Source organism: Streptomyces sp. Da 82-17 (assembly GCF_046098215.1).
Taxonomy (GTDB): domain Bacteria; phylum Actinomycetota; class Actinomycetes; order Streptomycetales; family Streptomycetaceae; genus Streptomyces.
Genome location: NZ_JBJURH010000010.1, coordinates 171,678 through 227,794 on the forward strand (window position 1 = coordinate 171,678; position 56,117 = coordinate 227,794).

A 56,117-nucleotide genomic window follows, 5' to 3' on the forward strand; every position below is an offset into this window, starting at 1 on the left:
TCGCCTTCGTGGTCTTCGGCAAGCAGATCGTCGGGGGGATCATGCAGGGCGCGGTCAAGGGCTGAACCCGCCTTCCCTGTGCAGCACCTCCCCTGTGCAGCACCTCCGTATGCAGCAACTCCGTCTGTCCGTACGACACGTTGGGAGCGCTCCCGTGACCTCAGTAGCCTCAGCCTCAGCCTCTGCCGCCTCGCCCCTCCCCTCGCCCGCCGCCGACGGTGCGCGCCGGTTCCCGGCCGGGTTCCTGTGGGGCACCGCGACCGCCGCGTACCAGATCGAGGGGGCCGTGCGGGAGGACGGCCGGACGCCGTCGATCTGGGACACCTTCAGCCGTACGCCGGGCAAGGTGCTCGGCGGCGACACCGGGGACGTGGCCTGCGACCACTACCACCGCTGGCGCGAGGATGTCCGGCTCATGGCCGAACTCGGCCTGGGCGCCTACCGGTTCTCGGTGTCCTGGCCGCGCGTCCAGCCGACCGGACGCGGCCCCGCCGTGCAGCGCGGCCTCGACTTCTACCGGGCGCTCGTCGACGAGCTGCTCGCGTACGGCATCCAGCCGATGGTCACGCTCTACCACTGGGACCTGCCGCAGGAGCTGGAGACGTCCTTCCGCAGCGGCTCCGCGGCGGGCGGCGGCTGGCCCGAGCGGGACACGGCGTACCGCTTCGCCGAGTACGCGGGGATCGTGGCCGAGGCGCTCGGCGACCGGGTCGAGCGGTGGACGACGCTCAACGAGCCGTGGTGCAGCGCCTTCCTGGGGTACGGGTCCGGGGTGCACGCCCCGGGCCGCACCGACCCGGTCGCCGCGCTGCGCGCCGCACACCACCTGAACCTCGCGCACGGGCTCGGCGCGCAGGCGCTGCGGGCCGAGCTCCCCGGCCGGGCGCAGGTCGGGATCTGCCTCAACCCGAGCGCGGTACGGGCCCGCACGGACGCGCCGGAGGACCTGGAGGCGCGGCGGCGCATCGACGCCCTCGCGAACCGGGTGTTCACGGGCCCGCTCCTGAAGGGCGCCTACCCGGCCGACCTGCTCGCGGACACGGCGTCCCTCACGGACTGGTCGTTCGTACGGCCCGAGGACCCGGCGGCGATCCGGCAGCCGCTGGACTTCCTCGGCATCAACTACTACACGCCGGCCGTGGTGTCCGCCGCGGGCGATCCGTCGGCGCCGCGGCAGGACGGGCACAACGCGAGCGCGCACTCGCCCTGGCCGGGCGCGGACGACGTGGCGTTCCACCGGGCGCCGGGCGAACTCACCGCCATGGACTGGGCGGTGGACCCCTCGGGCCTGGTCGAGCTGCTCACCCGCTACACCGCCGAGGCGCCCGGCGTCCCGCTGTTCGTCACGGAGAACGGCGCGGCGTACGACGACGTCGTGGACGCCGACGGCCGCGTCCACGACCCGGACCGCATCCGCTACCTCCACGCCCACCTGGCGGCGGTGCACGAGGCGATGCGGGCGGGCGCGGACGTCCGCGGCTACTTCCTGTGGTCCCTCCTCGACAACTTCGAGTGGGCGTACGGGTACAGCAAGCGGTTCGGGGCGGTGCATGTGGATTACGGGACGCAGGTGCGGACGCCGAAGTCCAGTGCGCGGTGGTATGCGGGGGTTGCGTCCAACGGGGAGCTCCCCGTCGCCCCCGCTTGAGGGGTCCCCTTCGGGGGTGGGTGGGTCGTCGATCCGGTGCGGCGCCGTCGTGGCTGGTCGCGCAGTTCCCCCGCGCCCCTGAAAACCAGGCCGTCTCTCGGCTGTCCCGCCGTCGTGGTCGCTCGCGCAGTTCCCCGCGCCCCTATCGGGGCGCACCTGTTGTGCTCGCAGAGCGCCTGCGCCCTCGTACCCGGCCCCGGTGTCCGCGGCGGCCCGACGACGGGGCGTTGGGGGCGAGTTGGAGCCACAGGCGAACCTCCGTGCCGCCCAGGACGGAGCGGCCGATGCGGACGTCGCCGCCGGTCGACTCGGCGAGGCGGCGGACGATGTCGAGGCCGAGGCCGGTGGAGCCGGTGTCGCCCCTGCCGCTGCCCCGGGCGAGCGCGGCCTCCGGGTCGGGGATGCCGGGCCCGGCGTCGGAGACGAGGACGATCACCGCGTCCCCGGCGCTGTGCACGTCGACCGCGAACCCGGCGCCCTCCGGGGTGTGCCGGAAGACGTTGCCGAGCAGCGCGTCCAGGGCGGCGGTCAGGTCGCCCTTCGCGACCGGCACGCGTACGGGCCGCTCGACGCCCGCGACCCGCACCTCGCGCCCCTCGTCCTCGGCGAGCGCCGACCAGAACGCCATCCGCTCCCGGATCACCTCGGCCGCGTCGCACCCGGCGCCGGGCCCGGCGGTCACCGTGCTGGGCTTGGCCTCGCGGGCGGTGCGGATGATCGTGTCGACCTCGGACTCCAGCTGCTGGACCGCGGCCCGCGTCTGGTCGGCGGCGGGACCCTCGCCGAGCGAGGCCGCGTTGAGCCGCAGGACGGTCAGCGGGGTACGCAGCCGGTGCGACAGGTCGGCGGCCAACTCCCGCTCGTTGGCGAGGAGTCGGACCACCTGGTCGGCCATCGCGTTGAACGCGGCGGCGGCCTGCCTGAGCTCGGTCGGCCCGTCCTCGGGCACGCGTGCGGTGAGCTTGCCCTCGCCGAGGTCGTGCGCGGCGCCCGCGAGCCGCTCGGCGGGCTGGATGAGCCGTACGCCGAGCCGGTCCGCGACCGCCACCGAGCCGATGATCAGCGCGACGCCGACGCCCGCGAGGACGAGCCAGGCCGTCGTGACGCCGTTGCTCAACTCCCGCTCGGGCACGAAGACTTCGACGATCGCGATCTCGCCGGAGCCGAGCGCGGTGGGCTGCAGCAGCGCCTTGCCGTCGGGGGCGTCCGCGATCGAGGGGCTCGCGATCTGCCGGGTCCGGTCCAGGTCGGCCTGCGCGGCCCGGCGCCGGCCGACCTCCAGGGCCGGGTCCTGGCCGACGGCGGGGATGTGGACGGCCATCCGCCCGTCGGCGCCCGCCTGGGTGGAGGCGACGGCCCGGGTGAGCTGGTCCCGGTCGGTGGTGATGGAGAGGGTGGGCCCGATCGCGGCGGCCTGGCGCTCGGCGTTGGACCAGGCGCGGTCGGCGGCCATCTCGCGGATCACCAGGCCGAGCGGCACGGCGAAGGCGACGACGACCATCGTGGTGACGGCCAGGCACACCTTGACCAGGGCCCATCTCACTGCGGAGGCTCCACCCCGGCCTGCGGAGGCTCCGGGGGCTCCAGCTTGACGCCGACCCCGCGGAGCGTGTGCAGATAGCGCGGGCGCGCCGCCGTCTCCCCCAACTTCCGCCGCAGCCAGGAGAGATGGACGTCGATGGTCTGGTCGTCCCCGTACGACTGCTGCCAGACCTCGGCGAGGAGTTCCTTGCGGGGTACGACGACGCCGGGCCGGCCCGCGAGGAAGGCGAGCAGGTCGAACTCGCGCCGGGTGAGGTCGAGGGGCGTGCCGTCGAGCTCGGCCTGGCGGCGCAGCGGGTCGACGGCGAGCCCGCCGACCCGGATGACCCGCGACGACGGGGCCTCGGCGGCGCCCCCGGACCCGGCGCGGCGCAGCACGGCGGCCATGCGGGCGGAGAGGTGCTCGACGGAGAACGGCTTGGTGAGGTAGTCGTCGGCGCCGTCGTTGAGGAGCCGTACGATCTCGGCCTCGTCGTCGCGCGCGGTGGCGATGATCACGGGTACGTCGGTGATGCCGCGCAGCATCTTCAGCGCCTCGGACCCGTCCAGATCGGGCAGTCCGAGGTCGAGGATCACCACGTCAAAGCGGAAATGGGCGACCTCGCGCAGCGCCTCCAGGGCCGTGCCGACGCTCCGTACGGTGTGGGAGGCATCGGTCAGGTGCCGGATGAGGGCGGAGCGCACGAACTGGTCGTCCTCGACGACGAGCACACTTGCCATGGGCGGCACCGTACGCCATGCGGGGGACGGCGGTCACGGGCCGAAGGCCCCGGGACAGGGCCCCGGCGCATGGGGCAGTATGGCCCGCGATGCAGCGACGAGGACTCGTACACGGCCTGGCGTGGACGCTCGCCACAGGGGCGGCGGTCACGCTGTCCTGGTGGGGTGTGCACACGGTGATGTCGGGCACGGCGTACGACCGTCCCCGGGCCCTGCCGATCACGGCCGCGGAGCCGCAGGCGGCGTCCACACACCGCCCGCGCGAGACGCCGGAGCCGGGCGGTGGGGCGGGCAGCCCGTCGAAGCCGTCGAGTCCGTCGAACTCGTCCGCGCCGGACGAGGCCCCCTCGTCCGCGAAGCCGCAACCGAAGCCGAAGCCGAGCGGCGACCAGGGCGGGGGCGCGCCCGCGGGCGACGTGAAGAGCTACACCGTCGCGGGCGGCCGGGTCGCCTTCGAGATGGGCCCGTCCTCGGCGGAACTGGTCTCGGCGACGCCGGACGCGGGCTGGCAGATGCAGGTGTGGAAACAAGAGCAGTGGATCCGCGTCACCTTCACCCAGGGCGACCGCGAGATCTCGGTCTTCTGCACCTGGCACGACCACGCCCCCCGAGTGGAAACAGACGAACGCTGAACGAAGGCCCCTGTTGGCCCCTGAAAGGACGCGGGACTGCCCGCCCAGCGAAGCCCCTGAAAGGGGCGCGGGGAACTGCGCGACCAGCCACAACAGCGCGGCACCCGAAAAACAACCCCGGGGCGCAGCCCCTGAAAGGGGCGCGGGGAACTGCGCGACCAGCCACAACAGCGCGGCACCCGAAAAACAACCCGGGGGCGCAGCCCCGAAGAGGGGCGCGGGGGAACAACCCCCGCCCTACCGGAACACCCCCGGCGGCGGAGCCGGCGACGCGGACGCCGTGGCGTCAGTGACAGCCACCGCACCCCCGGCAAAAGCAACCACCGCACCCCCGTGCTCCACCCGCCCCGGATGCGGATCCCCCGCGATCCGCCGGGTCAGCTCGGCGACCGGCAGCGGCCGGTCGGACGCGAGCAGCACCGCGTTGCCGAACCGCTTCCCCCGCAGCACCGCGGGATCCGCCGCGAGCGCGAGCTCCGCGAAGAGCCCGGCGGCGGTGGCGATCTGCCGCCGCAGGTGGGCGAGCGGCGGCCCGTCCGCGAGGTTCGCGGCGTAGTGCCCGCCGGGCGCGAGGACCCGCCGTACGTCGGTGAGGAACTCGGCGCTCGTCAGGTGCGCGGGCGTGCGCGCGGCGCTGAACACGTCGGCGATCACGAGGTCGGCCCAGCCGTCCGGGATCCGGGCGAGGCCCTCGCGCGCGTCGACGGACCGCACCCGCACCCGCGCCTGCGGGTCCAACGGCAGTTCGCGGCGCACGAGTTGCACGAGGGCCGCGTCCCGCTCGACGACCTGCTGGGTGGAGCGTGGCCGGGTCGCCGCCACGTACCGGGCGAGGGTGAAGGCGCCGCCGCCGAGGTGCACGGCACGTACCGGCTTCCCGGCGGGTGCGATCAGGTCGACGACGTGGCCGAGGCGGCGCTGGTACGCGAAGTCGAGGTACGCGGGGTCGTCGAGGTCGACGTGGGACTGCGGGGCGCCGTCGACGAGCAGTGTCCACGCGCGCGGGCGGTCCGGGTCCGGGAGGAGTTCGGCCAGGCCGCCGTCCACCTCTTCGACGACGGCTTCCGCGTCGCGCTTCCTTCTGGCCATCCGCCCATTATCGACGCCCGCCGGGGTTCCGGCCCCTCGCGCCCCCGCGCCCGCCGGGGGCGGGGCCCGGCAGCGGTCAACGGCAGTTGTCGGCGGCCTCGATGAGCCGTGCGGCCTCGCCGAGCGCGGCGCGCAGCATCGTCGGGTCGGTGACGGGCCGGGTGTCGCCGGGCGGGAGCAGCCAGCCGGTGCCGGCGACCGGCGGCGCCGGGTCGGCCGGCAGGCCCCGCCCGGCCCCGGTCCGGCCCCGCCCGAAGGTCTGCGTGCAGGCGCTGCCCGGCAGGTCCCAGGCGGCGGCCGTGCCGGGCGGGACGAGGAAGCCGAGGGTGTCGCAGCGGTTGTCGTGCAGCACCGGGCCGACGGCGGGCGCGGCCCCGCGGCGCAGGATGTCGACGGCCTCCAGGCCCTGCCGCGCGGGCACGGCCACGAGGTCGCACTCCGAGCCGAGCGGCGGCCCGTACAGGGTGCCGCTCGCCATGCCGGTCTCCGTGCCTGCCTCCAACAAGGAAACCCCTCCTCGTACGGGAACGCGTCGAACTCGTCCTGGACCGTTCAACGCCGCCCGCTGTCAACGGCTACGGCACAACACCGCCTCATCGGATGGCAGTTCATGGCAGATCCGGCGTGAGATTTCCGGTTTGTAGCCAAACACTGCGTATCGGCCCCGTCACAGCCGGTACTTTCGTGCCCCGTCGGAGCCGGGCCGTGCCGCCAACCAGCGGCAGGGGCACGGGTTTTCCGGCATGAACCGCACGAGAGGTTTTGGCCAATGGCGTCGTCGTCGATGACACCGTCAGCGGGGCCGCCCCGGCCGAATCTCGCCTTCCGGCGGCTGCGCGGACAGCTGTCCCCGGGCGAGTTCGCGGCCGTGGTGCGCCGGGCCGGCCTGGAGATCGGTGAGCGGGTCGCGTGCGACGCGCGCTACATCGGCCGGGTCGAGTCGGGCGAGATCCGCTGCCCCAACTACGCGTACGAGCGGGTGTTCCTGCACCTGTTCCCGGGCCGCACCCTCGCCGACCTGGGCTTCGCCCCACGCGAGACGGTGCGGGGCGGCCGGGCGAGGCCACCCGTCGCGGACGGTGCGGGACCGTTTCCGCAGGAGCGCGGGGGAGGGTCCGCGCACGACCACGGGGGACGGTCCGGGCACGACCACGGGGGACGGTCCGGGCACGACCACGGGGGACGGTCCGGGCACGACTGCGAGGGTTCGCCTCCGTACGGCCCCCGGCACCACCCCGCGGGACCGTTTCCGCACGTCCCGCTGAACGCAGAGCATCCGAGCACCGAGGAGAGCGACGTGCTGCGTCGCGCATTCATGAGCGGGAGCACGGCCACGGTGGCCGCAGCGTCCCTGGGCCTCACCGGCCCCTTCAGCACCGAGGCCGACGCCGCGCCCCGCAGGGTCGGCGAGACCGAGGCCGACGCGGTCGAGGAGGCCGTACGCCGCATCCGGCTGCTCGACGACCGGCACGGCGCGGACGGCCTGTACCGCAGGGCCGCGGTGCCGCTGCGCAACGCGTTCGCCCTGCTCGACGCGGGCACGGCACGCCGCTCCACCTCCGACCGGCTGCACTCCGGCGCGGGTGAACTGGCCATCTCCGTCGGCTGGTTGGCGCACGACTCGGGCCGCTTCGACGACGCCCGCTCGCACTACGCGGAGGCGCTCGCCACGGCCCGGATGGCGGGCGACGCGTCCCTGGAGGCGCACGCCTTCTGCAACATGTCGTTCCTCGCCCGGGACGCGGGCAGACCCCGCGAGGCGGTACGGGCCGCGCAGGCGGCGCAGCGTTCGGCGCGCGAGCGGGGCTCGGCGCGGCTGCTCTCGCTGCTCGCGCTGCGCGAGGCGGGGGCGTACGCGCTGCTCGGCGACCGCTCCGCGTGCGAGCAGGCGCTGGCCCGCGCGCAGGCCCTGTTCGGGCGGGGCGGGACGGACGCGGACCCGGAGTGGATGAGCTTCTACAACGAGGCCGAGCTGGAGGGCCTGGAGGCGCAGTGCTGGTCGGCGCTCGGGCAGTGGGGGCGCGCGGCCCGGCACGCCCAGCGCGCGGCGCACGTCGCCCGCACCCGCACACCGCACTTCACCCGGAACATCGCGCTGTACACGGCGGAGGCGGCGGACGACCTGGCCCGCTCGGGCCGGCCGGAGGAGGCGGCCGACGCGGGCAGCCGCGTCCTGGACCTCCTGGACGAGGTCCAGTCCTCCCGCATCCAGTCGATACTGACGACGACGGCCCGAGTCCTGCTGCCGCACCGCCGCACCCCGGTGGTGGCGGAGTTCCTGGCGAGGAGGGCCCCGTAAGGGCGCGGGGAACTGCGCGACCAGCCACGACGGCGCCGCAGGCTTTCGGGAAGGGGTGGGGAGGGGCACATGATGAAGCCCGTCCGGCGCTTGAGGACGAGCGCGCCAGCGCGATGAAGGGCAACCGAGCCGACGGAACCCGCACGCCGACCTAAAAAAACCTCACCCCTCCAAGTGCCCCGTCTCGTTCCACGCCTCGATCGCCGGCTCCCCGTACGCCCAGCCGAGGACGGACAGGGACGTCGGGTTGAGGCGGATGCGGGCGGCGAAGTCGATGGGGAGGCCGAGCCAGCGCGCGCCGATCGTGCGCAGGATGTGCCCGTGCGCGAAGACCAGCACGTCACGGTCGGCGGACCGGGCCCAGGCCACCACCTCGTCGGCGCGCGCCGAGACCTCCGCGAGGGTCTCCCCCTCCGGCACCCCGTCGCGCCAGATCAGCCAGCCCGGCCGGTTCGCGTGGATCTCGGCGGGGGTGAGGCCCTCGTACGCCCCGTAGTCGTACTCCATGAGCGCGTCCCAGTTCTGCGCGCGGTCGCCGAAACCGGCGATGTCGCAGGTCTCGCGGGCGCGGACCAGCGGGCTTGTGCGCACCTCCACGTCCGGGAGGCCGTGCCACGGCGCGCGGCGCAGGCGCTCGCCGAGCAGCTTGGCGCCGCGCCTGCCCTCGTCGAGCAGCGGGATGTCCGTCCGGCCGGTGTGCTTCCCGGCCAGCGACCACTCGGTCTGTCCGTGGCGGGCCAGCAGGATGCGCGGGGCCATGAGGGGTTCTCCAAGGTTCGGCGTACGTGCACGGGCGCGGACTTTTCCTGACAGGTCGCCCGCCCCGACCATCATCGCGCACCTGCCCCGCCCGCCTCGAACGGGCCCGGCGCACCACCTTGTACGGGCCCGCGCACCGCCTCGTTCCGGATGCGCTCCCCGGATGTCAGTCCCGGGTGCGAGACTTCGGCAGGTGAGCGATTTCGACGACAGCGCGGTGCCGACGGCAGCGGTACCGCCGACGGACAAGGCCCCGCTGCGGCAGCGGCTCGCCGAGCTGCGCGGCCCGGCGGTCCCCGCCAAGGCGCTCGACGCGCGCGCTCTGGCCGCGCTCGCCGCCAACCCCGGCTGCCGCCGCCGCGCCCTGCTCGACGGCGCGGGCGTGGACAAGTCGGCGCTCGCGCAGGCGCTCGGCTCGCCCTCCGGTTTCGGCCAGTCCCAGTTCGCGTTCGTGCGGGGCAACGCCTTCGAGGCGAAGGTGAAGGCCGACGGCGGCGCGGAGCTGATCCGCCTGGTCCGGGCCCACCTCGGCGACCCGGCGGACGCGGAGGCTCCGGAGGCCGTCGAGTCGCACACCCCGGACCTCGCGGCGGCCGGGCCCGAGGGCCGCTCCGCGCGCACGGCCCTCGCCCTGCGGGAGGCGTCCGCCACGCGCGCGTGGACGCTGCTCGACCACCCGATGCTGGCGCTCGACGTGGCCGGCACGCCCGCGTTCCTGGAGCCGGACGCGGTGGTGGTGCACCCCGACGGCCGCTGGACGGTCGTGGAGATCAAGTCGTTCCCGATGATCGACGGCGCGGCGGACGCGGCGAAGGTCGGCGCCGCCGCCCGCCAGGCCGCGGTGTACGCGCTGGCGCTGGAGCAGATCGCCGCCCGCCTCGACCCCGCTCCCCCGGTCGGCCACCAGATCCTGCTGGTCTGCCCGAAGGACTTCTCCAACCAGCCGACGGCCGCCGCGGTGGACGTCCGCAAGCAACTCTCGGTCACCCGTCGCCAGTTGGGCCGTCTGACCCGGATCGAGGACATCGCGGCGGCCCTTCCGGAGGGCACCACGTTCGATGTCGAGCGCTCCCCGGACGAGCTGAGCCGAGCCGTCGAGTCGGTGCCCGCGGCGTACGCGCCGGAGTGCCTGTCCGCCTGCGAGCTGGCCTTCCACTGCCGGGACCGCTCGCGGGGCGCGGGCGAGGTGACCGTCCTCGGGCGGTCGCTGCGCGGCGAGCTGGGCGCGCTCAGCACCGTCCAGGACGTCCTCGCGGCGGCGCGCGGCGAGGCGGGCGACCCGGACGACCCGGCGGTGGCCGCCCTGCGCCGGGCGGCAGGCCTGCGCGCCCAGGCTCTCGCCACGGCGGGGGCCCACGTGACGGCGGGCGGTGAGCCCTCGTGCTGACGGCCCGTGCGGCGCGTACGACGCGTACGACGCGTACGGCGACCGTGTCGCGCCCGACCGCCGCGGAGTTCGGCGCCCGTACCGAAAGGCGTGCCCCATGTCGTTGATCCACACGCTGGCCCGGCTCGAGGCCGTGGAGTCGGGGCGGGCGCAGCCGCTCGCGACCGTGCGGCACCGTCATCTGGCCGCGCGCCCCCTGGTGTTCGTGCCGCTCACCACCGCGGGCGAGGCGGGCGCGCCCCTGGGCGCCCTGGTCGGCACGGACCGCGAGCGGCCCCGGCTGCTGTGCGTCCCGCAGCCCCGCGACCGCGACCTGCGCTTCGCGTTCCTGGCCGACCTGGCCGAGGAACTCCTGCCGTACGTGGACTCGTTCGCGGACGACACCGAGCCCGCTGAGCGCACGGAGACCGACCCGGAGACCGGCAAGCGCGTCAAGGTCGAGGTCGAACTGTGCGCGGACGCCCCGCAGTTGATCGTGCCGAGCCGCGCGGGCGTCGAGTTCGTGCGGCTGCTCGGGCGGTCGATGCGCTTCCGGCGCACGGCGGAGCAGGACCCGGACGCCCCGTATCCGGCGCCGCCGCGCGTGCCGCTGCTCGGCCGCTGGCTGACGCACTTCGCGGAGCGCGCCCGCGTGCCCGGCTCGGCCCTGATCGCCGCGATGACGGAACTCCTCTCCCGGCACTGGGCGACGGGCCAGTCGAGCCTGGAGGACCAGCACTTGGGCGCCCTGCTCGCCTGGATCGACCCGCCCGCCGAGCACCCGGGCGGCGCGCCCGGCCGGGGCTCCGGCGCCGCCGCCGCGCTGCGCGCCGAGACCGCGCGGGACGCCGCGGGCCAGCTGCTCTGCCCGCCCGCGGGCCCGGCCACGGACCCGGCGTTCGACAACAAGCTCCTCGCCCCGGCCATCGAGCGGTACGACCGGGCGCGTACCGCCGTCGCCGCCGCCGAGGACGGCCTCGCCGCCGACCGCCACCTGGCCGAACTGACCGCCGCGGAGCGGGAGATCGCCGCCCTGGTGGAGAGCCGTACGCGCCCCACCTGGGACGCCGTGTGGCGCGGCCTCGACCTGCTGGCCGCCCTGCCGGAGGGCGAGCGCGCCGCCGAGCGCTGGACCCGGGACCGCTGGTCGTACACCGGGCACCGGGACCGCGTCCTCGCCGGCGAGCCGCCGCAGCCCCGCCTGGACGACGCGGTCACGGCGGCCAACAAGCTGGCGACGCGCGAGACCGCCCAGGCCCGCCTCGAAGCCCAGGAAGCGTTGGACGACCCGCTGGTGATGGCCGGGCGAAGACTCGCCGGCGAGGCCTTCGGCTGCGAGGTCACCGAGGTCGTGATGGCGTACAGCGACGGCAAGCGGCCGAGCCCCCGCCCCCTGGTCACGGTGCGCACGGACGACGGCCCGCATCTCGCCGAGCGCGCGAAGGTCTACCGCTCGCTCGCCGGCAAGCCGCAGACCGCCCAGTTCGTCGGGTACGACGAGGACGGCGGCGTCGTCCTGCGCATCCTGGACAAGATGGGCCGCGGCAAGGAGCCGGAGGAGGGTTCCGTGCCGGTCAAGGGCGACCTGCTGACGTGGACGCTCTTCGAGCACACGCCGCGCGGCGGCCCGACGCTCCCCGAGCCCGAGGACACCCCCTGGACCCATGGCGGCCCGCCGGGCGAGGGCGCGGAAGCCCCCGATCCGGTGACCCCGGAGGATGTGCTGTGATCCCCGAACTCCCGCAGTCGCAGGCGGAATTCGACCCGTCGGCCGAAGCCGCCCGCGCCACCGCGGCGATCCTCCACGACACGCTGCACGGCGAGGCCCGCGGCGTCGTCGTGGACTCGCCCCCGGGCGCCGGGAAGTCGACGCTGGTGGTGAACGCCGCGCTCGAACTGGCCGCGGCGGGCCGCCCGTTGATGGTCGTCGCCCAGACCAACGCCCAGGTGGACGACCTGGTCCTGCGCCTCGCCGAGAAGCAGCCCGACCTCCCGGTGGGCCGCCTGCACAGCAGCGACGCGGACCCGTACGACAAGGCGCTCGACGAGCTGGAGCACGTCCGCAAGTCGACCAAGGCCGCCGACCTCGCGGGGCTCGACGTGGTGATCTCCACGGCCGCGAAGTGGGCACACGTCAAGAACGTCGAGCCGTGGCGGCACGCCATCGTCGACGAGGCGTACCAGATGCGCTCGGACGCCCTGCTCGCCGTGGCCGGTCTGTTCGAGCGGGCGCTGTTCGTGGGCGACCCGGGGCAGCTCGACCCGTTCGCGATCGTCGGCAGCGAGCAGTGGGCGGGGCTGTCGTACGACCCGTCGGCGAGCGCCGTGTCCACGCTGCTCGCGCACAACCCGGGCCTGCCGCAGCACCGCCTGCCGGTCTCCTGGCGGCTGCCCGCCTCGGCCGCGCCGCTGGTCAGCGACGCCTTCTATCCGTACACACGGTTCCGCTCCGGCACGGACCACGGGGACCGGAGCCTGTCGTTCGGGGTCCCGTCGAACGGCAGCGGGCCCGACCGGGTCCTGGACGAGGCGGCGGCCTCCGGCTGGGGCCTGCTCGAACTGCCCGCGCGGCACACTCCGCGCACGGACCCGGAGGCGGTGCGGGCGGTCGCCGAGGTCGTCCGCCGCCTCCTCGACCGGGGCGGCGTCACCGTCAGCGAGCGCTCGCCCGACCCGGCGCCGCTCACCGCGGACCGCGTCGCCGTCGGCACGGCCCACCGCGACCAGGCGGCGGCGGTGCGCGCGGCCCTGGCCGAACTGGGCGTCGCGGGCGTCACGGTGGACACCGCCAACCGCCTCCAGGGCCGGGAGTACGACGTGACGGTGGTGCTCCACCCGCTGTCCGGCCGCCCCGACGCCACGGCGTTCCACCTGGAAACGGGCCGCCTCTGCGTGCTCGCCTCCCGGCACCGGCACGCGTGCATCGTGGTGTGCCGGGCGGGCGTCGCCGAGCTCCTGGACGAGCACCCGTCCACCGAGCCGGTGCAGCTGGGCGTCACGGTGAAGTTCCCGGACGGCTGGGAGGCCAACCACGCGGTCCTCTCCCACCTCGCCGAGCACCGCGTGCCGTACGGCGGGGACCTCCCGGGCTGAACGCGTGCGCGGACCGCTCGAACGAGGCGGTCTTGCGTGCGGCTGGACAATGGAAGACGCCCCGGTGAAAGCACCGGGACCCGAGCACACGTACGTACGCACAGGAGGCAGGCATGGCGGAGCCCGAGCGGGCACAGCCGCGGCTGCGACCGGCACCGCTGCTGTTCGAGCCGACGGAGGCCACCGCCGACCCGGAGCACTTCTTCGACCTGGAGTCGATCGAGGACCCGCGCGAGCTGCTCGCGCGGGCGACGGAGCTGACGCTGGCGTTCCGCACCGCCACCGACCGCTCCGTGGAGTTCCAGGCGATCGCGGCGGCCCAGCTCGCCGACCCGGGCCGCTTCGACCGGCTGACGATGTCGGCGATCGCCGAACGCGCGGACTGGACCGAGGACTACGCGAAGAAGATGGTCGAGTTCGGCAGGGAGCTGCTGCGCTCGGAGAGCCGGCAGTGAGACGCGGGCGCTGACCGGCGGCGGCAGCCACGGCGGCCACGGCAGCGGGGGCGGAAGCGGGTCCGAGGGCGCCCGCCCATGCCGCATCACAAGATCGGCTGGCATATGCCGACGGGCAAGATACTCCACGACGCCCCGACCTGTCCCCGTTTCCGGCAACCCACCGAAACGGGACGGTCGCTCCCGGTAGATGTATCTCCATGAGCGCACGGCAGACCCACCTCAGCGAACCCGCCCCCGCACCCGCCGCCCACCCGGCCGCGACGGCCCGTACGCCGTTACTCGACCACGCGACCGTGGTCACCGCCGACGGCGCGAGCTGGCTCGCCTCCGCGTCCGCGTACCCCCGCAGCACCCTCGCGCTCTGGGAGTCCCGGCCGCACGCCCCGGTCGTCCTGCCCTGCGGCACCGCCTTCGACGTGGTGAGCGTGCCCGCGGTGTTCGGCCGGCGGATGCTCGACCGGCTGTGGGAGGAAGGCCCCGGCTCGGGCCCGGTCGCCGCGCACCGCGGCCGCATGCTGATCTTCGCCGCCCCGGGCACCGCGCAGCGCCTGCCGTCGCTGCTCGCCTGGGAGGAGTGGAGCCCCGCCGTGCCCGCCCCGCTCTGTCACGGCACCGGCGACGCCGTGACCGTCCCGCCGCTCGCCCCGGCCGACGAGAACACCCCCGCGGAACGGCTCGGCTCCCGCTGGCTGGTGGCCCCCGACACCCGCAACCCGTGGCTCCCTGGACCCGAGGCACTGCTCTGGGCGAGCGTCCGCGTGGCCCGCGCGATGGCCGGTGCGGCGGTCCGAGTATCGATTTTTCCTCCCGCCGACCAGGGTGCTAAGGTCTACGACGTCAGCAGGCGCCGCTAGCTCAGTTGGTTAGAGCAGCTGACTCTTAATCAGCGGGTCCGGGGTTCGAGTCCCTGGCGGCGCACGTTGTCGTTGGCGGGTCATCTTCGCAGAAAGCGCGAAGCTGGCCCGCCAACTTCGTTATTGCGCGGCTTCGCCGCGCGAGTGGGGGCTCCGCCACCCACACCCCCGGCCACGGCTGAACGTCGACGTGCAGGGCGAGCCCTAGGTCGTGATCTTCACCGTCCAAGCCCCCGACCGGGACCGGTCCAGGACCTCGATGCCGATGGACTCGTCCGGCACCGTGAAGCGCTCGCCCAGCTTCACCGGGGCGTCCGCGAGCGGCGGGTAGACCGACTCGTCCCAGCAGGCCTCCGACGCCGGGTGCGCGTCGATCACCTCGACCGGGCCCGCACCGGACGCCGGCTCGTTGCGGACCCGGTAGACGAGCACGCCCTCCGTGCACGTCGCCCGGTCGTTCCCGGTGGCGCCGCGGGCCTCGATCGCGATCGCCGAGTCATGGCCCGTACGCACGACCGCGAGGCGGGTGCCGCCCGTACGGCCGCGGGCGACGGGGGCCGCGAGGGGCTCCAGGGTGACCAGGCCGTCGTCGTCGCCCTGGACGCAGCGGACCTGCTTCGGGTCGAGCCAGCCCAGCTTCCACTTGTGCCATCCGAACAGATCAGGGGAAAGCCCGAACTGGCTGCCCATCACGTCCCAGTCGCCGACGTACGTGTCCCAGTCGCCCTTGCCGTCCGAGGGCCGGTGATAGAGATCCGGCAGGTCGAAGACGTGGCCGGTCTCGTGGGCGAGGACGTTGCGGTCCGGCGGGTGCCGCTCGAAGACCGTGACGACGCGGCGGATGTCGGTGCCGTCGGCGCGCAGCGGCTGGTCGAAGTTGACGACCTTCGTGGCGTCCGAGTCGACACCGGGCGCGTCCGGGTCGGCCACGAAGTAGACGACGTCGTACCGGCCGAAGTCCACCTTCGGGTCCGCCACGGCGAGGGCGTCGCGGAGGTAGGCGCTGCGGCTCGCCGGGTCCCAGTCACGCGCTATGGCGTACGCGTCGGAGCTGCGCGGCATCTCGGCCCACTCGCGCTGCGGATGGACGTCGAGGCGGAACCGGCCGTACGAGGCCCGCTCGAAGAAGCGGCTGGTCGCCGGGAAGTGATCGGCGGCCAGCACCTCCGGGTCGACCGCCGGGCGGGAGTCCGGGAAGGACAGGAAGACCATGACCGCGTCGAGCTTCCGCTCCGGCTTCGGGTAGGCGGAGTTCCAGGTGTCCAGGCCCTCCGAGTGGTGAGCCGGGGTGCGCTCCAGGGCGCACGGGTCCGCGAACGGCTCGGCGCTCGCGGGGCCCGCCACCAGGGACGTCGCGACCAGCGCGGCGAGCGAGGTGAGGACGGCCGCGACGCTGCGCGCGCGGGGTGAGGGCTCCCCTCGATGGGGGTGACCCCCGAGGTGGTGCTGACGCGGCACGTCGACCTCCGGGTGGGACTGCGGACACCTCCCCCAGCCTGTGGTGGTTTGTTGAACTTCGCCCTGTTTCGGTGCACCGGTCGGGTGAGCAAGGCCACGGGTGGGCGCTCACGTACCGTCACGTTCGGTGAGCGAGTGAGCCCGGAATCGATCACCCCGCGACAGCGGATGTCAGAGACGGAACCGGCCGGGCAGAAACGATCGGGCGTCAACGGGCCTACCCCGCAAGGGAGTCCGGAACATCCCCCCGCGGACGGCTCGGTACCGTGGCGGAGCTGGATCGGCGCTCCGACCAGCCTCTATGATCGGCACACTTTCCGGCCGACCAAGCCCGACCAGACCTGTACGAGCACCAACTGCCCTGCGGGAGCGAGCAGTGAGCGGAACGTCAGAAGGGCCGGCACCCACGGCAACGGCGGCCACCCGCGCCGAGCAGCCGACCGGCACAGGACCCCAGAACGTCACGGAGCGTCACACCCGTACGGCCGTCGACCGCCGCGGGGCGTCGGCCGCCGAGCTGCGCGACTACCGCGCCGCGTTCCACGCCGCCCACCTCGCCCTCGCCGTCGTCGACCGGGAGGGGCTGGTCAGCCGGGCCAACGGCGCGTTCGCCGAGCTGATCGGCGCCCCGGCCGCCGAGCTGGCCGGGCAGGTCGCCGCCGACCTGGTGGACCTCGCGTCGGACGCCCGCACCTGGCACACGTACCGGGAGGTGCTGCGCGGGCGGCAGGCCAGGCTGCAGTGCACGCGGCGGCTCAAGCATCCGGAGGGGCACTCGCTGTGGGCGCAGGTGACGGTGTCGCCGATGCCGGAGTGCGGCGGGGTGCTCCTCGCGGTCGCCGACGTCAGCGCGAGCCGCGAACTCCGGGCCCGGCTGCGGCACGTGACGATGCACGACCCGGTGACCCGGCTGCCCAACCGCACCCTGTTCTTCGAGCGGCTCGCGGCGGCCCTGGAGGCGGCCTCGTACGAGGAACTCGGGACCGGGCGGATCGGGCTCTGCTATCTGGACCTCGACGGGTTCAAGGCCGTCAACGACACCCTCGGGCACCGCACCGGCGACCGGCTGCTCGCGGCCGTGGCCGAGCGGCTCACGCGCTGCGCCGACCGGGCCGCGTCGGGCCGGGGCGGGGCGCCGCTGGTGGCCCGGCTCGGCGGGGACGAGTTCGCGCTGCTCGTGGAGGACTCGACGGGCACGGACCAGGTGGCGGAGCTGGCCGAGCAGGTTCTCGGCGCCCTGCAGGAGCCCTTCGACCTGGCCGGGCAGCGGCTCTCGGTGTCGGCGTCCATCGGGGTCGTGGAGCGGCGCGCGGCGGGCACGGGCGCGACGGCGCTGATGCAGGCCGCCGACACCACGCTGTACTGGGCGAAGGAGGACGGCAAGGCCCGCTGGACGCTCTTCGACCCGGAGCGGAACGCGCACCGGATGACCCGCCAGGCCCTGTCGTCGACGCTGCGCCCGGCCGTCGAGCGGGGCGAGTTCGCCCTGGAGTACCAGCCGCTGGTGGGGCTCGCGGACGGGGCGCTGCGCGGGGTGGAGGCGCTGGTGCGCTGGCATCACCCGCAGTTCGGCACGTTGCCGCCGAATCGGTTCATCACACTGGCCGAGGAGGACGGCTCGATCGTGCAGCTCGGGCGCTGGGTGCTGCGCACCGCCTGCCGGCAGGCCAGGCGCTGGCAGCTGGAGCGCCCGGACCTGCCGCCGGTCTTCGTCAGCGTGAACGTCGCGGTGCGCCAGGTCTGGGACTCCGACCTGGTCGCCGACGTGGCGGAGATCCTCGCCGAGACGCAACTCGCCCCGGAGCTCCTCCAGTTGGAGCTCACCGAGTCCGCCGTGATGGGCTCGACCGGGCGGCCGCTGCAGGCCCTGCAGGAGCTCAGCGAGATGGGCGTGCACATCGCCATCGACGACTTCGGCACCGGCTACTCCAACCTCGCCTATCTGAGCCGCCTCCCGGTCTCCGTACTGAAGCTGGACGGTTCGTTCGTACGCGGCTTCCAGTACGGGGCGGGCGAGGGGTGCGGGCACGCCAATCCGGCGGACGAGACGATCGTCGAGGCGCTCGTGCAGCTCGCGCACAAGCTGGGGCTCACGGTCACCGCGGAGTGCGTGGAGACCGCCGAGCAGGCGGAGCGGCTGCGGCGCATCGGCTGCGACACCGGGCAGGGGTGGCTGTACTCCCGCCCGGTGCCGCCGGAGCGGATCTCCGTACTCCGGACCTAGGCCTTCGGCAACCGGTAGGCGTCGGCGACGAGTTCGTACGAGCGGACCCGGGCCTCGCCGCCGTGGGCGTTGGCGGTGATCATCAACTCGTCGGCGCCGGTGCGCTTCTGCAGGTCGTCGAGGCCGGTGCGGACCTCGTCGGGGGTGCCGTGGACGACGTTCTTCAGCCAGCTGTCGACGAACTCCCGCTCCATCGGGCTGTAGTCGTACGCCTCCGCCTCCTCGGGCGTCGGGACGAGTCCGGGCCGGCCGGTGCGCAGCCGGACCATCGACAGGGCGCCGGTCAGCACCTGCCTGCGGGCCTCCCGCTCGTCGTCGGCGGCGAGCGCCGAGACGCCGATCAGGGCGTACGGGGCGGAGAGGACGGCGGAGGGCCGGAACGACTCGCGGTACAGGTCGAGCGCGGGAATCGTGTTCTGCGCGGAGAAGTGGTGCGCGAAGGCGAACGGCAGGCCGAGCACACCGGCGAGCCGGGCGCTGAAGCCGGACGAGCCGAGCAGCCAGATCGACGGCCGGTCCGCGGACTGCACCCCGCCGGGCGAGGTCGCCTGCACGGGCCCGGGCACCGCGTGGATCCGGGCGTACGGGTGCCCGTCGGGGAAGTCGTCGTCCAGGAACCGGGTCAACTCGGCGAGCTGCTCGGGGAAGTCGTCGGCCCCCTCGTTCAGCCGGTCGGTGCGGCGCAGGGCCGCGGCGGTGGCGCCGTCGGTGCCGGGGGCGCGGCCGAGGCCGAGGTCGACGCGGCCCGGGGCGAGCGCCTCCAGGGTGCCGAACTGCTCGGCGATCACCAGCGGGGCGTGGTTGGGCAGCATCACACCGCCGGAGCCGAGGCGGATGCGGGAGGTGTGGGCGGCGAGGTGGGCGAGGATCACGGCGGGGCTGCTGGAGGCGACGCCGGGCATGGAGTGGTGCTCGGCGACCCAGTAGCGGTGGAAGCCCCGGCTCTCGGCGAGCTGCGCGATGCGGACTCCGGTGCGGAGGGCGTCGGCGGCGGTGCTGCCTGCGCCTACGGTCGCGAGGTCCAGTACGGAGAGGGGTACGGGGGCCTCGCCCTGCGGGGTGCCGTGGATGCCCGTGGTCACCGGGGTGCCTCCTGCGGTGTCGTACGTACGTGGGTGTGCACCCGGGGCTAACAGGAGCTGGCCTCCGCTTTATTCCCCTCCCCGCCCCTTCCCGTAACTGGGGCTCCGCCCCAGACCCCGCTCCTCAAACGCCGGAGGGGCTGAATCGTGCGGTCGGGGCGGGGGTTTTCAGGGGCGCGGGGAACTGCGCGACCAGCCACGACGGCGGGGCAGCCGAACGGCAGCGCCGCAGGCTTTCGGGAAGGGGCGGGAGGGGAAGAGCAGGCCCCGCGGGGCTAGCTCGGCACCTGCACGATCGGTTCCCGGGTGAAGAGCGCGCCCAGCGCCGGCGCGTTCACCCGTCGTCCCGCCAGGCGGAGTGCCTCCCAGACCGTGACCTGGTTGGCCGTGAGGACCGGCTTGCCGAGCTCGCCCTCCAGGTCGCGGACGTACGCCGCCGTGTGCAGGGCCGTGTCCGGCAGGAGCACCGCGCTCGCGTCGGGGTGGTCGCCCGCGCGGGCCAGGGCGAGGACCTCCTCGTACCCCCAAGTGCCCACCTCCGCGGCCGTGATGATGCCGCTGCCGCGCATCGCGACGACCTCGATGCCCGCGGCGCGCAGGAACGCGACGAAGTGCTCGGCGACGTCCTCCGGGTAGGTGGCGGCGACCGCGACCCGGTCCGCGCCGACCTCCTGCGCGGCGTGCGCGAAGGCGAAGGACGTGCTGGACGCGGGCAGCCCGGCGGCCTTGGCGAGGCCCCTGACCTGGTCGTGCGCGCCGTCCCAGCCGAAGACGAAGCTGCCGGACGTGCACGCCCACACCACCGCCTCCGCGCCGGAGAGCCGCAGCTCCTCGACGCCCGCCGCGAGCCGCTCGGGCGCGCCCATGCGGAGCAGCGCGTCGACCCGGTGGGCGTCCTCGCCGATGTCGGTGTGGATCACGGCGAGGCGGATGTCGCTGCCGAGGAGCTGCTCCATGCGCGGGTAGTCGTCCTCGGCGGAGTGGCCCGGGTAGAGGAATCCGAGTGCGGTCATCGCTTGCGTCCTCCGTGCTGCTCGGTGCTGCGAGTGGTGCGGGCGGGCGCCGGTGCGGGATCCCGGCGCCCGCCGCGTCACTCGGCGCCCGGAAGGTCCGGGAACACCGGCGGCTCGGGGAACACCGGGGGCTCCGCGAAGCCCGGCGGTTCCTCGGGTGCCGCACCTGCGGGCGCCGGGGCGTCCGGCATCGGCGCGTCCGCGAGCGGCACGTCCGCCCGCAGCATGCGCCGCGCCGACTCGTCGAGCAGCGCCTGGTACGGCCCCACCGCACTGGTACCCAGTCGGCGCAGCGCGGCCCACATCGTGACCTGGTTGGCCGAGACGACCGGCATCCGCAGCTCGGCCTCCAACTGCGGGATCGCGTCGTACGTGGGCAGGTTGGTGCAGCTGATGAAGAGCGCGTCGACGTCGCGCGGGACGGTGTGCCGGGCCATCTCGACGACGTCCCGGTACGTCACCTTCCAGATGTGCCGGGTCAGGCCGAGCCCGGTCTGGCTGACGACGGTGATCCCGGCCTCGGCGAGGAAGTCCTCCAACGCCTGGGTCACGGAGGCCGTGTACGGGGTGACGAGCGCGATGCGTTCCGCGCCCAGCTCGGTGAGCGCTTCGAGCATCGCGCCCGACGTGGTGAGCGCCGGGACGGCGCCGGCCGCCTCCATCGCCGCGCTCATGGTCCGCTCGCCGGCCATGCCGTCGACGAAGCTGCCGGACGTGCAGGCGTACGCGATGACCTCGGGCTCGGCGGCGTGCAGCGCGTGCACCGCGGCGCTCAGCGTCTGATGCTCGCTCACCAGACGTGCCAGGTCGAGGCTCACCTCCACCGGGACGTACGGGGTCCGGGTCAGGTGCAGGGACACCTCGTCGGGAACCCAGCGCCAGAGCTCCCGGTCGAGGGCGAAGTCAAAAGGGGCGACGATGCCGATGCCACGTTGTGGGTGCGGACCACCCAGGAAGGAGACGTCCATGACAGGCCCTGTTCTGCGAAGGCGCCGAAGGCGGCAAGTGTGACGGAAGGGCCGGCCGGGGGCCGGAATGTGGAGCTGAGGAGAGCCGGCGCTCGCCGGGACGTCGGGACAAAGACGAGCAGACCCCGATGGGTCACCGTGGGCTTGAGAAATGCCCTTGTTGACGAAGGTAGGTTCCGGTGCCAGCGTGGTCAATCCGCGCATCTCCGACGCACCGGCCGCGTGTCGGCCGACCTCCTCAAGGGAAGCGGAAACGCATTGCCGAACGGTTTCGCCGCGATGTCCGAACCGACCGATTCCGAGCCGACTCTCCTCGTCCTGGACGCCGACCCGCCGCCGCGGCTCGGCGCGCTCACCGGCCGCGCCCGCATCCTGCACGCCGACGAGTCGACCCTCGCCGAGCAGCTCCCCCGCGCCGACGTCCTCCTCGTCTGGGACTTCACCTCGCACGCCGTACGCCGCGCCTGGCCCGGCGACGGACCGCGCCCGCGCTGGGTGCACACCGCGAGCGCCGGCGCCGACCATCTGCTCTGCCCGGAGCTGGTCGAGTCGGACACCGTCGTCACCAATGCGCGGGGCGTCTTCGACCAGCCGATCGCCGAGTACGTGGCGGGCCTCGTCCTCTCCTTCGCCAAACAGTTGCCGCGCACCTGGGAACTCCAGCGCGAGCGGGTCTGGCGGCACCGGGAGACGCAGCGGGTCGGCGGCACGCGCGCGTGCGTGGTCGGCTCGGGGCCGATCGGGCGGGCCGTCGCGAAGACGCTGCGGGCGCTCGGCGTGCGCGTCGCCCTGGTCGGCCGGACCGCGCGGGACGGGGTGCACGGCATCGACGAGCTGGACCGGCTGCTCACCCGCGCCGACTGGGTGGTCGCGGTGGCGCCGCTGACCGACGAGACCCGCGGCATGTTCGACGCCCGCCGCTTCGGCCTGATGCAGCCCTCGGCCCGCTTCGTCAACGTGGGCCGCGGCGAGCTCGTCGTGGAGGCGGACCTGGTGGACGCGGTCGGCAAGCGGTGGATCGCGGGGGCCGCGCTCGACGTGTTCGAGGAGGAGCCGCTACCCGCCGACAGCCCGCTGTGGGACCTGCCGGAGGTCGTCGTCTCGCCGCACATGAGCGGCGACGTGGTCGGCTGGCGGGACGAACTCGGCGCACAGTTCGTGGAGTTGTACGAGCGGTGGGCCGCCGGAGAGCCGCTCACGAACGTGATCGACAAGAAACGTGGGTACGTCCCCGGGCACTGACCCAGTGACCTGGGCCGGCCCCTCCAGGGGCGCGAGGCAATGGCGCGCGGCGCAGGCGCTGTGCATGTCCGGAGCGACGGACATTCCGTGCCCCGAACTGGCCTGAAATCGCCGGGAGTCGGGGCAACACGGACGGAGCAGCGGTGCTCGGCCGGGCGGCGCAACGGAAGCAGTCCGTCCGAGTCAAGGACTGAAAACGATCGGCATATCTTCCTGCCAGTCGGGTAGCCGCGCGCCCATGGCTCCACCACAGGGGAACAACTCAGGAAGCACAAGGAAAAGCGGGCTCCGCCGCCGCTCACTGCTCGCAGGGGCGGCGGCGCTGGGTGCGGCGGGCGCCGTCGGCGCGACCGCCGGTTGCAGCCGTGTGGCCACCGCAGACACCGGTGACGGAGGGCACCTACTGGAGCAGTTGCGAGCTAAGGGGACGGTGCGTCTCGGGCTCGCGGGCGAGCAGCCGTACAGCTACATCGGCAGCGACGGCAAGATGACCGGATCCTCACCCGCGATCGCGAAGCGCATCTTCAAGGAACTCGGGGTCGACAAAGTCGAGCCATTTCCCATCGAGTTCGGCTCGCTGATCACTGGCCTGAACTCGCTGCAGTTCGACGTGGTCGCGGCCGGGATGTACATCAACCCGGAGCGCTGCAAGCAGGTGATCTTCGCCGATCCCGAGTACCAGATGCTCGACGCGTTCATCGTGCGCAAGGGCAATCCGAAGAACCTGCACTCGTACAAGGACATCGCGAGGACGGGCGCCAAGATGGCGACCGGCGTCGGGTACGCGGAGATCGACTACGCGAAGGACGCAGGCGTCAAGGACGTCGGCACCCTGCCCGACCAGCTCGCCGGTCTGCTCGCCGTGAAGCAGGGCCGTATCGACGTGTTCGTCGGCACCGCCGTGACCGTGTTCAACGCGGTGGAACAGGCGGGGCCGGGCTCGGGCGTCGAGGCGACGAAGGAGGTGCAGCCGTACCTCGACGGGAAGCCCGTCATCGACGTGGGCGGCTTCGCCTTCCGCAGCCCGGAGACCACGCTGCGGGACGCGTTCAACCGGGAGCTGCACAAGCTGAAGCGCAGCGGTGAACTCCTGGAGATCATGCGGCCGTTCGGCTTCACCAAGGACCAGATGACCACCATCCGTGCCGAGGAGAAGTGCCAGCCATGAGCGAGATCACTCCTGGGCTCTGGGAGCTCCTCTTCAAGGGACTGTGGGTCACCGTCCAGCTGACGGTGTTCAGCGCGGCGCTCGGCGCCGTCGTGGCGCTCGTCATCGGCCTGGCCCGCACCCACCGACTGTGGATCGTGCGCTTCCTGTCCGGCGCCTACTTCGAGATCTTCCGCGGCACGTCCGCGCTGGTCTTCATGTTCCTGGTGTTCTTCGCGCTGCCGATGGGCTTCGGCTGGCAGCTCGTCCCCATGTGGGCCGCGGTGCTCGCGATGGGCCTCACCTACGGGGCGTACGGATCGGAGATCGTCCGCGGCGCCGTCGCCGCGGTGGCCCCGGCGCAGCGTGAGGCGGGCATCGCCCTGAGCTTCACGCCCGCGCAGTCCCTGCGGAAGATCATCCTGCCGCAGGCCTGGCCGGAGATGGTGCCGCCGCTGAACAATCTGCTGATCGAGCTGCTCAAGGGCACCGCCCTGGTGTCGATCCTGGGCGTCGGCGACATCAGCTTCGGCGCCCAGCTGGTGCGCAACGCGACCGGCGAGAGCGCGCCCGTCTACACGGTCATCCTGGTCATGTACTTCATCCTCGCCTTCGTCCTGACCCGCGGCATGCGGGCCGTGGAGCGCAAGGCGAAGGCGGGCATCGGGCAGGCGCCGGCGAAGCGCCGCAGGCTCTCCCTGCGACAGACGAACGACCTGGCCGCCAGTGGTGCCGGCGCCGGAACGGGTGGTGGTGCGTAATGAACTGGGACTGGTCCGCAGTGAGCGACTTCATGCCGATGTTCTGGGACGGCGTGCTCGTCACGCTCCAGGCGTTGGTGCTCAGCGTGATCGTCGCGTTCACCCTCGGGCTCGTCTGGGCGATGGCCCAGCGCTCGACGGTGAAGGCGATCAGCTGGCCGGTGACCGCGATCACCGAGTTCATCCGCAACACCCCGCTGCTCGTGCAGCTGTTCTTCCTGTACTACGTGCTGCCCGAGTGGGGCATCACCTTCTCGGCGCTCACGACCGGTGTGATCGGCCTCGGCCTGCACTACTCGACGTACACCGCCGAGGTGTACCGCGCCGGCATAGACGGTGTTCCGGTGGGCCAGTGGGAGGCCGCCACCGCGCTCAACCTGCCGCGTTCGCGCACCTGGTTCGCGGTGATCCTGCCGCAGGCGATCCGCCGCGTCGTCCCGGCGCTCGGCAACTACGTCGTCGCGATGCTCAAGGACTCGCCGCTGATCGCCACGATCGGCGTCCTCGAAATGCTCGGCGAGGCACGGCAGTTCGGCTCGATCACGTTCCAGATGGTCGAACCGCTCGTCGTCGTCGGCATCGCCTTCATCGTCATCGCCTACCCGGCCTCCCTTCTTCTCCGAGCCCTGGAGCGTCGCCTTGTCCGCTGACAGCACCCCCACCAACCCGACCGCGAGCACGAGCAAGGAGACCGCCAACCCGGCGGTCGACGGCAGCGAGCTGATCCGCTTCGACAAGGTCACCAAGCGGTTCGGCAGCAACACCGTGCTCGACGAGCTGGACTTCAAGGTCGACTCCGGCAAGCACGTCACGCTGATCGGTCCGTCCGGCTCCGGCAAGACCACGATCCTGCGGCTCCTGATGACCCTGATGAAGCCCGACGAGGGCACCATCAAGGTCGGCGGCGAGTACCTCACGCACGAGGAGCGCGGCGGCAAGCTGGTCCCGGCGAGCGAGAAGCACATCCGCGAGGTCCGCAAGAACATCGGCATGGTGTTCCAGCAGTTCAACCTGTTCCCGAACATGAAGGTGCTGCGGAACATCACCGAGGCCCCGGTGCACGTCCTCGGCCTGTCCAAGGACGAGGCGGAGGAGCGGGCCCGCGAACTGCTCGACCTGGTGGGCCTCGGCGACCGCGTCGACGCCTACCCGACGCAGCTGTCCGGCGGTCAGCAGCAGCGCGTCGCGATCGCCCGGGCGCTCGCGATGCGGCCGCAGGTGCTGCTCCTCGACGAGGTCACCTCGGCGCTCGACCCGGAGCTGGTGGCCGGCGTCCTGGACGTACTGCGGGACATCGCACACTCCACGGACATCACCATGCTCTGCGTCACGCACGAGATGAACTTCGCCCGGGACATCTCCGACCAGGTGCTCATGTTCGACAAGGGCCGCATCATCGAGTCCGGCAGCCCGGACAAGATCTTCGGCGATCCGGACCACGAACGCACCCGCGAATTCCTCAGCGCAGTGCTCTGATCAAGCCGCGTTCACAGCCCCTGACGAAGGGCCCCGCCGAACCTCGCGTACGGCCGGGGCCCTTCGTCGTGCACGGATCGAACGCACGGCCAGCACATGGGACTTGACCTTGGCATATGCCATTGTGGCGCGTTCCTGCTTGTGGGGCCGAGATGGCCGCGAAAGTTGTCAACAGCCCCTCCGCAGACGGCGCTTGGCGGCTATCGTGGTACCGAGCCCAGCTGTCCGGAACCGGTCCATGCAGGGGGATACCGTGGCGCTGAAGCCAGAGTCGACCGCGCCGTACCACTCGGTGCAACACGCCCTGCGTGTGCTCGAAACCGTGGCCCGGCACCCCGCCGGCGTCACCGACGTCGAGATCGCACGCCTCACGGGCCTGCCGCCCAAGGCGCTCTCGTCGCTGCTCCTGATGCTGCGCCGGGAGGGGTACGTCCGCCAGGTCAGCGACGGCGCGTACGCGACGGGCGACGCATTCGCAAAGCTGGGCTCCAGCGCGGCGCACGACGACGCGATCAAGAACCAGCTCCAGACCACCCTCGACCGCCTGCGCGACACGGTCGGCGCGGCGGTCTACATCAGCCGGTACATCGACGGCGAAGTGAAGATCACCCAGTACGCCGCGGGCCCCGACGCCCCCGCCGTCAACGAGTGGGTGGACTTCCGCTCCGCCGCGCACGCCAGCGCCGTCGGCAAGAGCCTGCTCACCCAGCTGGACATCAACGGCCGCAGGGACCACCTCTCCCGCCACAAACCGGCCCGGCTCACCTCGAAGACGATCACCAACGAGCGGCTGCTCTTCAGCAGACTCGACTCCCAGCCGCCCACGGTCCCGATCCTCGACCTGCAGGAGTACGCGGTGGGCACGGTCTGCGCGGCCGTCCCGATCACCGCGGGCTCCTCGGTCGGATGCCTGGCGGTCTCCATGCCGATCGAGAACGCCCACCGGCTGCGCGCAGCGGCCGACACCCTGAACCGCGGCGCGGCCCCGGTCCTGCTCTCGCTGGCGATCTGAGCCGTCCCGGGGGCCGAGCTCGGGGTGGTCAGAAGCACCCCTCGGGGTTGGGTATGATTTACGAGTCAGCAGGCGCCGCTAGCTCAGTTGGTTAGAGCAGCTGACTCTTAATCAGCGGGTCCGGGGTTCGAGTCCCTGGCGGCGCACCGACAGCAAGAGGCCTTCGCGCAAGCGAGGGCCTCTTCGCGTTGCGGCCGCACAGGCGCGCACTTCACAGCCGCCCCAGCAACCCCTCCCGCCCCTGCTCCCGGTACCGCTCCACGAGCGCCGTAACCGCCGCCGGGGTCAGCGGCTCGTACGACAGCTCCGCGTCCGGGCGCCACCACACCGGGTCCGGGCAGCGGAAACCCGCACGGCGCAGCGCGGCCCGGTGGACCTTGTTCGTCGCCGTGACCGGCATGCGGCGCACCGTACGGACAAAACGCGGCGGCATCTTCGGGCCCAGGTCGCCCTGGTCGGCGAGGAAGCGGGCGAAGCCGTCCGGGTCGAAGGGGGCGTCGCCGAGGGCGAGCGTCGCCATGACCTGGTCGCCGGCTACCGGGTCGGGCACCGCGTACACGGCGACCGCCGCGGCCGGCGCGTACCGGGCGAGGATGTTCTCGATCATGGCGGCGGCCAGGTTCTCGCTGTCGACGCGGAGCCGGTCGTCGCCGCGGCCCGCGAAGTAGAAGAACCCGTCGGCGTCCCGGAAGAACAGGTCCCCCGTCCAGTACCAGCCGCCGCGCAGCCGGGCCCGGTCGGCGTCCGGATTGCGCCAGTAGCCCTCGAACGGGCTGCGGCCCCGGTTGACCAACTCCCCTATCGCCGCAGCCCCGTTGACCAGCCGCCCGGCCGCGTCGAACCGCGCCGCCGGACACTCCGTACCGGACTCCGGGTCGACCACCGCCAGGTCGTCGCCCGGCGCGGCGCGGCCGATCGCGTCCGGCGGGGTGCCCGGGGTGCGCTGGATCGCGGCGCCGCCCTCGGACGAGCCGTACCCCTCCACCAGGCGCACCCCGAACCGCTCCGCGAACCGGGCCGCGTCGACCGCGCCCGCCTCCGTGCCGAAGCCCAGGCGCAGCGTATGGTCCCGGTCGTCCGGCCGCTCCGGCGTGGCCAGGATGTACTGCACGGCCCGGCCCACATACGTGAAGTACGTGGCGCCGTGGGCCCGTACGTCGTCCAGGAAACCGGAGGCCGAGAAGCGGCGGCGCAGGGCGACGGCCGCGCCCGCGGCGAGGGCCGGGGACCAGTCGGCGATCACCGCGTTGCCGTGGAACATCGGCATGCAGATGTAGTGCACGTCGTCCCGGCCCACCCCGAAGTGCCCGGCCAGCGACCGCCCGGCCGCCGCGAGCCGGCCCTGCGTGCAGATCGCCGCCTTGGGCGCGCCGGTCGAGCCGGACGTGAAGTAGAGCAGCATGCGGTGCGCCGGGCCGGGCGCGGTGAGCACGGCGTCGCCGGGGGCCGCGTCCGCGTACGGCGCGAGGAGCTGCTCGTACTCCTCGGTGTCGGTCACCAGGACGCGTACGCCGGGGAGTTCGAGGCCGTCGAGCAGCGGCAGGTGGGCCCGCTCGGTGAGCAGCAGGCGGCAGTCGGTGTGCAGGATGTCGCGGGCGAGTTCGGCGCCGCGGCGGGTCGGGTTGATACCGGCGAGGGCCGCGCCCGCGAGTGCCGCGGCACTCAACCACAGCGGATACTCCGGGGTGTTGTCGAGCAGCACTCCCACATGCGGCTCGGCGCCCGGCGGCAGCAGGTCCACGAGCAGCGCGGCCCGCGCGGCGGCGCCCGCGGCGATCTGGTGGTGCGTGAGCACGAGGTCCTCGCAGCGGAGCCCGGGGCGGTGATCGCCCCACTGCGTGCGGACGAGCTCGGCGACGGTTGCGGCGGCGGTACCGGTACCTGTCATCACCATGGCGCCGCACCATAATTGACTGGGCGTCAGAAATGGAGAGGCGTGAGTCAGGTACGGGCGGGCCCGTGCAGCGCCTTCGCAACGGGCCCGTGCGCACCGCCGCATGGGGATGCGATGCGCACGGGCCCAGGGTTGCCCGGGCCGACGGGGGAAGAGCCGGGCCGCGTGGGGACGCGTCAGAGCGTGACGCCAAACGTGACGCCAAACGTGGCACCAGAACCTGACGTCAGAACGCGACGCCAGAACCTGACATCAGAACGCGACGTCAGAACGCGACGTCAGAACGCGACGTCAGAACGTGACGTCCGAGCAGGCGTAGAACGCGTTGCCCGTGTCGGCGATCGTCCAGACGGACAGGATGATGTGGTGCCCCGACTTGCCGGAGGGGAGCTGCCCGGTGTGCTCCAGCGTGGCGGGCGGCTGCTGGTTGTTGTAGGGCACCGTGAAGAACGGCGCCGTTTCCAGGGCGGCCCTGGTCAGCGGCTTGCTGTCGTCCCAGCCGTTCTTGGTGATGTAGTACTTGAAGTCGGTCGTGGAGTGCCGGGCCGTGAACTGCCAGCGGAAGCTCTGGCTGCCGCCGCTGGTCACCTTCGTGGTCGGCCAGGCGCCGCCGCCGGGCTTGGTCGGCGAGTTCAGCGAGTCGAACTGGCCGAGCCCCGCCGAGCAGATCTTGCCGTCGGCGGGCCCCGCGGCCGGGAAGCCCTTCGGGCCCTCGACGCTCTGCGGCTCCCACTGGATCGAACCGCAGCCGGTGACCGTCCCGTTGGCGCAGAGCTTCTGCCGGCTGATGGGTGAGTCCGTGTAGCCGTGACCACTGGCGCCGCCCGTGGAGAGGGCGAAGGCGCCGACGGTGGCGATGCCCACCGCTGCCGCGTACATCCGTTTACGCATGCTGCTGCTCCTGTGCTCCTGGAGAACGAGGGGTTCTGTGAGCCGTACGCAGTGCTGCGGTCTAGACCAAGTGCCAGATTATTGCGGGTAGTTGAACATGTCCATACCAATGGTGGGGCGGATTCCGGCCAGCGTGAGCCGCTGAAAGGGCGTTGACTGCGTCAGCGTTCGTTCTGGCCCGCGCAGAACGCCACCGTCAGATCCTTCACGAGCGCCTTGCGTTCGCAGTCGTCCAGCTCGACCAGGCCGCGCACGGTGAGCCGGGTGACCGTGTCCTCGACCGAGTCGACGAGCCGGCTCAGGGCCGTGTCCCGCTCCCGCGCCTCCAACGCGGCGAGCCGGCGGCGGCGTACCGAGTCGGCGACCTCCGGCGCGTAGTCGATCCGGGTCGGCCGCACCGCGAACACCTCGACGCCGGCCGCCTCCGCGTCGGCGGCCACCCGGCGGGTGAGCGCGTCGCCGACGGCCTCCGCGTTGCGCAGCGTCGCCCCGCCCGCGCCGCTCGTGGGCGCGTCCACCGGCAACTGCGACAGCACCCCGGCGAGCGCGGCCTCCACGCACTCCCGCAGATACGTCGTCGGGTCGTCCACCCCGAGCGCCGCCCGCGCCGTGTCCTTGACCCGCCACACCACGAGCAGCACGACCCGCAGCGCCACCCCGTGCGCGTCCACGCCCGGCATCGGCTCGCTCCGCCAGTGCCGTAGCCGTACGTCGACCCGGCGCCGCTTCAACAGCGGGTTGACCCATACGAGTCCGGTACGGCGCACACTCCCCCGGTACCGCCCGAACAGCGACAGCACCCACGCCCGCCCCTCCCGGCCGCGGCCGAGACCACCGAACGAGAACAGCGCCAGCGCACCCGACCCGGCGAGCACCGCCCACTGCGCCGGCCCGAGACCCGCGCCGAGCTGCTCCGGAAGCCGCGCGAGCCGTACCGCGAACTCGGGCAGCGCCCCGGCCCACCAGCCGCCCGCCGCACACCCGGCGAGCCCCGTGAACCCGGCGGCCACGGCGGCGGCCCCCGGCCACGACCGCCCGCGCCGCTCCGTCACCTCCACCGGCACGGTCACCCGCATCGGCACCGCCGCCCGCGCCGCCGACGGCCGCACCTGCTCCCCCGTCCCCCGCCGCCGCCCGACGACGGCGTCGGACGCCGCCGGGACGGTCCCCGTGTCGTCCCGGAAGAGAAGGTCCAACGGGATCTCGGTGGTGGAGTCGGAGCGGATCAGCCGGGGGGTGCGGGCGGGGGTGGTGGCGTGGGCGGGCTGGCTCTTCCGGTGCGCGGCGGCAGGACGCTTCCGGTGCGCGGCAGGGCTCTTCCGGTTCGGGGTCTGGCTGTCCCGCTGCGCGGTCCGGATCTCCTGCTGCGTGGCCTGGGGCTCCCGGTGCGCGGTCCGGCTGTCCCGCTGCGCGCCCTGGGGCTCCCGGTGCGCGGTCCGGCTCTCGCGCTGCGCGGCCCGGGGCTCCCGGTGCGCGGTCCGGATCTCCCGGTGCTCGCCCTGGGGCTCCCGGTGCCCGGTCCGGCTGTCCCGCTGCGCGGCCTGGGTCTCGTGCGCGGTCCGGCTCTCGCGCTGCGCGACTTGGCCCTCCCGCTGCGCGACCTGGCTCCTCCGGTGCCCGGTCGGGCTCTCCCGGTACGCGACCTGGCCTTCCCGCTCCGCGACCTGGCCCTCCCTGCGCCCGGTCCGGCTCTCCCTCTGCCCTGGCCGGTCCTTCGCGTACGCGGGCCGCTGCTGCTCCCGGTCGTTGGGTGTACCCGGTGCCGGGGTGGGCGTGGTTCTCGGTTCGGCTTTGCCGCTCGTGCCGGTCGTGGGTCCCATCGGTGCCTCCGCGCCTCCGCCCTGCTGCCTGCCGCTGTCCTGCCGTAACTCGGTCATGCCGCCGTCCCCGCGTCTCGCCTGTGGCCACCCGGCCGATGCGCCACCCGGCCGATGCGCCACCCGGCCGATGCGCCACCCGGCCGATGCGCCGCCCGGCCGATGCGCCGCCGGGCCGATGTACCGCCCGTCCCGCTCGTCCACCGTGCCGCTCATCCCCGTCGCGTGCCGTCCAACGTGCCGCTCGCCCCCCGTCGCGTGCCGTGCACGGGGCACCGTGCGCCGGGCCGCTCAGCGGAAGAGGCGGCGCCATGTCTCCGGCCCCGGGTAGCCGTCCGCCGCGCCGCCGCGCCAGCCCTGGGCGCGCTGGAACTCCTCGACGTTGCGGCGGTCGGCCTCGCCCCAAGTCGGCCCCGGGCCCTGCCGGTAGTGCCTGCCGAACCCTTTCTGCACCAGTTGCCGCCCGAGCCGCTCCACGTACGGGTTCGACCGCCCGGGCCGGAACGCGCCCCGCCCCGGATACGCGGGCGCGGCACCGACGTCCGCCCGGACGTCCACCCCGGCATCCGGAATGTCCCGCCCCCTGCCCGTGACCAGGTACTCCCAGGTCAGCGGGCCCGGCAGGCCGTTCGCCGCGTCGCCCGTCCAGCCCTGGGCGCGCTGGAAGGCCCGGGTCGCCCTGCGGTCCGCCTCGCCCCAGACCGGCGAGGGCCCGGAGCGGTAGAAGCGGGCGCCGCCGCGCTGGACGAGCATCCGGCCCAGCTGGGTCACGTACGGGCCGCGGGCGCCGGGGCCGAACGCCGCCGCACCCGGAAAGCGCCGGGCGGAACTCGGCGCGGGGCCCTGCGCGACGGGCCGGAGATTCTTGTAGCGGTAGGCCGAGTAGCGCTCGGAGTGGGTCCAGTAGGCGTAGGGCGTGATTTGTCTGCGGGTGTGCGGGCGGGCCTGTTCGTAGGCGAGGTAATGGCTGCGGGAGGAGTCGGTCCAGCCGCCGAAAATCGTCACGTGCGAACCCTTTCCCGGGTCTGCCTGATTGTGGAAGAGGAGAATGTCGCCGGGCTGTAGTTGCTGTCTGCCGACGGGTTCCGCGACGGCGGTGAGACTTCCGGTCCATTCATTGCGGCCGAGATTCCAGGCCATCGAGACGAATCCCGAGCAGTCCTGCCGGTAACCGTCCTTGTAGTGCGAGTCCGCGCTGTACGGAACGCGGGCCCGCACCCAGCTCGCGGCCCGGTCGAGGATCTCCGCCCGGGACACCGCGGGCGCCGCGAGCACCCGACCCGGGCGGCCGTGCAGCCCGCCCGAGCCGCCCTGCGGACTGCCGCCCGCGCCGCCGAGCACCCCCCGGTCGCCGTCGTCCGACCTGGTCAGCGTGGGCGCCGAGCCGGTCGGGGGCGCCGCGGCCGCGATGTGCGGGGCGGTGAGCACGGCGCTCGCGGCGGCGGCGAGGGCCAGGGCGCGGCGGGCGGCCCGGACGTACGGGCGACGGCCGCCGGGTCCTCGGGAAAGGCGCGGGGAATTCTCGTACCGAACGTGCGGGCAGCCGGGGCGGTCGCAGTCCGGAGAGCGCTCGAATTCCTCGGATACCGGTTCCGGTTCCGGCGCCGGAACCGGTGCCCGGGAGTGCGCCGCCGAATCCGCCGGGATGCGATTCACCTCACATCCCGAGCCCGTTCCCGGCCCTGCATTTCCGCGTCGCTGCACGTCGCCAAGTTTCTCAACTGTCCAGTGGAATCGCATGCTGACGGTCCGAATGCTGTACGCGGCCGGGGCGGGCCGGGCCGCGCGCAGGACGGCGCCGGGGCGCGGGTGGTCAGGAGCACCCTCCGGGATCCGGTAGAGTTCTCCAGGTCAGCAGGCGCCGCTAGCTCAGTTGGTTAGAGCAGCTGACTCTTAATCAGCGGGTCCGGGGTTCGAGTCCCTGGCGGCGCACAGACAGTCGAAGGCCCTTCGCGAGAGCGAGGGGCCTTCGTCGTACGCGGGCACCCCGCCGCCACCGGCCGGACACCTCAGCGCCCCCGCCCGGCCACGCGCCGGATACCTTTGGCCCATGGCGCGCGACATACAGGAGCGGATCAAGAAGCTCATCATCGACCGGCGGCTGCCCTCCGGGGCCCCGCTGCCCACCGAGCCCGAACTGATGGAGCTGCTCGGCGTGAGCCGCAACTCCGTGCGGGAGGCGCTCAAGGCGCTGGTCGCGATGGGCATCGTCGAGATCCGGCACGGCTTCGGCACGTACGTGGGCCCGATGTCGATGGCGCCGATGATCGAGGGGCTCGCGTTCCGTACCGTCGCCGGGCACTACCGCGGCGAGGACAGCCTGCTCCAACTCCTCGAACTGCGCGAGGCCGTGGAGACCGGGCTGCTCGCCCGCCTCGCCGGCCAGGTCCCGGCGAGCGACCTCGCCGAACTCGACGCGCTCGTCGACCGGATGGAGCGCGAGGCCGCCGTCGGCACGGTGGCCGCCGAGACCGACCGGGCCTTCCACGCCACCCTCTACCGCTGCCTGCGCAACCCCCTGCTCGGCGAGGTACTGGAGGCGTTCTGGGACGCGTTCCACCGCGTACGCACCGACCTCGTGGACATCCCGCACGACCCCAAGGTCACCTGCCGCCAGCACCGGGAGATCCTCGACGCGGTCCGCTCCGGCGACACCCTGCGCGCCGAGCAGGCCGTACGCGAGCACTTCGGGAACCTTCGGACGCGGCTCGGCTCGGCGGTGCGGACGCCTGACCAGGCGTGAGGCCGACGGCTCCACTGCGGAAGGCCCAACTCCCGCCGTAAAGCGTGCAAATGATCGGTAAGCAGGAGATTCCCGCCTTGCGATCATCGCGATGACGTAGAAACCTTGCCTGAATCGTGAACACCATGTGATGACTGGTGTGCCGTAGTTGAGTGAGGGCGAACCACCGGCGCGCTCCGCGCGTCTCAACGACCGGTGGCCAGCCACTCGATGCAACCGCGGGGTTCAGGGGGGACCGCGCGGTGACCAGGACCGACGACCACGCGGCGACCACCGCGTGCGGGGGGATACTCATGACGTCGACGCCTACGGGCGCCGGACCCGATTCCGACCCGTCGAGGACGGCCCAACTGCGGGTGCTCTCCCACCGCACGGGCGGCTTCCGGCGCCTGAAGAAGTCGCTGCCGCGCTACGACTACGAGCACTACAGCCGCCTCGCCGGACCCCTCACACAGCCCGACCCGGCGAAGCCGTACAAGGTGCGCTACCGCTCGCTGCTCTCGCAGGAGCCGCACCGCGTCCGCGCGGCCCTGATGCTGGGGGCCGCGCCGCTGCTCTCGCTCGTGCTGCTCGCCTGGCTGCTGCAGCCCGAGCACTGGACCGAGCGGGACTACGTGCCCAACCCGTGGCTGGAGCACCTCGACGTCGTCATGCTCGTCTCGATCGGCCTGATCGAGTTCTTCCGCTGCATGAACGTGCTGTCCAACGCGCACGCCACCCTCGTCGCCCGCGACCCGGTGCCCGTGGTGCCCGAGACCGGCACGCGGGTCGCGTTCCTCACCTCGTTCGTGCCCGGCAAGGAGCCGATCGAGATGGTGACCAAGACCCTGGAGGCCGCGGTCAGGATCCGGCACCGCGGGCTGCTGCACGTCTGGCTGCTCGACGAGGGCGACGACCCGGAGGTGAAGGAGGTCTGCGCGCGCCTGGGCGTGCACCACTTCTCCCGCAAGGGCGTCGAGAAGTGGAACCAGCAGAAGGGCCCGCACCGCGCGAAGACCAAGCACGGCAACTACAACGCCTGGCTGGACGCGCACGGCGACGCCTACGACTACTTCGCCTCCGTCGACACCGACCACGTCCCGCTGCCCAACTACCTGGAGCGGATGCTCGGCTTCTTCCGCGACCCGGACGTCGGCTTCGTCATCGGCCCGCAGGTGTACGGGAACTACGACACGTTCGTCACCAAGGCCGCCGAGTCCCAGCAGTTCCTCTTCCACGCGCTGATCCAGCGGGCCGGCAACGCCTACGGGGCGCCGATGTTCGTCGGCACCTCCAACGCCGTACGCATCCGGGCGCTCAAGCAGATCGGCGGGCTCTACGACTCGATCACCGAGGACATGGCGACCGGCTTCGAGATCCACCGGCACCGGAACCCGGTCACCGGCAAGAAGTGGAAGTCGGTCTACACCCCGGACGTGCTCGCGGTCGGCGAGGGCCCGAACGCCTGGACCGACTTCTTCACGCAGCAGCTGCGCTGGTCCCGCGGAACGTACGAGACGATCCTCAAGCAGTACTGGAAGGGCTGGTACTCCCTGCCGCCGGGGAAGCTCTTCAACTACACGATGATGATCATCTTCTACCCGATGTCGGCCCTCAACTGGATCCTCGCGGCGCTGAGTTGCGCCCTGTTCCTGGGCCTCGGCGCGTCCGGCGTGAACATCGACCCGACGATCTGGCTGATGCTGTACGGCAACGCCTCGGCGCTGCAGATCGGCCTGTACGTGTGGAACCGGCGGCACAACGTCTCCCCGCACGAGCCGGAGGGGTCCGGCGGTGTGGCGGGCATGGTGATGTCCGCGCTGTCCGCGCCGATCTACGCCCGCTCGCTGATGGACGCCGTGCTGCGCCGCAAGTCCAAGTTCGTGGTGACCCCGAAGGGCGAGTCGGCCAGCCCGGACACGCTGTTCGGCACGTTCCGCATCCACCTCTTCTTCATCCTGGTCTTCGCCGGCTCGATCGCCGCGGCCTTCGTGTACGACCACGCCCACCCGGCGATGATCACCTGGGCCTCGTTCGCGCTGCTGATCACGGCGGCGCCGATCTTCGCCTGGCGGTACATGTGGGCGCAGGAGAAGAAGCGCCGCAAGTCGGCCGCGCGGGGCGGGAGTCCGGCCCCGGCCGCCGCCCCTTCCGCCCCGGCGCCGGAGCCCGGGGACACGCTCCGGCAGCCCCTCGTCGTACCGGCCGAGCCGGCGCCCGTACGGCCCGAGTCCGACGGGGCGCGGACCCAGGTGCTTCCGCTGGTGCGGCCCGAGCAGGCGGCGCCACCCGCGCGGCCCGCGCAGCCGTCCCGGCCCGCACCACCCGCACCGGCACCGGCGCCGCCCGACCCGCGCGTGCCCGCCGCGCCCGCGACGCCCGCCGGACCTGCCGCGCCCGGCGCACCCGGCGCGCACGCCCCTCGGCACAAGCCGAGTTGGGCCGCCGCCGACGAGACCGTACAGATAGACCTCGGGGACCTTGGGGGACGTAAGAAATGACTGACCGCTCAAGCCGCCGCCGCGCCCGCCGCTTCGCGATAGGCGCGGCGGTGGTCGTCGCACTGGCGGGCATGAACGGCCCCTGGCTCTGGCGGTTCGGCTCCGCGCAGTACCACGAGTACAAGATCAACAGGCCGGAGTACAAAGCTTCGAACGGGCACTGGGAGCTCGTCGACGTCCCCGACCAGTACCGGCTGAACACCATCCACGCGGCCGTCCTGCACACCGGCAAGGTGCTGCTCGTCGCGGGCTCCGGGAACAACGAGAAGAACTTCGACGCGAAGAAGTTCGACACCGTGCTGTGGGACCCGGTCAAGCAGACCTTCAAGAAGATCCCCACGCCCAACGACCTGTTCTGCACCGGGCACACCCAACTCCCGGACGGCAAGCTCCTGGTGGCGGGCGGCACGAAGCGGTACGAGAAGCTGGAGGGCGACGTCACCAAGGCCGGCGGCCTGATGATCGTGCACAACGAGAACCCGGACGAGCCGATCACGCTGCCCGCCGGCACCCGCTTCACCGGCAAGGAGAACGGCAAGACCTTCGTCTCCAAGGACCCGGTGGTCGTGGAACGCGCGAAGAAGGTCTTCGACCAGGCCACCGGCCGCTTCCTGCGCAACGACCCGGGCCTCGGCCGCGTGTACGTGGAGGCGCAGCAGCGCGGCAAGAAGTACGAGACCGGCACCGAGGACAACTACCGGGTGCAGGGCCTCAAGGGCGCCGACGCGCGCAACACGTACGGCATCGCGCAGAAGCTCGCCCTCGACAAGAAGGACTTCCAAGGCATCAAGGACGCCTACGAGTTCGACCCGGTCGCCGAGAAGTACATCAAGGTCGACCCCATGAACGAGGCCCGCTGGTACCCGACGCTGACCACGCTCTCCGACGGGAAGATCCTCGCCCTGTCCGGCCTGGACGACATCGGCCAGATCGTGCCGGGCGACCGCAACGAGGTGTACGACCCGGACACCAAGGAGTGGGAGTACGTCCCGCAGAAGCGGCAGTTCCCCACGTACCCGGCGGTGTTCATCCTGCCGAACGGCAAGCTGTTCTACTCGGGGGCGAACGCCGGGTACGGGCCGGACGACGTGGGCCGCGACCCCGGCGTCTGGGACTTCGACAGCAACGAGTTCACCAAGGTGAAGGGCCTCAGCGATCCGAAGCTGATGGAGACCGCGGGCACCGTGATGCTGCCGCCCGCGCAGGACGAGCGGTTCATGGTGATCGGCGGCGGTGGCGTCGGCGAGTCCGAGAAGTCCAGCGCGAAGACCCGGGTCATCGACCTCAAGTCCCCGAACCCGGTCTTCGAGGACGGCCCGTCCCTCGACAAGGGCACCCGCTACCCGCAGTCGTCGATCCTGCCCGACGACAGCGTCCTGATCACCGGCGGCTCCGAGGACTACCGCGGGCGCGGCGGCTCGAACATCCTGGAGGCGCGGATGCTCGCCCCGGGCGGTGAGCGGCTGCGGCGCGTGGCCGACCCGCTGGTGGGCCGCAACTACCACTCCGGCTCGCTGCTGCTGCCCGACGGGCGCGTCGCCGTGTTCGGCTCGGACTCGCTGTTCTCGGACGCCGCGAACACCAAGCCCGGCAAGTTCGAGCAGCGCATCGAGATCTACACCCCGCCGTACCTCTACCAGGGCGCCAAGCCGGTGCTCACCGGCGGCGAGAAGACCGTCGAACGCGGCGGCTCCGCGACGTTCACGTCCCGGCAGGCGAAGCACCTGGAGAAGGCCCGCCTGATCAAGCCGAGCGCGTCCACGCACGTCACCGACATCGACCAGCGCTCGATCGAGCTGGGCCTGAGGACGTCGGGCGACAAGGTGACGGTCACGGTGCCGAAGAACAAGAACCTCGTCCAGCCCGGCTGGTACATGCTGTTCGTGACCGACGACCGGGGCCGCCCGAGCGAGGCGGTGTGGGTGGAGGTTCCCGAGTAGCCCGCCCGCTCGCCGGGCAACCCCCGTACGCAGAGGGCTACTCGGCGCCCTTGGCGAGCCCCAGCGCGTACTCCGGCCACCACTGCCCGGCGGGCGGGCCGCCCTTGCACTCGCCGTCCGACTCGCCGGGCCGCTTGATCCAGAGGTACGCGTCCACGGCCTTGTCGCCGGTCTTGGTGGTCGGGGTCTCGCCGAGGGCCCGGCCCGGCGGGTTGCACCAGCGCTCGTCCGGGTTCCCCTCCGTGTAGGGGCCGTTGCCGTTGCGGCTGGTGTCGATGACGAACGGCTTGTTGCCGAACTTCATCGAGAGTTCCTTGCCGAAGGCCGTGGACTCCTGCGTGCCGTAGAAGTTCGACACGTTGACCGCGAAGCCGTCGGCCTGGTCGATGCCCGCCGACTTGAGCGGCTGGTAGAGGTCGTCCGGCTTCGGGCCGCCGGGGTTGCCGCCGTCCAGGTAGACCTTGGTGTGCTTCAGCGACTTGAGCTTCTCGATGGCGCCCTTGAGCAGGTCGAACCGCTCGCCGTGGAACTCGCCGGGCGTGCAGCCGTCGACGACGTGCAGCAGCGCGTCCGGCTCCAGGATCACCGTGGCCCTGCGGTCGCCGATGCCCTTGGCCACGCCGTCGATCCACGCGCGGTACGCGTCCCCGTCGGCGGCGCCGCCCTTCGAGTACTGGCCGCAGTCGCGGTGCGGGATGTTGTACAGCGCGAGCAGCGCGTCCCGGTCGGCCTTCGCGGCGGCCTCGGTGTGCTCGCGGGCCTGCGTCTCGGCCGCGGCGGTGTCGGGGTCGGTGATCCACTCGGCGACGGGCTGGCGGGCGATCTTCTCGATCAGCTTCGCGTCCCGGTCGTTGCCGTCGTGGCGGTACTCGGCCACCTGCTGGGCCGCGTTGCCCTGCGGGTCGACCCAGTACGGGTCACTGGACCTGGGCTGCTGCTGCACCGGCGAGCCGTTCGGATCCGGGTCCCCGCCGCCGTCCGAGGAACACCCCGCGATCAGCAGCGCCGCCCCCACGGCCGCCGCCGATGCCTTCCACCCCCGCCCGGCAGACCTGTTCACGTGCTGGCCCTCGCTGCCGTCCATCCACTCCCCCTAGGTCATGTCGGGCTCCCCATCCTGACATACGCGCCCGGTCAAGCTCCGGTTCCCGTCAAGTACGCCGAGACCACGACATTCGCCGCATAGCTGCCCGTGGCCGGGTCGAAGGCGCCGCCGCAGGTGATCAGCCGCAACTCGGCCCGCCCCGCGCGCCGTTCGCCGTACGCCCGGGCCGGGTCGAAGCGGTCGCGCCGCAGGACCTCGACGTCCTCGACGGTGAACACGGCGAGGGAGCCGTCGGCCCGCAGGACCCGCACCTGCTGACCGGGCTTCAGGGCGCTCAGGTCGTAGAAGACCGCCGGGTCGGACTCGGTGTCGACGTGCCCGACGAAGAGGGCGGCGCCCGCACGGCCGGGCTCGGTGCCACCCGCGTACCAGCCGACGGCGCCCGGCCGGTCGTACGGCGGCGGGTCGACGGCCCGGTCCCGGTCGAGGCCGCGGCGGACGACGGGGGCGCGCACGCCTATCGCCGGTATGTCCACCCGGTGCGGGCGGGCCGGGGGCAACGGGTCGTGCGCGGGCGGGAGTTGCACGCCCGCGGCGTCGGCGTCGCGGGTGCCGGGCAGCGCCGGAAGGCCGGACTCGCGGCCCCACAGCCACAGGCCGAGCAGGAGCAGCAGCCAGGCCGCGGCGGTCATCAGGCGGGCGGGCCGGGAAGGGCGAGGGTCGGACACGTCGTCCTGGCCTGGGTGCGGCTACTGGGGGCGGCGGCGTCGACGCAGTATCCGGCCGCCGACGGCGAGCAGGGCCGCGGTCGCGAGGACCCCGCCGATCACGGCCTGCCGCAGGCCGGGCCCCTCGTCCTCCTCGCCGGCCAGGGAGGCGGTGCCGCCGCCACCGGCCTTGATCGGCGCGGTCGGCGAGGCGTCGGGCGGCCGGGGGGCGGGCTTCTCGCGGGCGTCGTCGCGGGGCTTCTCGCGCTTCTCCCGCGGCTTCTCGCGGACGACGGTGAAGGTGCCCTTGGCCTTGCCCTCCTTGCCGTCGCAGGTCACCGAGATGGCGTACGTGCCGACGGTGACCGTCGACCGGATCGTCACCTCGCCGGCGAGGACGCTGCCGTCGCTGCCGCGGGCGGCGCCGCTGACGCTGAGGGAGCCGTCGGCGACGAACGCCTCGGACCTGGCGGCGGCGGTCTGCCCCTCGCACCCGGTGGCGACGAGCCGCACCTCGCCGCCCGCCACGACACTCGACGGCTCGACGGTCACCCCCGGGTCCGCGGCGGCGGCGGGGGTCGCCGGGGCGAGGGAGAGGAGGGCCGTGACGCACAGGGTGGGGACGAGTCGGCGCATATTCCGAGGCTCGCCCCGGGCGGGGTCGGTCGGCCTCCGGAGGTGGGCCAGTCGAGTGTTCCCCCAGGGGGCTCCGCCCCCGGCCCCCCGGCTCCTCAATCGCCGGAGGGGCTCCCAAGGGTCGTCGTTCGGCTGACCCGCCGTCGTGGTTGCTCGCGCAGTTCCCCGCGCCCCTTATCAGGGGCTCCGCCCCCTGGCCCCGCAGTCGTGGCCACAGCGGCGCCGCAGACGAACTCGCACCGCCGGACGGCGTGCGCTCAGACTCGGTCGACCAGGTCCGCGATGGAGTTCACGATCGTCGACGGGCGGAACGGGTAGCGGTCCACCTCCGACTCCGTCGTGAGGCCGGTCAGGACCAGGAACGTCTCCATGCCCGCCTCGAGTCCGGCCAGGACATCCGTGTCCATCCGGTCCCCGATCATCGCGCTGGTCTCGGAGTGCGCCCCGATCGCGTTCAGGCCCGTACGCATCATCAGCGGGTTCGGCTTGCCCGCGAAGTACGGCTCCTTGCCGGTCGCCTTGGTGATCAGCGCCGCCACCGCGCCGGTCGCGGGCAGCGGGCCCTGCAGGCTCGGCCCGGTCTCGTCGGGGTTGGTGCAGATGAACCGCGCCCCGTTGTTGATCAGCCGCACGGCCTTCGTCATCGCCTCGAAGCTGTACGTCCGGGTCTCGCCGAGGACCACGTAGTCCGGGTCGGAGTCGGTGAGGACGTACCCGATGTCGTGCAGGGCCGTGGTCAGGCCGGCCTCGCCGATGACGTACGCGGTGCCGCCGGGGCGCTGGTCGTCGAGGAACTTCGCGGTGGCGAGGGCGGACGTCCAGATGTTCTCGACCGGGACGTCGAGGCCCATGCGCTGCAGGCGGGCGTGCAGGTCGCGGGCCGTGTAGATGGAGTTGTTGGTGAGCACCAGGAACGGCCTGCCGGACTCCTGCAGCCGCTTGATGAAGGCGTCCGCACCGGGGATGGGCACGCCCTCGTGGATGAGGACTCCGTCCATGTCGGTGAGCCAGGATTCGATCGGCTTGCGCTCTGCCACGGGACTGATCTCCGCTCTGGACCGGGTGGGCCGGAACACCGGGTGGGCCTACGTCCCGTCAGCCTAACGGGGCGGGCCCGGTCCGGACCCGCCCCGTTCGACCTGCGGACACAGGGGTGTGCGGGCGGTCAGCTGCCCGTCGCCGCCTTCCAGTCCTCCACGTACGCGGGGAGGTTCTTCTCGATGTCGGCCCAGTCGGGCTGGAAGACTTCGACGCCGTCCATCAGCTTGGTCAGGGCGATCGCGTTGGCGTCGGTGGCCTTGATGTCCTTGCGCGCCGCGAAGCCGCCGCCGACCGAGCTGACCTGCTTCTGGGCCTGCTCGCCGAGCATGAAGTCGAGGAGCTTCTTGCCGTTCTCGCTGTGCGGGGCGCCCTTGACGAGGCCCGCGGCGTACGGCAGCGCGAAGGTGGTGGGCTTGGCGTCCTTGCCGGAGGCCTTCGGGAACCAGATGCCGAGGTTGGGCATGGACTTGGACTGGGCGAAGTTCATCTGCACGTCGCCGTTGGCCACGAGCAGCTCGCCCTTGTCGGTCTTCGGCGCGAGCTTGGACGTGGACGAGGACGGGCCGACGTTGTTGGCCTGCAGCTTCTTCAGGTAGGCCATGGCCTTGTCCTTGGAGCCGAAGTCGTGCATGGCCTTGATGAGGACGGCGGTGCCGTCGCCGGCGACGCCGGGCGTGGAGTACTGGAGCTTGTTCCTGTACTTGGCGTCGAGCAGGTCCTCCCAGGTGGCCGGGGGCTGCTTCAGCTCCTTCTTGTTGTGGATGAAGGAGAAGTAGTTGTTGACGACGGCGGTCCAGGTGCCGTCGGCGGCCTTGTCGGCGCCGGCGACCTGCTCGGCGCCCTTCGGCTGGTACTTCTCCAACAGGCCCTTGCTGCCCGCCTGTTGGATGAACGGCGGCAGGGTGACCATGACGTCGGCCTGGGTGTTGGACTTCTCGCGCAGCGCCCGCTGCACCATCTCGCCCGAGCCGCCCTCGACGTACTCGACCTTGATGCCGGTCTTCTTCTCGAAGTCCTTGAAGACCTGGTCGTACCAGCCGTCGCCGTTCTCGCCCTTGAGGCCGTCGGCGCTGTAGACGGTGACGACCTTCTCGTCGGCGGAGGCGGCGCCGCCGCAGGCGGTGAGCGAACCGGCGAGGACGAGACTGCCGGCGACGGCGGCGGTGACTCTGGTGTGGCCCTTGATGCGCATGGCGTTTCGACTCTCTCTACGGGGGATTCGTCGGGGGGTTCGGCGCGGGATTCGGCGCGGGTCTCAGCGGTACGAGGCCCTGGTACGGACTCGGGAGACCGCGAGCAGGACGAGGAGGGTGGCGCCCATGAGGACCACGGCGACGGCGGAGCCGGTGAAGAGGGAACCGCGGTCGGTGGCCGTGAAGATGCGGACGGGCAGGGGCATCCAGTCCGGCGGGTAGAGCATCATCGTGGCGCTCAACTCGCCCATGGACAGGGCGAAGCAGAGCCCGGCGGCCGCGTTCAGGGACGGCAGAAGCAGCGGCAGCTTCACCCGCCACAGCACGTACGAGGGCCGGGCGCCGAGGGACGCGGCGGCCTGCTCGTAGGCCGGGTCGAGGCGGAGGATCGCGGCCGACACGGACTGGTACGCGAAGGCCGTGACGAGGATGGTGTGGGCGAGGATCACGATCCAGCGGGTGCCGTTGAGCAGGAACGGCGGCTGCGAGAACGCGACGAGCACGGCGAGGCCGACGACCACCGAGGGCACGGCGACCGGCAGCATGAACAGGGTGTCCATGAGCCGCTTGGCCCGCTTGTGCAGGGCGTGCGCGGCGAGCGCGGCCCAACTGCCGACGAGCAGCGCGAGCAGGCTGGCGACGAGCGCGGTGACGAGGCTGGTGGTGAGCGCCTGCAGGGACTCGCCGCGGGTGGCGGCGGCGTAGTGCTCGACGGTCGGCCCGGAGGGGAAGGCGCCGGACCAGTTGGTGGCGAACGAGGCCGCGACGATCACGAGCAGCGGCAGCGCGAACAGCGGCACGAACAGGAGCAGGAACAGCGCCCAGAGCGCCCACCTGCTGCCTCGGCTATGCACCAACACGACGGCTCACCACCCGGTACAGGCTGTAGAGACCCACGGAGATCACCACGTTGACGACGGCGACGACACAGGCGGCGGTCCAGTCGGACTCCAGGATCGCCTTGCTGTAGACGAGCATCGGCAGGGTCGTGACGCCCTTCGCCCCGGTGAACAGGACGATGCCGAACTCGTTGAGGCACATGATCAGTACGAGGCTGCCGCCGGCGGCGAGCGCGGGCAGCGCCTCGGGCAGGATGATCTGCCGCACGATCCGCGGGGCCTTCGCGCCGAGCGAGGACGCGGCCTCGATCTGCGCGGTGTCGATCTGCGAGAACGCGGCGAGCAGCGGCCGCATCACGAACGGCGTGAAGTACGTGATCTCGGCGAGCAGCACGCCCCACGGGGTGCCGAGGAACTGGAACGGCCCCTCGGCGGCGCCCGTCACGTCCGTCCACAGTCCGTTGGCCATGCCGACGGTGCCGTACACGAAGAGCAGCGCGAGCGTGATCAGGAAGGACGGGAAGGAGAGGAAGACGTCGACGAACCGGGCGACGGCCTTCGCCCCGGGGAACGGCACGAACGCGATGACGAGCGCGAGCACGAACCCGAGGACGAGACACCCGACGGTCGCCCCGGCCGCCAGCCACACGGTCGTCCCGAGCGCCTCCCGGAACGCGGGGTCGGCGAACACGTCCGCGTACGGCTGGACGGACATCCCGCCTTCGAGCGGAGTGAACGACTGCTGGACGAGGAGGACGAGGGGATAGAGGAAGACGAGCGCCAGCCCGAGCACGGGCGGCAACGCCCACACCCACGCCCTCCGTTTCCGTTGTGGGCAGGCGTTCCGCACGGCGGAACGGGTGGGCACAACCCCCGGTGCCGGGCGCGATTCGGTCAAGGTCCCGGTCGGACTACTCATCGCTCACCCCGGCCGACAGCAACACCGCGTCCTCGGCAGCAAAGTGCAGGGCAACCTGCTCCCCCAGGGCAGGCGGGACCCGCAACTCCCGCACGTCCGCCTTGACCCGCTGCCCGGCGACGTCGACGTACAACCGGTGCGTGGCGCCCCGCCACTGAACCTCGGCAACAGCACCCCGCAGGGTGTTCGCCCCCTCGCCGAGGCCGACGAGGTGCGGCCGTACGCAGAGGGTGGCCGTGGCCCCGGCCGCGACCCCCGCCGTGTCGACCTTCAACTCGGCCTCGCCGAGCCGCACTTGACCGGACGTACCGACCCGCACCGGCAGCAGGTTCGCGTTCCCCACGAACGAGGCCGTGAACTCGGTGCGCGGCGACCGGTACAGCTCCTGCGGGGTGCCGCAGTCCTGGAGGCGGGCCTGGTCCATGACGGCGATCCGGTCGGCGAGGGTGAGCGCCTCGACCTGGTCGTGGGTGACGTACAGGATCGACACGTCGGGCAACTCGCGGTGCAGCCGGGCGAGTTCGGCGAGCATGCCGGACCTGAGCTGCGCGTCGAGCGCGGACAGCGGCTCGTCGAGGAGGAGGACGCCGGGGCGGATGGCGAGCGCGCGGGCGATGGCGACGCGCTGCTGCTGGCCGCCGGACAGCTCGCGCGGGTACCGCTTGGCGTACGCGGCCATGCCGGTCATCTCCAGGGCCTCGGCGACCCGCCCGGGTATCGCGGCCTTGTCGGCCTTCTGCGCCTTGAGGCCGAAGGCGACGTTGTCCTCGACGCGCATGTGCGGGAAGAGCGCGTAGCTCTGCACGACCATGCCGACGCCGCGGCGGTGCGGCGGCAGCCCGGTGACGTCCCGGTCGCCGATGAGGACCCGGCCGCGTACGGGCTGCACGAATCCGGCGACCGCCCGCAGCGCGGTGGTCTTGCCGGACCCGGACGGCCCGAGCAACGCCATGACCTCGCCGCGCTCGACGGTCAGGTCGAGGTGGTCGAGGACGGTGTTCGAGCCGTACGCGACGCTCACCCCGTCGAACCGGATGCCGATGTCGGAGACGTCACTCATCGCCCGAACTCCCCGAGCAGCGCGGGCAGTTCGGCGACCGAGCCGAGGACGTGCGTGGCCCCGGCGGCGCGCAGCGCGTCCTTGTCGTGCGCGCCGGTGAGGACGCCCGCGACGACGGAGGCGCCTGCGCTCCGGCCGCTGCGCATGTCGTACGCGGTGTCCCCGGCGACGGCGATCTCGCGCACGTCGTCGGCGGCGCCGGTGCGAAGCAGCGCGGCGAGCACCATGTCCGGGTAGGGCCGGCCGCGGCCGCCCGCGTCGGCGGGGCAGAGGGTCAGCTCGACCAGGTCGCGCCAGCCGAGCGCGTCGAGGATGGCGTCCTGGGTGACGCGGGCGAAGCCGGTGGTGAGGACGACGGTGCGGCCCGCGGCGCGCAGCTCCTCGACCGCCTCGCGGGCGCCCGGGATCGGGGCGATGCGGCCGCCGTCGACGAGTTCGCCGTACGCGGCCTCGAAGGCGGTGTTGGCGCGCTGCGCGAGCTCCTCGTCGCCGAACAGCGCCCGGAAGACGGTGATCTTGGACTCGCCCATGGTGTCGCGGACGTACTGCAGCTTCTGCTCGTGGTCCGCGGAGCCGGGCTCGACGCCGAGCTGTTCGGCGGCCCGGGAGAAGGCCTGCTCGACGAGGCCGCCGTCGGCGACGGTGGTGCCGGCCATGTCGAGGACGACGAGGCGGGGTTCATACGTACTCATGGTCAACTTCCTCACCAGCCGATCTCGTCGGCGGTCTTCTCGGCGATCGCCGGGGAACAGGTCATGCCGCGCCCGCCGGGCCCGGTGACCAGCCACACCCCGTCCCGCACCTGCTGGCGGTGGACGACGCGGGAGGTGTCGGTGCACTGCGCGTACACCCCGGCCCAGCGGTGCCGGATGCGGGGCAGCGGGCGGCCGAGGAAGCCCTCGACGACCTGCTTGAGGTGTTCGTACGGCTCCTCGACGACGTCGAAGGCGAAGGGGTGCTCGTACTCGTGGGTGTCGCCGATGGTCAGGCCGCCGTCCTTGCGCTGCACCATGAGCAGCTGCATCTTGTGCGCGGCGGCGGTCGGCGTCTGGGCCTGCCCGGCGTTGAGGGCGTCGAGCGCGTCGGACTTGTACGCCGGGTAGTAGCGGAAGCTGTCGGCGTCGGCGACCGAGGTGGTGAGCGGCTCGCCGAGCGGGTCGGTCTGCATCATCTGCAGGCGTACGCGGCGCACGGGCAGGTCGGGGACCAGCTCGCGGACGAGACCGCCGAGCCAGGCGCCGGTGCAGAGGATCACGGTGTCGCCGGTGTGCACGTCGCCGTGGTCGTCGCGGACGGCGTTCTCGCCGATGACCTCGCGGACCTCGCGACCACCGAGGAAGGTGTACCGGCCGGAGGCCAGCAGGGCTTCCTTCAGGGCGAGTTGGGCGGTGCGCGGCTCGACGGCGGCGTCCCGCTCGCAGTACAGGGCGGCTTCGAACGCGCCGCGCAGGGCAGGGTTGATCGCGCGGGCCTCGGCGGGGGTGAGCAGCTTGTAGCCGCGGGCGGGGGCGTCGTCGCGGGCCAGCGCGGCCTCGGCGACGGCGAGTTCGGCGGCGGTGCGCACGGGGGTGAGCGAGCCGTTGGCGCGGAAGCCGAGCTTCGGCACGCGGGCGCCGATGCCCTCCCACAGCTCGCGGGCGCGCAGCGCCGTGTCCAGCTCCTCGCCGCCCGCACGTCCGCTGACCCAGATCTGCCCGAAGTTGCGCAGCGACGCCCCTCGGGCCTCGGTCTCACGCTCGATGTGCACGACCTCATGGCCGCGCTCCACTGCATGCCAGGCGTGCATGGTCCCCACCACGCCGGCTCCTACGACTACGACTCTCATGCCGTCGACAGTCCTGGGATCCGGTGTCCCGATCCGGACCGTCGAGCAACGGGAAGGTGAACGAGCACCCAAACTTGGCCTAGACCCGTTATCTTCCCGTGACCTCACGAGCGGCCTGAACGCGCGAAATGCCCGAACTGCCGCTCAGGTCACGGCAGTTCGGGCACCGCGAAAGCAGTGTCAGTTACGGCTGGCCAGATGCGTGGTGAAGCTGAAGCGATCACCGCGGAACAGGGTGCGCACACGTTCCAGACGGCGCCCCTCGGTGTCCCGCGAGACCCGGTGGATCAGCAGCATGGGCAGCGCGGGCGGCGTGCCGATGAGCAGCGCCTCGCGCGGGGTGGCGAGCACCGTCTCGATCCGCTCCTCGGCCGAGCCGAAGCCGATGCCGAGGTCGTCGTGCAGATAGGCGTAGAAGGACGAGTCCGGGTCGAAGTCGATGTCGAGCCGCGGCACCCGCGCCACGCTGACGTACGTGCTCTCCAGGCCCACCCGCTCGTCGTCGGCGAGCAGCACCCGCTCCAAGTGCCAGACGGGCTCGCCCCGTTCGGCCTCGATCTCGTCGGCCAGGGCGTCCGGGCACGGGAAACGGTCGAGGGAGATCAGCGTCCGCCCCGGGGTGCGGCCCTGCCGGCGCACGCCCTCCGTGTAACTGGCCAGCGCGAGCGGCTGCTCCAGCTTCGGCCCGGCGACGACGGTGCCGCGGCCCGCCCGCCGCAGCCGCCCCTCCAGCAGCAGCTCCCGCAGCGCCTGCCGCACGGTCTCCCGCGCGACGCCGTACCGGACGGTCAGCTCCCGCTCGGTGGGGAGCAGGCCGCCCTCCCCCAACTCGTCGAGCAGGGACGCTATTTGCGTCTTCACCGCGTAGTACTTGGGGATCCGTCCGTGCTCGGGCACACCCGCCCTGACGGGGGCGCCGGGATGCTGATCGCTGGGGTAGTCCACGGAGGAACTGTACGTAGCGGGATGCGAGGGCCGTGCGTCGCGTACGGCGGGGCGGAGCCGGTCAGAGGTGTGCCGCGCGCCACGTCCGGCGGGGCGGAGCCGGTCAGAGGTGGGCCGCGCGCCGCCCGCGCATCCGGCGCGCGCCGCGGACCAGGGCGACACCCCCGGCCACGAGCAGGCCCGCGGCGATCCCGTACCCCACGAGCACGCGTCCCCGCAGCGGGCCCGTGGCGGCCAGCTCGGACGGCGGCCGCATCCCGCCGGTGCCGTCGGACGCCGGGTCCGCGCCGAGCGAGAACGTGTACGCGCCGGACTGCCCGACCCAGTCGCCGTCCCCGTCCCTGCGCTGGACGACGGCGACCTGCACGGTGACCTCGTTCTCCCCCGCGTCGGCAGCGAACGCGAGGCGCACCGGGACGGTGACGGAGGCGCCCGGGGCGAGCGAGAACCCGGTGAAGCCGTCGTCGAAGACGCCCACGTTCTCGTCCTCGTCGGTCCGCTCGAACGGGACGGGATGCCAGTGCCCGTCCGGGTCCCGGAACTCCAGCCGCAGCTGGCCGGGGCGCAACTCCCGCTCGCGGTCCAGCAGGACGACGACGGGGTGGATGTCGCCGCAGGTCCGCTTCCCGGTGTTGGCGAGCTCCAGCTCGAACGAGCGCGGCCGGTCGCCCGGGTGGTACGCGTCCGGCCCGCCGCGCAGCCGGCTCGTCACCGGGAAGTCGGCGCCCCGGCCCTCGTCACAGGTCACCTCGCGGGCGACGGCACGGTACGGGGCGCCCTCGTACGCTTCGGCGGGTACGGCTGCCGAGGCGACCGCGAGGGCGGCGGCGGTGAGGCCGAGGGCGGGAGCGGTGCGGAGTCGCATGCGTTACCTCTGCTCGGTGCGTCGGCTTGGCGGGGGGCCGGGCCAGACGTTGCCATGCGGGGGTGGGTGGGGGGTGCCGCCACGAGCGGGTGCGGCCGTTCGACGTCGCGATCCCGCTCGCGCGGCGGAGTTCGGGTTGCGGCCCGCTTCGACGTCTGCCCCTGCATCGCCCTGCGGGCTCGCGTCCTCAATCTCCCCCAGCTACTGCTGGGAGGTGCCCCCAGACAGGCTCGATCGGGTCCCCTCCCCGCCCCTTCCCGAAAGCCTGCGGCGCCGTCTGGGTTGCTCGCGCAGTTCCCCGCGCCCCTATCGGGGCACACCTTGCTGTGGGCCGGCGTTCCGCAGGGCGATGAGGGGCCAGGGGCGTAGCCCCTGATAAGGGGCGCGGGGAACTGCGCGACCAGCCACGACGGCGGGCAAGCCGAAAGACGACCGGATGGAGCCCCTCCGGCGATTGAGGAGCCGGGGGCCGGGGGCGGAGCCCCCTGGGGTGGGCGTCGGTCAGCCTCGGCCGAACAGCGGGGCCAACAGCAACTGCGCCGCGCCCGCCAGAACCGCCTGATCCCCGCGCACCGCCCGCACCGGCACCGGAGCCCCACCCACGCGCCGGGCGCGGGCCGCGAGAACCGCCGCGACCCCTCGTACGTACCGCTCCGGATCCTCCGCCACCACTCGCCCGCCGAGCAGGACCAGGTCCACGTCGAGCAGCCCCACCAGGTTCGCCGCCCCCGCGCCGAGGACCCGTGCCGCCTCGTCCGGGGCGTGCGCGGCGACCGCCGCGAGGCAGAGCGCCTCGACGCAGCCCCGGTTGCCGCATCCGCACCGCGGGCCGTCCAACTGCACGACCTGGTGGCCGAATTCACCCGCCCCCGTACGCGCCCCGCGATGCAGCGCACCGCCGAGCACGAGGCCCGCCCCGAGCCCCGTACCGAGGTGCAGATACGCGAAGGAGCCGTCCGCCGAACCCGTCGCCCCGGCGAGGGCGAGGCCGAGGGCGGCCGCGTTGGTGTCCTTGTCGACGACGACCGGCAGGCCGAGCCGCCGCGCCAGCGTCTCGCGCAGCGGGAAGCCGTCCCACTCGGGGAAGCCGGTGACCCGGTGCAGGACACCCGTGGCGTGGTCGAGCGGCCCGGGCAGTGCGACCCCGACGCCGAACGGCGCGACCCCCGCCTCGTCGAGCAGCGCCGCGACCTCCCGTACCGCCGTGTCCACGACCGCTTCCGCGCCGGACGCGAAGGCGAGGGGCGCGCGGCGTTCGGCGAGGACCGTGCCTGCGAGGTCGACGGCGACGGCGGTCAGTGCGTCCCGGTCCAGGTGCAGGCCGACCGCGCCGCCCGCGCCGGGCACGAGCCGCAGGACGGTACGCGGCTTCCCGCCCGTCGACGCGCGCCGGCCCGCCTCCGCCGCGAGGCCCTCCGCCCGCAGCCGCGCGGTGATCTTGCTGACGGCCTGCGGGGTGAGCCCGGTGCGCTCGGCGAGTTCGAGCCGGCTGATGCCCTCGGGCCCCGCCGCGCGGAGCAGGTCGAGGACGAGCGCGGCGTTGTGCGTACGCAGGGCGGGGCGCGGCGGGAACGGGCCGGGGGAAGGGCTTTCGGTGCTGCTCACAGGCCTATTGTCGCCTCCGCTTGCACTTTGGCAACACCGTTGCTTAAGTGGTCGGCATGACCTCCCAGGACTCCTCCCCGGCCACCCCGGCGCCCTCGGCCCCGCTGCGCGTCGGCCTCGTCGGGTACGGACTTGCGGGCTCCGTCTTCCACGCCCCGCTGATCGCCGCCACCGAGGGCCTCGTGCTCGACACCGTCGTCACCTCGAACCCCGAGCGCCAGGAGCAGGCCCGCGCCGAGCACGGCGCCGGTCTGCGCTGCGCGGCCTCGGCGGACGAGCTGTGGGAGCGGGCGGACGAGCTGGACCTGATCGTCGTCGCCTCGCCGAACAAGACGCACGTGCCGATCGCCACCGCCGCCCTGAAGGCGGGCCTGCCGGTGGTCGTCGACAAGCCGCTCGCCGGCACCGCGGCGGAGGCCCGCGCGCTCGCGGACCTCGCGGACGAGCGCGGGCTGCTCCTGTCGGTCTTCCAGAACCGCCGCTGGGACAACGACTTCCGCACCCTGCGCCGCCTCCTCGACGAGGGCGAGCTGGGCGAGGTCCAGCGCTTCGAGTCCCGCTTCGAGCGCTGGCGCCCGCAGCCCAAGGGCGGCTGGCGCGAGTCCGGCGCCCCCGAGGAGATCGGCGGGCTCCTCTACGACCTGGGCAGCCACGTCGTCGACCAGGCCCTGGTCCTCTTCGGCCCGGCGGCCTCGGTGTACGCGGAGTCCGACGTACGCCGCCCGGGCGCTGAGGCCGACGACGACACGTTCATCGCGATCACGCACACGAACGGCGTCCGCTCGCACCTGTACGTCTCGGCGACGACCGCCCAACTCGGCCCCCGCTTCCGGGTGTTGGGCTCCCGCGCCGGGTACGTGAAGTACGGGCTCGACCCGCAGGAGGCCGCCCTGCGCGAGGGCCTGCGCCCCGGCGGGGAGGAGCCGTGGGGCGTGGAGGGCGAGTCGATGTGGGGCCGCGTCGGGTCCGGGGAGTCCCCGCTGACCGGCGGCGGCCGCCCCGAACCGACCCTGCCGGGCGACTATCCCGCGTACTACGCCGCGATCGCCGCCGCACTCCGCGAAGGCGCCCCGAACCCGGTCACCGCGCACGAGGCCGCGGCGGCCCTGGACGTCCTGGAGGCGGCGCGGACATCGGCGCGCGACGGTGTGACGGTGGCGCTGTGAGGGCCGGACCGGTGAGCGGAAGCCCCGCGGGCGGCGGCGCTGCGAGCGCCAGCCCGGCGAGCGGCGCTGCGAGCGGCGACATCGCGGCCCTGGAGGAGCAGGAACGCCGCCTGGTCCTGGACCGGTTCACGTACGACGACGCGTGGGCGCTCGGCACGCTCCTCGTCGAGCTGGCCCGGGAGCGCGGGGCGCCGGTCGCGATCGACGTCCGGCGCGGCGGGCAGCAGTTGTTCCATGCGGCGCTGCCGGGTTCCAGCGCCGACAACGACGCGTGGATCGACCGGAAGCGGCGGGTGGTCGAGCGGTACGGCTGCTCGTCGTACCTGGTCGGCAGCCGCTTCCGCGCCAAGGGCACGACGTTCGAAGCGTCCTCGCGCCTCGACCCCGACCGCTTCGCGGCCCACGGCGGTTCGTTCCCGATCGCGGTCAGGGACGCGGGGGTCATCGGTACGGTGACGGTGTCGGGCTTGCCGCAACGGGAGGACCACGCGCTGGTGGTGGAGGCCCTGCAAAGGTTCAAGTCCTCCTGACCTGGCCACCCCCAGGGGGCTCCGCCCCCGGCCCCCGCTCCTCAAACGCCGGAGAGGCTCCCCGGGGAGGGTCGTCGTTCGGCTGGCCCGCCGTCGTGGTGCCGCTGTGCCCACCCGTTCCGCCCTGCGGAACGCCTGCCCACAGCGGCGGGGCGGGATGACGTGCCCCGATAGGGGGCGCGGGGAACTGCGCGACCAGCCACGACGGCGGGAAAGCCGACGACGAACCCCGACAGCCCCTCCGGCGATTGAGGAGCCAGGGGGCCGGGGGCGGAGCCCCCTGGGGGTCGCTACTGCAACGTGGTGTTCAGCGCGTCGCTCAACCACTCGTGCGCAACCCCAGGATTCGGCTCCCCCGTAAGCACCGTCACCAACTCCCAGTACCGATCGATCCGCGGATCGCCCGCCAGCACCCGGCTCAACCCCCACCGGAACTCCCCCGTGTCCCGCACCCCCCGAGCCGCCGCATACGCCCCGACGAACGCGTCCAGCTCCTCCCCCGCGCCCGGCGGCCGCCCGGACCGCAGCACGGGGTCCGCGAGGGCGAACGCCTCGGCGAGGCCGAGGTACAGCACCTCCGGCCGGTAGCCCTCGTCGACCCGGTGCGCCGCCGGCTGGCAGTCGTCCCGTACGACACCGCCCGGGCAGGGCCCGGTCACGAAGGCGTGCAGCCGGGCGAAGGCAAGGACCTGGTGCGGAGCGGGATCGTCGGGCAGCTGCGGCACCGCCTGCTCGACCACCGCCGCCCGCACCGCGGCGGGGAGCCGTGGCGGCAGCCAGCGCCGCCAGAACCGGGCGAGCGCGTCCGTGCTCGGCGGGACGGTGACCGCGCCGACGAGCCGCAGCCGCTCGGCGCGTTCCTCGGGCGGGCAGTCGTGCAGCAGCCGCAGCGCCGCCTCCTGCCAGCGCAGCGCGGAGAGTTGGGTGCCGATGCCGCGCAGCCGGTCGGCGACGACCTCTTCCAGCGCCTCGTAGGCCAGGCCCCCGCCGCCCCCGTCGCTCCCGTCGCCGCCCGCGCCGTCCCCGCCCGCGGACAGGACCCGCTCCACGTCGGGGACCGGCAGGTCGAGGGTGCGCAGCGCGCGGATGGTGCGGAGCCGGTCGAGCGCGTCCGCGCCGTACCGCCGGTGGCCGCCGGAGCTGCGGGCGGCCTCGGGCAGCAGTCCGCTGTCGGAGTAGAAACGCACGGTCTTGACGGTGACGCCCGCCTGCTCGGCGAGCTCGCCGATGGACCACAGGCCGTCGGGCGACACAGCTTGAACCTCCCTCAGGGGGAGTTCCTACGGTACCGGCGAGCGCCGCCCGCCGACGAGGCCGGGCCGGGCGCTCGTACGACCGCTTCGGTTCGAGGAGGAGATGGGGATGACGGCGTTCGTGCTGGTGCCGGGGGCGCACACCGGCGGCTGGGTGTGGCGGGAGACCGCCGAACGGCTGCGCGCGGCCGGGGCGGAGGCGCACCCGGTGACGCTCACGGGCATGCGGAACGAGAGCGGAACTCAACACCCGTACGAAGAGAGCGAGTTGACCGCCTCCGTCGACCTCGGCACGCACATCGACGACGTCGTGCGCCACATCGATCTGCTGCCCGCGACCGAGGACGTCGTCCTGGTCGGCCACTGCTACGGCATCCACCCGGCCCTGGAGGCCGCCGCCCGCCGCACGGACCGGATCGCCCGGATCGTGTACGTGGACACCGCACCGGCCCGGGACGGCGACCCGGCGCTCGCCCTGGTCCCGGACCCGGACGTACGCAACTCCCTTGCGGAGCAGACCAGTTCGGCGCCCGCCGACGTACCGCCGCCGCCCTCCCCCGCGCACTGGGCCCGCTGGGGCAGCCTCGACGACGTGCCGTCCGCAGCGCTCGACCGGCTCGCGGCCCGCGCCGCCCCGCAGCCCGCGGCCACCCTGACCCGGCCGGTGCGCATCCCGCCGGAGGTCGCCGCGCTGCCGTCGACCGGCGTGCTGTGCACGGAGAACGGCTCGTCCCTGGCCGTGCTGCGGCAGATCCTCGGCCTCGGCGAACCGCGGCTGCTCGCGCTGACCGAGCCGCAGGTGCGGTTCCTCGAACTGGCCGCCGGGCACTGGCCGATGCTGTCCGCGCCGGACGAGCTGGCCGCGCTGCTGCTGCGGGCCGCGGCCGGCGAGGGCGAGCGGCTCACCGCACCGGACGGACCGCCCTCGCACCTGCGGCCGTTCCTCCTGGACCTGCCGGAGCGGCCGCGCGAGCGGACGGGCCGCGTCGACCTGTACGCACCGGACCCGTCCGGGACGGACCCCCGCCCCGCCGTCCTGATCGTGCACGGCGGCCCGGTCCCCGAGGGCGTACCGCCGACGCCCCGCGACTGGCCCGGCTATGTGGGCTACGCCCAACTGCTGTCCGGCGAAGGGGTGTTCGCTGCCGTCGTCGACCACCGCCTGCACGACCTGGCGGACTATCCCCGGGCCGCCGAGGACGTGGCCGCCGCGGTCGAGTTCCTGCGGGCCGACCCGCGTGTGGACGCGGACCGGGTCGCGCTGTGGTTCTTCTCCGGCGGCGGGCTGCTCTCCGCCGACTGGCTTGCGGCGCCGCCACGGTGGCTGCGCTGCGTGGCGGCGACCTATCCGGTGCTCGCGCCGCTGCCGAGCTGGGGCCTCGGCAGCACCCGGTTCCACCCGGCGCGGGCGGTCGCCGGGGCGGGCGAGCTGCCGGTCGTGCTGGGCCGGGTGGGCCTCGACCTGCCGGAGATCGCGGCCACCCAGGACGCGTTCCTGGCGGCCGCCGAGGAGTCCGGGGCCCGCGTCGAGGTGGTCGAACTGCCCACCGGGCACCACGGGTTCGAGACGATCGACCACACGGACGAGGCCCGCGAGGCGCTGCGCGCGACGGCCGACAGCGTCCTCGGCCATCTCCGCAAGTGACCCTCCCCGGGCCGGGAGGTCAGGACGTCGGGAGCTGCTTGCCGTAGTCCAGGACGTCCCGCCCGTCGGGCTTGCGGAACTGGAAGTCCGTGCCCCAGTCCGTCAGCCGGAGCGTGCCGGCCCCGCCGGCGCGCTCCAGGCGCAGCGGGTACGCGGTGCCCTCCAGGGAGACGTGCAGGGTGCCGCCCGCGCCCTTGTCCCCGCTGACCTTGACCGTCCGCTTGCCGTCGGCGGT

The 56,117-nt window shown here is 73.1% G+C and carries 50 protein-coding genes and 3 tRNA genes (2 of these 53 cut by a window edge); 25 read left to right on the forward strand and 28 right to left on the reverse strand.

Annotated features, from left to right (window positions below; all coding sequences use genetic code 11):
* Together ACIDOF_RS19475 and ACIDOF_RS19480 are read left to right on the forward strand one after the other, a co-directional pair.
* Window positions 1-65, forward strand: the end of a protein-coding gene (locus tag ACIDOF_RS19475; RefSeq protein WP_409007203.1) for a carbohydrate ABC transporter permease. It extends 799 nt beyond the left edge of the window; only the last 65 of its 864 coding nucleotides appear in the window; its start codon lies beyond the left edge, outside the window; the stop codon is at window positions 63-65.
* Window positions 66-154: 89 nt separating this feature from the next.
* The gene (locus ACIDOF_RS19480; protein WP_409007204.1) at window positions 155-1,648 is read left to right on the forward strand and encodes a GH1 family beta-glucosidase; all 1,494 of its coding nucleotides are present in this window, start codon (window positions 155-157) and stop codon (window positions 1,646-1,648) included.
* Between the two features lie 142 nt (window positions 1,649-1,790).
* Here ACIDOF_RS19480 and ACIDOF_RS19485 read toward each other — a convergent pair whose 3' ends face one another.
* Together ACIDOF_RS19485 and ACIDOF_RS19490 are read right to left on the reverse strand one after the other, a co-directional pair.
* The gene (locus ACIDOF_RS19485) at window positions 1,791-3,191 is read right to left on the reverse strand and encodes an ATP-binding protein (protein WP_409007205.1); all 1,401 of its coding nucleotides are present in this window, start codon (window positions 3,189-3,191) and stop codon (window positions 1,791-1,793) included.
* Window positions 3,188-3,910 (reverse strand): response regulator transcription factor, encoded by a 723-nt coding sequence (locus ACIDOF_RS19490; RefSeq protein ID WP_409007206.1) that lies wholly within the window; start codon window positions 3,908-3,910, stop codon window positions 3,188-3,190. Before ACIDOF_RS19490 ends, ACIDOF_RS19485 begins: the two co-directional genes overlap by 4 nt.
* Window positions 3,911-3,999: 89 nt before the next feature.
* Here ACIDOF_RS19490 and ACIDOF_RS19495 point away from each other — a divergent pair, with 89 nt between their 5' ends.
* Window positions 4,000-4,542 carry a hypothetical protein gene (locus ACIDOF_RS19495; protein WP_409007207.1) on the forward strand — a complete coding sequence of 181 codons (543 nt, stop codon included), beginning with the start codon at window positions 4,000-4,002 and terminating at the stop codon, window positions 4,540-4,542.
* Window positions 4,543-4,779: 237 nt separating this feature from the next.
* On the opposite strand, the gene ACIDOF_RS19500 is transcribed toward ACIDOF_RS19495, so the two are convergent.
* The gene (locus ACIDOF_RS19500; RefSeq protein ID WP_409007208.1) at window positions 4,780-5,631 is read right to left on the reverse strand and encodes a spermidine synthase; all 852 of its coding nucleotides are present in this window, start codon (window positions 5,629-5,631) and stop codon (window positions 4,780-4,782) included.
* Window positions 5,632-5,707: 76 nt separating this feature from the next.
* Window positions 5,708-6,109 (reverse strand): hypothetical protein, encoded by a 402-nt coding sequence (locus ACIDOF_RS19505; protein WP_409007209.1) that lies wholly within the window; start codon window positions 6,107-6,109, stop codon window positions 5,708-5,710.
* 291 nt (window positions 6,110-6,400) lie between these two features.
* On the opposite strand from ACIDOF_RS19505, the gene ACIDOF_RS19510 reads away from it, so the two are divergent.
* Window positions 6,401-7,930, forward strand: coding sequence for a hypothetical protein (locus ACIDOF_RS19510; RefSeq protein WP_409007210.1), 1,530 nt, complete (start codon window positions 6,401-6,403; stop codon window positions 7,928-7,930).
* A gap of 162 nt (window positions 7,931-8,092) precedes the next feature.
* Here ACIDOF_RS19510 and ACIDOF_RS19515 read toward each other — a convergent pair whose 3' ends face one another.
* Window positions 8,093-8,689, reverse strand: coding sequence for a histidine phosphatase family protein (locus ACIDOF_RS19515; RefSeq protein ID WP_409007211.1), 597 nt, complete (start codon window positions 8,687-8,689; stop codon window positions 8,093-8,095).
* Between the two features lie 163 nt (window positions 8,690-8,852).
* Here ACIDOF_RS19515 and ACIDOF_RS19520 point away from each other — a divergent pair, with 163 nt between their 5' ends.
* The 6 genes from ACIDOF_RS19520 to ACIDOF_RS19545 all read left to right on the forward strand — a co-directional run bounded on the left by ACIDOF_RS19520 (window position 8,853) and on the right by ACIDOF_RS19545 (window position 14,524).
* Entirely contained in the window at window positions 8,853-10,076 is a 1,224-nt protein-coding gene (locus ACIDOF_RS19520) for a hypothetical protein (RefSeq protein WP_409007212.1), read from the forward strand.
* Between the two features lie 97 nt (window positions 10,077-10,173).
* Window positions 10,174-11,784 carry a hypothetical protein gene (locus ACIDOF_RS19525; protein WP_409007213.1) on the forward strand — a complete coding sequence of 537 codons (1,611 nt, stop codon included), beginning with the start codon at window positions 10,174-10,176 and terminating at the stop codon, window positions 11,782-11,784.
* A complete protein-coding gene (locus ACIDOF_RS19530; protein WP_409007293.1) occupies window positions 11,784-13,148 on the forward strand; it encodes an AAA domain-containing protein in 1,365 nt (454 codons plus the stop codon). Before ACIDOF_RS19525 ends, ACIDOF_RS19530 begins: the two co-directional genes overlap by 1 nt.
* 113 nt (window positions 13,149-13,261) lie before the next feature.
* On the forward strand, window positions 13,262-13,603 hold the full coding sequence (locus tag ACIDOF_RS19535) for a hypothetical protein (RefSeq protein WP_409007214.1): 342 nt from the start codon (window positions 13,262-13,264) through the stop codon (window positions 13,601-13,603).
* A 200-nt stretch (window positions 13,604-13,803) separates the two neighbouring features.
* Window positions 13,804-14,460, forward strand: coding sequence for a bifunctional DNA primase/polymerase (locus ACIDOF_RS19540; RefSeq protein ID WP_409007215.1), 657 nt, complete (start codon window positions 13,804-13,806; stop codon window positions 14,458-14,460).
* Window positions 14,451-14,524: transfer RNA gene (locus tag ACIDOF_RS19545), tRNA-Lys, on the forward strand. Before ACIDOF_RS19540 ends, ACIDOF_RS19545 begins: the two co-directional genes overlap by 10 nt.
* A gap of 140 nt (window positions 14,525-14,664) precedes the next feature.
* Here the strand turns inward: ACIDOF_RS19545 and ACIDOF_RS19550 are convergent.
* Window positions 14,665-15,918 carry a M6 family metalloprotease domain-containing protein gene (locus ACIDOF_RS19550; RefSeq protein ID WP_409007216.1) on the reverse strand — a complete coding sequence of 418 codons (1,254 nt, stop codon included), beginning with the start codon at window positions 15,916-15,918 and terminating at the stop codon, window positions 14,665-14,667.
* A 376-nt stretch (window positions 15,919-16,294) separates the two neighbouring features.
* Between ACIDOF_RS19550 and ACIDOF_RS19555 the strand changes: the two genes are divergently transcribed.
* A complete protein-coding gene (locus tag ACIDOF_RS19555) occupies window positions 16,295-18,142 on the forward strand; it encodes a putative bifunctional diguanylate cyclase/phosphodiesterase (protein ID WP_409007217.1) in 1,848 nt (615 codons plus the stop codon).
* Here ACIDOF_RS19555 and ACIDOF_RS19560 read toward each other — a convergent pair.
* From ACIDOF_RS19560 to ACIDOF_RS19570, 3 genes are all read right to left on the reverse strand, one after another.
* The gene (locus tag ACIDOF_RS19560) at window positions 18,139-19,224 is read right to left on the reverse strand and encodes an LLM class flavin-dependent oxidoreductase (protein ID WP_409007218.1); all 1,086 of its coding nucleotides are present in this window, start codon (window positions 19,222-19,224) and stop codon (window positions 18,139-18,141) included. The genes ACIDOF_RS19555 and ACIDOF_RS19560 overlap by 4 nt on opposite strands.
* A 275-nt stretch (window positions 19,225-19,499) precedes the next feature.
* Entirely contained in the window at window positions 19,500-20,237 is a 738-nt protein-coding gene (locus tag ACIDOF_RS19565; RefSeq protein ID WP_409007219.1) for a decarboxylase, read from the reverse strand.
* 77 nt (window positions 20,238-20,314) lie between these two features.
* Entirely contained in the window at window positions 20,315-21,205 is an 891-nt protein-coding gene (locus ACIDOF_RS19570; RefSeq protein ID WP_409007220.1) for an aspartate/glutamate racemase family protein, read from the reverse strand.
* 279 nt (window positions 21,206-21,484) lie between these two features.
* Here ACIDOF_RS19570 and ACIDOF_RS19575 point away from each other — a divergent pair, with 279 nt between their 5' ends.
* From ACIDOF_RS19575 to ACIDOF_RS19605, 7 genes are all read left to right on the forward strand, one after another.
* Entirely contained in the window at window positions 21,485-22,447 is a 963-nt protein-coding gene (locus ACIDOF_RS19575; RefSeq protein WP_409007221.1) for a D-2-hydroxyacid dehydrogenase, read from the forward strand.
* Between the two features lie 238 nt (window positions 22,448-22,685).
* Complete coding sequence (gene ehuB, locus ACIDOF_RS19580; RefSeq protein ID WP_409007222.1) at window positions 22,686-23,615, forward strand: ectoine/hydroxyectoine ABC transporter substrate-binding protein EhuB; 930 nt, start codon at window positions 22,686-22,688, stop codon at window positions 23,613-23,615.
* Window positions 23,612-24,355: an ectoine/hydroxyectoine ABC transporter permease subunit EhuC gene (ehuC, locus tag ACIDOF_RS19585; protein ID WP_409007223.1), complete on the forward strand. Its 744-nt coding sequence runs from the start codon at window positions 23,612-23,614 to the stop codon at window positions 24,353-24,355. Before ehuB ends, ehuC begins: the two co-directional genes overlap by 4 nt.
* Entirely contained in the window at window positions 24,355-25,005 is a 651-nt protein-coding gene (ehuD, locus tag ACIDOF_RS19590) for an ectoine/hydroxyectoine ABC transporter permease subunit EhuD (RefSeq protein WP_409007224.1), read from the forward strand. Before ehuC ends, ehuD begins: the two co-directional genes overlap by 1 nt.
* Window positions 24,995-25,831, forward strand: coding sequence for an ectoine/hydroxyectoine ABC transporter ATP-binding protein EhuA (gene ehuA, locus ACIDOF_RS19595; protein ID WP_409007225.1), 837 nt, complete (start codon window positions 24,995-24,997; stop codon window positions 25,829-25,831). Before ehuD ends, ehuA begins: the two co-directional genes overlap by 11 nt.
* A gap of 253 nt (window positions 25,832-26,084) precedes the next feature.
* Window positions 26,085-26,843 (forward strand): IclR family transcriptional regulator, encoded by a 759-nt coding sequence (locus ACIDOF_RS19600; protein WP_409007226.1) that lies wholly within the window; start codon window positions 26,085-26,087, stop codon window positions 26,841-26,843.
* A gap of 72 nt (window positions 26,844-26,915) precedes the next feature.
* Window positions 26,916-26,989 (forward strand) — tRNA-Lys (locus tag ACIDOF_RS19605).
* Between the two features lie 65 nt (window positions 26,990-27,054).
* Here ACIDOF_RS19605 and ACIDOF_RS19610 read toward each other — a convergent pair.
* The 4 genes from ACIDOF_RS19610 to ACIDOF_RS19625 form a co-directional block, all read right to left on the reverse strand.
* On the reverse strand, window positions 27,055-28,737 hold the full coding sequence (locus ACIDOF_RS19610) for an AMP-binding protein (RefSeq protein WP_409007227.1): 1,683 nt from the start codon (window positions 28,735-28,737) through the stop codon (window positions 27,055-27,057).
* Window positions 28,738-29,028: 291 nt separating this feature from the next.
* A complete protein-coding gene (locus ACIDOF_RS19615; RefSeq protein ID WP_409007228.1) occupies window positions 29,029-29,628 on the reverse strand; it encodes a lytic polysaccharide monooxygenase in 600 nt (199 codons plus the stop codon).
* A gap of 161 nt (window positions 29,629-29,789) precedes the next feature.
* Window positions 29,790-30,857, reverse strand: coding sequence for an SPFH domain-containing protein (locus tag ACIDOF_RS19620; RefSeq protein WP_409007294.1), 1,068 nt, complete (start codon window positions 30,855-30,857; stop codon window positions 29,790-29,792).
* A gap of 879 nt (window positions 30,858-31,736) precedes the next feature.
* A complete protein-coding gene (locus tag ACIDOF_RS19625; RefSeq protein WP_409007295.1) occupies window positions 31,737-33,092 on the reverse strand; it encodes a peptidoglycan-binding protein in 1,356 nt (451 codons plus the stop codon).
* 211 nt (window positions 33,093-33,303) lie between these two features.
* On the opposite strand from ACIDOF_RS19625, the gene ACIDOF_RS19630 reads away from it, so the two are divergent.
* From ACIDOF_RS19630 to ACIDOF_RS19645, 4 genes are all read left to right on the forward strand, one after another.
* Window positions 33,304-33,377 (forward strand) — tRNA-Lys (locus tag ACIDOF_RS19630).
* A 118-nt stretch (window positions 33,378-33,495) separates the two neighbouring features.
* Entirely contained in the window at window positions 33,496-34,188 is a 693-nt protein-coding gene (locus tag ACIDOF_RS19635) for a FadR/GntR family transcriptional regulator (protein ID WP_409007229.1), read from the forward strand.
* A gap of 293 nt (window positions 34,189-34,481) precedes the next feature.
* Window positions 34,482-36,668, forward strand: a complete 2,187-nt coding sequence (locus ACIDOF_RS19640) for a glycosyltransferase family 2 protein (RefSeq protein ID WP_409007230.1) — start codon at window positions 34,482-34,484, stop codon at window positions 36,666-36,668.
* The gene (locus tag ACIDOF_RS19645) at window positions 36,665-38,608 is read left to right on the forward strand and encodes a galactose oxidase-like domain-containing protein (RefSeq protein WP_409007231.1); all 1,944 of its coding nucleotides are present in this window, start codon (window positions 36,665-36,667) and stop codon (window positions 38,606-38,608) included. Before ACIDOF_RS19640 ends, ACIDOF_RS19645 begins: the two co-directional genes overlap by 4 nt.
* Window positions 38,609-38,645: 37 nt before the next feature.
* Here ACIDOF_RS19645 and ACIDOF_RS19650 read toward each other — a convergent pair whose 3' ends face one another.
* The 13 genes from ACIDOF_RS19650 to ACIDOF_RS19710 form a co-directional block, all read right to left on the reverse strand.
* Window positions 38,646-39,692 carry a glycoside hydrolase family 6 protein gene (locus tag ACIDOF_RS19650; RefSeq protein WP_409007232.1) on the reverse strand — a complete coding sequence of 349 codons (1,047 nt, stop codon included), beginning with the start codon at window positions 39,690-39,692 and terminating at the stop codon, window positions 38,646-38,648.
* Between the two features lie 50 nt (window positions 39,693-39,742).
* Complete coding sequence (locus ACIDOF_RS19655; protein WP_409007233.1) at window positions 39,743-40,381, reverse strand: class F sortase; 639 nt, start codon at window positions 40,379-40,381, stop codon at window positions 39,743-39,745.
* A 21-nt stretch (window positions 40,382-40,402) separates the two neighbouring features.
* Window positions 40,403-40,996, reverse strand: a complete 594-nt coding sequence (locus tag ACIDOF_RS19660) for a hypothetical protein (RefSeq protein ID WP_409007234.1) — start codon at window positions 40,994-40,996, stop codon at window positions 40,403-40,405.
* A 257-nt stretch (window positions 40,997-41,253) separates the two neighbouring features.
* Entirely contained in the window at window positions 41,254-42,033 is a 780-nt protein-coding gene (locus ACIDOF_RS19665; RefSeq protein ID WP_409007235.1) for an HAD-IIA family hydrolase, read from the reverse strand.
* Between the two features lie 128 nt (window positions 42,034-42,161).
* Window positions 42,162-43,229, reverse strand: coding sequence for a 2-aminoethylphosphonate ABC transporter substrate-binding protein (locus ACIDOF_RS19670; RefSeq protein ID WP_409007236.1), 1,068 nt, complete (start codon window positions 43,227-43,229; stop codon window positions 42,162-42,164).
* 63 nt (window positions 43,230-43,292) lie between these two features.
* Window positions 43,293-44,090 carry an ABC transporter permease gene (locus ACIDOF_RS19675; RefSeq protein ID WP_409007237.1) on the reverse strand — a complete coding sequence of 266 codons (798 nt, stop codon included), beginning with the start codon at window positions 44,088-44,090 and terminating at the stop codon, window positions 43,293-43,295.
* Window positions 44,077-44,988 carry a 2-aminoethylphosphonate ABC transporter permease subunit gene (locus tag ACIDOF_RS19680; RefSeq protein WP_409007238.1) on the reverse strand — a complete coding sequence of 304 codons (912 nt, stop codon included), beginning with the start codon at window positions 44,986-44,988 and terminating at the stop codon, window positions 44,077-44,079. Before ACIDOF_RS19680 ends, ACIDOF_RS19675 begins: the two co-directional genes overlap by 14 nt.
* Window positions 44,981-46,048, reverse strand: a complete 1,068-nt coding sequence (locus tag ACIDOF_RS19685; RefSeq protein WP_409007239.1) for an ABC transporter ATP-binding protein — start codon at window positions 46,046-46,048, stop codon at window positions 44,981-44,983. Before ACIDOF_RS19685 ends, ACIDOF_RS19680 begins: the two co-directional genes overlap by 8 nt.
* Window positions 46,045-46,740, reverse strand: coding sequence for a phosphonatase-like hydrolase (locus ACIDOF_RS19690; protein WP_409007240.1), 696 nt, complete (start codon window positions 46,738-46,740; stop codon window positions 46,045-46,047). Before ACIDOF_RS19690 ends, ACIDOF_RS19685 begins: the two co-directional genes overlap by 4 nt.
* Before the next feature lie 11 nt (window positions 46,741-46,751).
* Window positions 46,752-47,873, reverse strand: coding sequence for a TIGR03364 family FAD-dependent oxidoreductase (locus tag ACIDOF_RS19695; RefSeq protein ID WP_409007241.1), 1,122 nt, complete (start codon window positions 47,871-47,873; stop codon window positions 46,752-46,754).
* A 180-nt stretch (window positions 47,874-48,053) separates the two neighbouring features.
* Window positions 48,054-48,818 carry a GntR family transcriptional regulator gene (locus ACIDOF_RS19700; RefSeq protein WP_409007242.1) on the reverse strand — a complete coding sequence of 255 codons (765 nt, stop codon included), beginning with the start codon at window positions 48,816-48,818 and terminating at the stop codon, window positions 48,054-48,056.
* Window positions 48,819-48,921: 103 nt separating this feature from the next.
* Window positions 48,922-49,683, reverse strand: a complete 762-nt coding sequence (locus ACIDOF_RS19705) for a hypothetical protein (protein WP_409007243.1) — start codon at window positions 49,681-49,683, stop codon at window positions 48,922-48,924.
* A gap of 501 nt (window positions 49,684-50,184) precedes the next feature.
* Window positions 50,185-51,288, reverse strand: a complete 1,104-nt coding sequence (locus tag ACIDOF_RS19710) for an ROK family protein (protein ID WP_409007244.1) — start codon at window positions 51,286-51,288, stop codon at window positions 50,185-50,187.
* 56 nt (window positions 51,289-51,344) lie between these two features.
* Here ACIDOF_RS19710 and ACIDOF_RS19715 point away from each other — a divergent pair, with 56 nt between their 5' ends.
* Together ACIDOF_RS19715 and ACIDOF_RS19720 are read left to right on the forward strand one after the other, a co-directional pair.
* Window positions 51,345-52,454 (forward strand): Gfo/Idh/MocA family oxidoreductase, encoded by a 1,110-nt coding sequence (locus tag ACIDOF_RS19715; protein WP_409007245.1) that lies wholly within the window; start codon window positions 51,345-51,347, stop codon window positions 52,452-52,454.
* Window positions 52,455-52,534: 80 nt separating this feature from the next.
* Window positions 52,535-52,984, forward strand: coding sequence for a heme-degrading domain-containing protein (locus ACIDOF_RS19720; RefSeq protein WP_409007296.1), 450 nt, complete (start codon window positions 52,535-52,537; stop codon window positions 52,982-52,984).
* Window positions 52,985-53,274: 290 nt separating this feature from the next.
* Here ACIDOF_RS19720 and ACIDOF_RS19725 read toward each other — a convergent pair whose 3' ends face one another.
* Window positions 53,275-54,237 (reverse strand): MerR family transcriptional regulator, encoded by a 963-nt coding sequence (locus ACIDOF_RS19725; protein ID WP_409007246.1) that lies wholly within the window; start codon window positions 54,235-54,237, stop codon window positions 53,275-53,277.
* Between the two features lie 109 nt (window positions 54,238-54,346).
* Between ACIDOF_RS19725 and ACIDOF_RS19730 the strand changes: the two genes are divergently transcribed.
* A complete protein-coding gene (locus ACIDOF_RS19730; RefSeq protein WP_409007247.1) occupies window positions 54,347-55,882 on the forward strand; it encodes an alpha/beta fold hydrolase in 1,536 nt (511 codons plus the stop codon).
* A 19-nt stretch (window positions 55,883-55,901) separates the two neighbouring features.
* Here ACIDOF_RS19730 and ACIDOF_RS19735 read toward each other — a convergent pair whose 3' ends face one another.
* Window positions 55,902-56,117: the 3' end of a hypothetical protein gene (locus ACIDOF_RS19735; protein WP_409007248.1), read on the reverse strand. It continues 558 nt past the right edge of the window; 216 of the gene's 774 nt are visible here — the last part of the coding sequence; the start codon falls outside the window, past its right edge — the gene reads right to left on this strand; the stop codon is at window positions 55,902-55,904.

Excerpts from the sequence above, each read along its gene's own strand:
- ACIDOF_RS19565 (WP_409007219.1), bottom strand. The coding sequence starts at position 20,237 with ATGACCGCACTCGGATTCCTCTACCCGGGCCACTCCGCCGAGGACGAC.
- ACIDOF_RS19660 (WP_409007234.1), bottom strand. The coding sequence starts at position 40,996 with ATGCGCCGACTCGTCCCCACCCTGTGCGTCACGGCCCTCCTCTCCCTC.
- ACIDOF_RS19515 (WP_409007211.1), bottom strand. The coding sequence starts at position 8,689 with ATGGCCCCGCGCATCCTGCTGGCCCGCCACGGACAGACCGAGTGGTCG.
- ehuC (WP_409007223.1), top strand. The coding sequence starts at position 23,612 with ATGAGCGAGATCACTCCTGGGCTCTGGGAGCTCCTCTTCAAGGGACTG.
- ACIDOF_RS19500 (WP_409007208.1), bottom strand. The coding sequence starts at position 5,631 with ATGGCCAGAAGGAAGCGCGACGCGGAAGCCGTCGTCGAAGAGGTGGAC.
- ACIDOF_RS19730 (WP_409007247.1), top strand. The coding sequence starts at position 54,347 with ATGACGGCGTTCGTGCTGGTGCCGGGGGCGCACACCGGCGGCTGGGTG.
- ACIDOF_RS19690 (WP_409007240.1), bottom strand. The coding sequence starts at position 46,740 with ATGAGTACGTATGAACCCCGCCTCGTCGTCCTCGACATGGCCGGCACC.
- ACIDOF_RS19680 (WP_409007238.1), bottom strand. The coding sequence starts at position 44,988 with ATGAGTAGTCCGACCGGGACCTTGACCGAATCGCGCCCGGCACCGGGG.
- ACIDOF_RS19670 (WP_409007236.1), bottom strand. The coding sequence starts at position 43,229 with ATGCGCATCAAGGGCCACACCAGAGTCACCGCCGCCGTCGCCGGCAGT.
- ACIDOF_RS19705 (WP_409007243.1), bottom strand. The coding sequence starts at position 49,683 with ATGCGACTCCGCACCGCTCCCGCCCTCGGCCTCACCGCCGCCGCCCTC.
- ACIDOF_RS19715 (WP_409007245.1), top strand. The coding sequence starts at position 51,345 with ATGACCTCCCAGGACTCCTCCCCGGCCACCCCGGCGCCCTCGGCCCCG.
- ACIDOF_RS19540 (WP_409007215.1), top strand. The coding sequence starts at position 13,804 with ATGAGCGCACGGCAGACCCACCTCAGCGAACCCGCCCCCGCACCCGCC.
- ACIDOF_RS19610 (WP_409007227.1), bottom strand. The coding sequence starts at position 28,737 with ATGGTGATGACAGGTACCGGTACCGCCGCCGCAACCGTCGCCGAGCTC.
- ACIDOF_RS19695 (WP_409007241.1), bottom strand. The coding sequence starts at position 47,873 with ATGAGAGTCGTAGTCGTAGGAGCCGGCGTGGTGGGGACCATGCACGCC.
- ACIDOF_RS19615 (WP_409007228.1), bottom strand. The coding sequence starts at position 29,628 with ATGCGTAAACGGATGTACGCGGCAGCGGTGGGCATCGCCACCGTCGGC.
- ACIDOF_RS19685 (WP_409007239.1), bottom strand. The coding sequence starts at position 46,048 with ATGAGTGACGTCTCCGACATCGGCATCCGGTTCGACGGGGTGAGCGTC.
- ACIDOF_RS19575 (WP_409007221.1), top strand. The coding sequence starts at position 21,485 with ATGTCCGAACCGACCGATTCCGAGCCGACTCTCCTCGTCCTGGACGCC.
- ACIDOF_RS19490 (WP_409007206.1), bottom strand. The coding sequence starts at position 3,910 with ATGGCAAGTGTGCTCGTCGTCGAGGACGACCAGTTCGTGCGCTCCGCC.
- ACIDOF_RS19645 (WP_409007231.1), top strand. The coding sequence starts at position 36,665 with ATGACTGACCGCTCAAGCCGCCGCCGCGCCCGCCGCTTCGCGATAGGC.
- ACIDOF_RS19570 (WP_409007220.1), bottom strand. The coding sequence starts at position 21,205 with ATGGACGTCTCCTTCCTGGGTGGTCCGCACCCACAACGTGGCATCGGC.
- ACIDOF_RS19505 (WP_409007209.1), bottom strand. The coding sequence starts at position 6,109 with ATGGCGAGCGGCACCCTGTACGGGCCGCCGCTCGGCTCGGAGTGCGAC.
- ACIDOF_RS19510 (WP_409007210.1), top strand. The coding sequence starts at position 6,401 with ATGGCGTCGTCGTCGATGACACCGTCAGCGGGGCCGCCCCGGCCGAAT.
- ACIDOF_RS19650 (WP_409007232.1), bottom strand. The coding sequence starts at position 39,692 with ATGGACGGCAGCGAGGGCCAGCACGTGAACAGGTCTGCCGGGCGGGGG.
- ACIDOF_RS19535 (WP_409007214.1), top strand. The coding sequence starts at position 13,262 with ATGGCGGAGCCCGAGCGGGCACAGCCGCGGCTGCGACCGGCACCGCTG.
- ACIDOF_RS19525 (WP_409007213.1), top strand. The coding sequence starts at position 10,174 with ATGTCGTTGATCCACACGCTGGCCCGGCTCGAGGCCGTGGAGTCGGGG.
- ACIDOF_RS19520 (WP_409007212.1), top strand. The coding sequence starts at position 8,853 with ATGTCAGTCCCGGGTGCGAGACTTCGGCAGGTGAGCGATTTCGACGAC.
- ACIDOF_RS19495 (WP_409007207.1), top strand. The coding sequence starts at position 4,000 with ATGCAGCGACGAGGACTCGTACACGGCCTGGCGTGGACGCTCGCCACA.
- ehuB (WP_409007222.1), top strand. The coding sequence starts at position 22,686 with ATGGCTCCACCACAGGGGAACAACTCAGGAAGCACAAGGAAAAGCGGG.
- ehuD (WP_409007224.1), top strand. The coding sequence starts at position 24,355 with ATGAACTGGGACTGGTCCGCAGTGAGCGACTTCATGCCGATGTTCTGG.
- ACIDOF_RS19640 (WP_409007230.1), top strand. The coding sequence starts at position 34,482 with ATGACGTCGACGCCTACGGGCGCCGGACCCGATTCCGACCCGTCGAGG.
- ACIDOF_RS19635 (WP_409007229.1), top strand. The coding sequence starts at position 33,496 with ATGGCGCGCGACATACAGGAGCGGATCAAGAAGCTCATCATCGACCGG.